Annotated in this window: 64 protein-coding genes (2 of these 64 only partly in view); 20 read left to right on the forward strand and 44 right to left on the reverse strand. The window is 62.4% G+C overall.

Annotated features, from left to right (window positions below; genetic code table 11):
- Together GEV37_RS12330 and GEV37_RS12335 are read left to right on the forward strand one after the other, a co-directional pair.
- Positions 1 to 963 carry the 3' portion of an ATP-binding protein gene (locus tag GEV37_RS12330; RefSeq protein WP_227390558.1) on the forward strand. It extends 324 nt beyond the left edge of the window, so only the last 963 of its 1,287 coding nucleotides appear in the window; its start codon lies beyond the left edge, outside the window; the stop codon is at positions 961 to 963.
- Positions 964 to 998: 35 nt separating this feature from the next.
- On the forward strand, positions 999 to 1,538 hold the full coding sequence (locus GEV37_RS12335) for a response regulator transcription factor (protein ID WP_227390559.1): 540 nt from the start codon (positions 999 to 1,001) through the stop codon (positions 1,536 to 1,538).
- A 4-nt stretch (positions 1,539 to 1,542) separates the two neighbouring features.
- Here GEV37_RS12335 and GEV37_RS12340 read toward each other — a convergent pair whose 3' ends face one another.
- Positions 1,543 to 2,316: a 3-hydroxybutyrate dehydrogenase gene (locus tag GEV37_RS12340; RefSeq protein ID WP_227390560.1), complete on the reverse strand. Its 774-nt coding sequence runs from the start codon at positions 2,314 to 2,316 to the stop codon at positions 1,543 to 1,545.
- Positions 2,317 to 2,484: 168 nt separating this feature from the next.
- Here GEV37_RS12340 and GEV37_RS12345 point away from each other — a divergent pair, with 168 nt between their 5' ends.
- Together GEV37_RS12345 and GEV37_RS12350 are read left to right on the forward strand one after the other, a co-directional pair.
- Positions 2,485 to 2,745: a GrxA family glutaredoxin gene (locus GEV37_RS12345; RefSeq protein WP_227390561.1), complete on the forward strand. Its 261-nt coding sequence runs from the start codon at positions 2,485 to 2,487 to the stop codon at positions 2,743 to 2,745.
- A gap of 102 nt (positions 2,746 to 2,847) precedes the next feature.
- A complete protein-coding gene (locus GEV37_RS12350; RefSeq protein ID WP_227390562.1) occupies positions 2,848 to 3,609 on the forward strand; it encodes a VOC family protein in 762 nt (253 codons plus the stop codon).
- Between the two features lie 36 nt (positions 3,610 to 3,645).
- On the opposite strand, the gene GEV37_RS12355 is transcribed toward GEV37_RS12350, so the two are convergent.
- Both GEV37_RS12355 and GEV37_RS12360 read right to left on the reverse strand, forming a co-directional pair.
- Positions 3,646 to 4,305: a CoA transferase subunit B gene (locus GEV37_RS12355; protein WP_227390563.1), complete on the reverse strand. Its 660-nt coding sequence runs from the start codon at positions 4,303 to 4,305 to the stop codon at positions 3,646 to 3,648.
- A gap of 30 nt (positions 4,306 to 4,335) precedes the next feature.
- A complete protein-coding gene (locus GEV37_RS12360; protein WP_227390564.1) occupies positions 4,336 to 5,034 on the reverse strand; it encodes a CoA transferase subunit A in 699 nt (232 codons plus the stop codon).
- Positions 5,035 to 5,317: 283 nt separating this feature from the next.
- On the opposite strand from GEV37_RS12360, the gene GEV37_RS12365 reads away from it, so the two are divergent.
- Complete coding sequence (locus GEV37_RS12365) at positions 5,318 to 6,199, forward strand: acetyltransferase (RefSeq protein WP_227390565.1); 882 nt, start codon at positions 5,318 to 5,320, stop codon at positions 6,197 to 6,199.
- Positions 6,136 to 7,101: a LysM peptidoglycan-binding domain-containing protein gene (locus GEV37_RS12370; RefSeq protein WP_338035129.1), complete on the forward strand. Its 966-nt coding sequence runs from the start codon at positions 6,136 to 6,138 to the stop codon at positions 7,099 to 7,101. The genes GEV37_RS12365 and GEV37_RS12370 overlap by 64 nt, the downstream gene beginning before the upstream one ends.
- An 80-nt stretch (positions 7,102 to 7,181) precedes the next feature.
- Here the strand turns inward: GEV37_RS12370 and gcvT are convergent, their stop codons facing one another.
- Both gcvT and GEV37_RS12380 read right to left on the reverse strand, forming a co-directional pair.
- A complete protein-coding gene (gene gcvT, locus GEV37_RS12375) occupies positions 7,182 to 8,297 on the reverse strand; it encodes a glycine cleavage system aminomethyltransferase GcvT (RefSeq protein WP_227390566.1) in 1,116 nt (371 codons plus the stop codon).
- Between the two features lie 70 nt (positions 8,298 to 8,367).
- Positions 8,368 to 9,768, reverse strand: a complete 1,401-nt coding sequence (locus GEV37_RS12380; RefSeq protein ID WP_227390567.1) for an alanine/glycine:cation symporter family protein — start codon at positions 9,766 to 9,768, stop codon at positions 8,368 to 8,370.
- 421 nt (positions 9,769 to 10,189) lie between these two features.
- On the opposite strand from GEV37_RS12380, the gene gcvH reads away from it, so the two are divergent.
- Both gcvH and gcvP read left to right on the forward strand, forming a co-directional pair.
- Complete coding sequence (gene gcvH, locus GEV37_RS12385; protein WP_227390568.1) at positions 10,190 to 10,576, forward strand: glycine cleavage system protein GcvH; 387 nt, start codon at positions 10,190 to 10,192, stop codon at positions 10,574 to 10,576.
- A 78-nt stretch (positions 10,577 to 10,654) separates the two neighbouring features.
- A complete protein-coding gene (gcvP, locus tag GEV37_RS12390) occupies positions 10,655 to 13,549 on the forward strand; it encodes an aminomethyl-transferring glycine dehydrogenase (RefSeq protein WP_227390569.1) in 2,895 nt (964 codons plus the stop codon).
- An 81-nt stretch (positions 13,550 to 13,630) separates the two neighbouring features.
- Here gcvP and GEV37_RS12395 read toward each other — a convergent pair whose 3' ends face one another.
- Positions 13,631 to 14,521: a LysR family transcriptional regulator gene (locus tag GEV37_RS12395; RefSeq protein WP_227390570.1), complete on the reverse strand. Its 891-nt coding sequence runs from the start codon at positions 14,519 to 14,521 to the stop codon at positions 13,631 to 13,633.
- A gap of 194 nt (positions 14,522 to 14,715) precedes the next feature.
- Here GEV37_RS12395 and ppnN point away from each other — a divergent pair, with 194 nt between their 5' ends.
- The 6 genes from ppnN to GEV37_RS12425 all read left to right on the forward strand — a co-directional run bounded on the left by ppnN (position 14,716) and on the right by GEV37_RS12425 (position 19,094).
- A complete protein-coding gene (gene ppnN / locus GEV37_RS12400; RefSeq protein ID WP_275951406.1) occupies positions 14,716 to 16,101 on the forward strand; it encodes a nucleotide 5'-monophosphate nucleosidase PpnN in 1,386 nt (461 codons plus the stop codon).
- Positions 16,102 to 16,161: 60 nt separating this feature from the next.
- Positions 16,162 to 16,884 carry a sulfite exporter TauE/SafE family protein gene (locus GEV37_RS12405; protein WP_227390571.1) on the forward strand — a complete coding sequence of 241 codons (723 nt, stop codon included), beginning with the start codon at positions 16,162 to 16,164 and terminating at the stop codon, positions 16,882 to 16,884.
- An 82-nt stretch (positions 16,885 to 16,966) separates the two neighbouring features.
- On the forward strand, positions 16,967 to 17,170 hold the full coding sequence (locus tag GEV37_RS12410; RefSeq protein ID WP_227390572.1) for a hypothetical protein: 204 nt from the start codon (positions 16,967 to 16,969) through the stop codon (positions 17,168 to 17,170).
- Between the two features lie 91 nt (positions 17,171 to 17,261).
- Positions 17,262 to 17,441, forward strand: coding sequence for a hypothetical protein (locus tag GEV37_RS12415; RefSeq protein ID WP_227390573.1), 180 nt, complete (start codon positions 17,262 to 17,264; stop codon positions 17,439 to 17,441).
- Between the two features lie 85 nt (positions 17,442 to 17,526).
- Complete coding sequence (locus GEV37_RS12420; protein ID WP_227390574.1) at positions 17,527 to 17,937, forward strand: hypothetical protein; 411 nt, start codon at positions 17,527 to 17,529, stop codon at positions 17,935 to 17,937.
- Between the two features lie 257 nt (positions 17,938 to 18,194).
- Positions 18,195 to 19,094, forward strand: coding sequence for an endonuclease (locus tag GEV37_RS12425; RefSeq protein WP_227390575.1), 900 nt, complete (start codon positions 18,195 to 18,197; stop codon positions 19,092 to 19,094).
- 15 nt (positions 19,095 to 19,109) lie between these two features.
- Here the strand turns inward: GEV37_RS12425 and GEV37_RS17105 are convergent, their stop codons facing one another.
- Positions 19,110 to 19,580, reverse strand: a complete 471-nt coding sequence (locus tag GEV37_RS17105; protein ID WP_422822638.1) for a peptidoglycan-binding protein — start codon at positions 19,578 to 19,580, stop codon at positions 19,110 to 19,112.
- 383 nt (positions 19,581 to 19,963) lie between these two features.
- Between GEV37_RS17105 and GEV37_RS12435 the strand changes: the two genes are divergently transcribed.
- The 4 genes from GEV37_RS12435 to GEV37_RS12450 all read left to right on the forward strand — a co-directional run bounded on the left by GEV37_RS12435 (position 19,964) and on the right by GEV37_RS12450 (position 22,560).
- A complete protein-coding gene (locus GEV37_RS12435; RefSeq protein WP_227390576.1) occupies positions 19,964 to 20,305 on the forward strand; it encodes a hypothetical protein in 342 nt (113 codons plus the stop codon).
- Between the two features lie 307 nt (positions 20,306 to 20,612).
- The gene (locus GEV37_RS12440; protein WP_227390577.1) at positions 20,613 to 20,843 is read left to right on the forward strand and encodes a DUF1654 domain-containing protein; all 231 of its coding nucleotides are present in this window, start codon (positions 20,613 to 20,615) and stop codon (positions 20,841 to 20,843) included.
- On the forward strand, positions 20,840 to 21,289 hold the full coding sequence (locus GEV37_RS12445; RefSeq protein ID WP_227390578.1) for a LexA family protein: 450 nt from the start codon (positions 20,840 to 20,842) through the stop codon (positions 21,287 to 21,289). The genes GEV37_RS12440 and GEV37_RS12445 overlap by 4 nt, the downstream gene beginning before the upstream one ends.
- Positions 21,286 to 22,560, forward strand: a complete 1,275-nt coding sequence (locus tag GEV37_RS12450) for a Y-family DNA polymerase (protein ID WP_227390579.1) — start codon at positions 21,286 to 21,288, stop codon at positions 22,558 to 22,560. The genes GEV37_RS12445 and GEV37_RS12450 overlap by 4 nt, the downstream gene beginning before the upstream one ends.
- Positions 22,561 to 22,871: 311 nt before the next feature.
- Here GEV37_RS12450 and GEV37_RS12455 read toward each other — a convergent pair whose 3' ends face one another.
- The 33 genes from GEV37_RS12455 to GEV37_RS12615 all read right to left on the reverse strand — a co-directional run bounded on the left by GEV37_RS12455 (position 22,872) and on the right by GEV37_RS12615 (position 50,724).
- Positions 22,872 to 23,630 carry a DNA adenine methylase gene (locus GEV37_RS12455; protein WP_227390580.1) on the reverse strand — a complete coding sequence of 253 codons (759 nt, stop codon included), beginning with the start codon at positions 23,628 to 23,630 and terminating at the stop codon, positions 22,872 to 22,874.
- Between the two features lie 160 nt (positions 23,631 to 23,790).
- Positions 23,791 to 24,039, reverse strand: coding sequence for a hypothetical protein (locus GEV37_RS12460; protein ID WP_227390581.1), 249 nt, complete (start codon positions 24,037 to 24,039; stop codon positions 23,791 to 23,793).
- Complete coding sequence (locus GEV37_RS12465; RefSeq protein WP_449361575.1) at positions 24,039 to 24,638, reverse strand: phage tail fiber protein; 600 nt, start codon at positions 24,636 to 24,638, stop codon at positions 24,039 to 24,041. The genes GEV37_RS12460 and GEV37_RS12465 overlap by 1 nt, the downstream gene beginning before the upstream one ends.
- Before the next feature lie 41 nt (positions 24,639 to 24,679).
- The gene (locus tag GEV37_RS12470) at positions 24,680 to 25,030 is read right to left on the reverse strand and encodes a hypothetical protein (RefSeq protein WP_227390583.1); all 351 of its coding nucleotides are present in this window, start codon (positions 25,028 to 25,030) and stop codon (positions 24,680 to 24,682) included.
- Between the two features lie 96 nt (positions 25,031 to 25,126).
- A complete protein-coding gene (locus tag GEV37_RS12475) occupies positions 25,127 to 26,107 on the reverse strand; it encodes a phage tail fiber protein (RefSeq protein WP_227390584.1) in 981 nt (326 codons plus the stop codon).
- On the reverse strand, positions 26,107 to 26,475 hold the full coding sequence (locus tag GEV37_RS12480) for a hypothetical protein (protein WP_227390585.1): 369 nt from the start codon (positions 26,473 to 26,475) through the stop codon (positions 26,107 to 26,109). Before GEV37_RS12480 ends, GEV37_RS12475 begins: the two co-directional genes overlap by 1 nt.
- Positions 26,475 to 31,076: a TipJ family phage tail tip protein gene (gene gpJ / locus GEV37_RS12485; RefSeq protein ID WP_227390586.1), complete on the reverse strand. Its 4,602-nt coding sequence runs from the start codon at positions 31,074 to 31,076 to the stop codon at positions 26,475 to 26,477. The genes GEV37_RS12480 and gpJ overlap by 1 nt, the downstream gene beginning before the upstream one ends.
- Complete coding sequence (locus tag GEV37_RS12490; protein WP_227390587.1) at positions 31,077 to 31,670, reverse strand: tail assembly protein; 594 nt, start codon at positions 31,668 to 31,670, stop codon at positions 31,077 to 31,079.
- A gap of 3 nt (positions 31,671 to 31,673) precedes the next feature.
- A complete protein-coding gene (locus GEV37_RS12495) occupies positions 31,674 to 32,402 on the reverse strand; it encodes a Mov34/MPN/PAD-1 family protein (protein WP_227390588.1) in 729 nt (242 codons plus the stop codon).
- A gap of 9 nt (positions 32,403 to 32,411) precedes the next feature.
- Positions 32,412 to 33,110 carry a phage minor tail protein L gene (locus GEV37_RS12500; RefSeq protein ID WP_227390589.1) on the reverse strand — a complete coding sequence of 233 codons (699 nt, stop codon included), beginning with the start codon at positions 33,108 to 33,110 and terminating at the stop codon, positions 32,412 to 32,414.
- Positions 33,107 to 33,460, reverse strand: coding sequence for a phage tail protein (locus tag GEV37_RS12505; protein WP_227390590.1), 354 nt, complete (start codon positions 33,458 to 33,460; stop codon positions 33,107 to 33,109). The genes GEV37_RS12500 and GEV37_RS12505 overlap by 4 nt, the downstream gene beginning before the upstream one ends.
- A gap of 1 nt (position 33,461) precedes the next feature.
- Entirely contained in the window at positions 33,462 to 36,806 is a 3,345-nt protein-coding gene (locus tag GEV37_RS12510; protein WP_227390591.1) for a phage tail tape measure protein, read from the reverse strand.
- 58 nt (positions 36,807 to 36,864) lie between these two features.
- Positions 36,865 to 37,260, reverse strand: a complete 396-nt coding sequence (locus tag GEV37_RS12515; protein WP_227390592.1) for a hypothetical protein — start codon at positions 37,258 to 37,260, stop codon at positions 36,865 to 36,867.
- 243 nt (positions 37,261 to 37,503) lie between these two features.
- A complete protein-coding gene (locus tag GEV37_RS12520; RefSeq protein WP_338035130.1) occupies positions 37,504 to 38,502 on the reverse strand; it encodes a phage antirepressor N-terminal domain-containing protein in 999 nt (332 codons plus the stop codon).
- 485 nt (positions 38,503 to 38,987) lie between these two features.
- Positions 38,988 to 39,284 (reverse strand): hypothetical protein, encoded by a 297-nt coding sequence (locus tag GEV37_RS12525; RefSeq protein ID WP_227390594.1) that lies wholly within the window; start codon positions 39,282 to 39,284, stop codon positions 38,988 to 38,990.
- 205 nt (positions 39,285 to 39,489) lie between these two features.
- On the reverse strand, positions 39,490 to 39,786 hold the full coding sequence (locus GEV37_RS12530) for a phage tail assembly protein T (protein ID WP_227390595.1): 297 nt from the start codon (positions 39,784 to 39,786) through the stop codon (positions 39,490 to 39,492).
- 17 nt (positions 39,787 to 39,803) lie between these two features.
- Positions 39,804 to 40,232: a phage tail assembly chaperone gene (locus tag GEV37_RS12535; protein ID WP_227390596.1), complete on the reverse strand. Its 429-nt coding sequence runs from the start codon at positions 40,230 to 40,232 to the stop codon at positions 39,804 to 39,806.
- Positions 40,232 to 40,705, reverse strand: coding sequence for a phage tail protein (locus GEV37_RS12540; RefSeq protein WP_227390597.1), 474 nt, complete (start codon positions 40,703 to 40,705; stop codon positions 40,232 to 40,234). Before GEV37_RS12540 ends, GEV37_RS12535 begins: the two co-directional genes overlap by 1 nt.
- Before the next feature lie 47 nt (positions 40,706 to 40,752).
- The gene (gp17, locus tag GEV37_RS12545) at positions 40,753 to 41,082 is read right to left on the reverse strand and encodes a tail completion protein gp17 (protein ID WP_227390598.1); all 330 of its coding nucleotides are present in this window, start codon (positions 41,080 to 41,082) and stop codon (positions 40,753 to 40,755) included.
- Complete coding sequence (locus GEV37_RS12550) at positions 41,079 to 41,498, reverse strand: HK97-gp10 family putative phage morphogenesis protein (protein WP_227390599.1); 420 nt, start codon at positions 41,496 to 41,498, stop codon at positions 41,079 to 41,081. Before GEV37_RS12550 ends, gp17 begins: the two co-directional genes overlap by 4 nt.
- Entirely contained in the window at positions 41,495 to 41,815 is a 321-nt protein-coding gene (locus tag GEV37_RS12555; protein ID WP_227390600.1) for a phage head closure protein, read from the reverse strand. Before GEV37_RS12555 ends, GEV37_RS12550 begins: the two co-directional genes overlap by 4 nt.
- Positions 41,816 to 41,849: 34 nt before the next feature.
- The gene (locus GEV37_RS12560) at positions 41,850 to 42,410 is read right to left on the reverse strand and encodes a head-tail connector protein (RefSeq protein WP_227390601.1); all 561 of its coding nucleotides are present in this window, start codon (positions 42,408 to 42,410) and stop codon (positions 41,850 to 41,852) included.
- Positions 42,411 to 42,481: 71 nt separating this feature from the next.
- Positions 42,482 to 42,715: a hypothetical protein gene (locus tag GEV37_RS12565; protein ID WP_227390602.1), complete on the reverse strand. Its 234-nt coding sequence runs from the start codon at positions 42,713 to 42,715 to the stop codon at positions 42,482 to 42,484.
- Between the two features lie 79 nt (positions 42,716 to 42,794).
- Complete coding sequence (locus tag GEV37_RS12570; protein WP_227390603.1) at positions 42,795 to 44,090, reverse strand: phage major capsid protein; 1,296 nt, start codon at positions 44,088 to 44,090, stop codon at positions 42,795 to 42,797.
- Positions 44,091 to 44,161: 71 nt separating this feature from the next.
- On the reverse strand, positions 44,162 to 45,100 hold the full coding sequence (locus tag GEV37_RS12575) for a S49 family peptidase (RefSeq protein WP_227390604.1): 939 nt from the start codon (positions 45,098 to 45,100) through the stop codon (positions 44,162 to 44,164).
- Entirely contained in the window at positions 45,088 to 46,371 is a 1,284-nt protein-coding gene (locus tag GEV37_RS12580; RefSeq protein WP_227390605.1) for a phage portal protein, read from the reverse strand. The genes GEV37_RS12575 and GEV37_RS12580 overlap by 13 nt, the downstream gene beginning before the upstream one ends.
- Entirely contained in the window at positions 46,371 to 46,568 is a 198-nt protein-coding gene (locus GEV37_RS12585) for a hypothetical protein (protein WP_227390606.1), read from the reverse strand. The genes GEV37_RS12580 and GEV37_RS12585 overlap by 1 nt, the downstream gene beginning before the upstream one ends.
- The gene (locus GEV37_RS12590; RefSeq protein ID WP_227390607.1) at positions 46,562 to 48,277 is read right to left on the reverse strand and encodes a terminase large subunit; all 1,716 of its coding nucleotides are present in this window, start codon (positions 48,275 to 48,277) and stop codon (positions 46,562 to 46,564) included. Before GEV37_RS12590 ends, GEV37_RS12585 begins: the two co-directional genes overlap by 7 nt.
- A gap of 6 nt (positions 48,278 to 48,283) precedes the next feature.
- A complete protein-coding gene (locus GEV37_RS12595; protein WP_227390608.1) occupies positions 48,284 to 48,754 on the reverse strand; it encodes a phage terminase small subunit P27 family in 471 nt (156 codons plus the stop codon).
- Between the two features lie 111 nt (positions 48,755 to 48,865).
- Positions 48,866 to 49,231, reverse strand: a complete 366-nt coding sequence (locus GEV37_RS12600) for an HNH endonuclease (protein WP_338035131.1) — start codon at positions 49,229 to 49,231, stop codon at positions 48,866 to 48,868.
- Positions 49,232 to 49,372: 141 nt separating this feature from the next.
- On the reverse strand, positions 49,373 to 49,795 hold the full coding sequence (locus tag GEV37_RS12605) for a hypothetical protein (protein ID WP_227390610.1): 423 nt from the start codon (positions 49,793 to 49,795) through the stop codon (positions 49,373 to 49,375).
- Positions 49,792 to 50,115, reverse strand: coding sequence for a phage holin, lambda family (locus tag GEV37_RS12610; RefSeq protein WP_227390611.1), 324 nt, complete (start codon positions 50,113 to 50,115; stop codon positions 49,792 to 49,794). Before GEV37_RS12610 ends, GEV37_RS12605 begins: the two co-directional genes overlap by 4 nt.
- A gap of 57 nt (positions 50,116 to 50,172) precedes the next feature.
- Positions 50,173 to 50,724 carry a glycoside hydrolase family 24 protein gene (locus GEV37_RS12615; RefSeq protein ID WP_227390612.1) on the reverse strand — a complete coding sequence of 184 codons (552 nt, stop codon included), beginning with the start codon at positions 50,722 to 50,724 and terminating at the stop codon, positions 50,173 to 50,175.
- A 267-nt stretch (positions 50,725 to 50,991) separates the two neighbouring features.
- On the opposite strand from GEV37_RS12615, the gene GEV37_RS12620 reads away from it, so the two are divergent.
- Both GEV37_RS12620 and GEV37_RS12625 read left to right on the forward strand, forming a co-directional pair.
- Positions 50,992 to 51,450, forward strand: coding sequence for an AcrIF11 family anti-CRISPR ADP-ribosyltransferase (locus tag GEV37_RS12620; RefSeq protein WP_227390613.1), 459 nt, complete (start codon positions 50,992 to 50,994; stop codon positions 51,448 to 51,450).
- On the forward strand, positions 51,447 to 51,677 hold the full coding sequence (locus GEV37_RS12625; protein WP_227390614.1) for a hypothetical protein: 231 nt from the start codon (positions 51,447 to 51,449) through the stop codon (positions 51,675 to 51,677). The genes GEV37_RS12620 and GEV37_RS12625 overlap by 4 nt, the downstream gene beginning before the upstream one ends.
- Here GEV37_RS12625 and GEV37_RS12630 read toward each other — a convergent pair.
- From GEV37_RS12630 to GEV37_RS12645, 4 genes are all read right to left on the reverse strand, one after another.
- On the reverse strand, positions 51,674 to 52,330 hold the full coding sequence (locus GEV37_RS12630) for a hypothetical protein (RefSeq protein ID WP_227390615.1): 657 nt from the start codon (positions 52,328 to 52,330) through the stop codon (positions 51,674 to 51,676). The genes GEV37_RS12625 and GEV37_RS12630 overlap by 4 nt on opposite strands.
- Positions 52,327 to 52,848 carry a VRR-NUC domain-containing protein gene (locus GEV37_RS12635; protein ID WP_227390616.1) on the reverse strand — a complete coding sequence of 174 codons (522 nt, stop codon included), beginning with the start codon at positions 52,846 to 52,848 and terminating at the stop codon, positions 52,327 to 52,329. The genes GEV37_RS12630 and GEV37_RS12635 overlap by 4 nt, the downstream gene beginning before the upstream one ends.
- The gene (locus tag GEV37_RS12640) at positions 52,845 to 53,156 is read right to left on the reverse strand and encodes a hypothetical protein (RefSeq protein WP_227390617.1); all 312 of its coding nucleotides are present in this window, start codon (positions 53,154 to 53,156) and stop codon (positions 52,845 to 52,847) included. The genes GEV37_RS12635 and GEV37_RS12640 overlap by 4 nt, the downstream gene beginning before the upstream one ends.
- Before the next feature lie 142 nt (positions 53,157 to 53,298).
- A protein-coding gene (locus tag GEV37_RS12645) for a MarR family winged helix-turn-helix transcriptional regulator (protein WP_227390618.1) crosses the window boundary here: on the reverse strand, positions 53,299 to 53,456 show its 3' end. 160 nt of this gene lie beyond the right edge of the window; the window shows 158 of its 318 coding nt (coding positions 161-318); the start codon falls outside the window, past its right edge; its stop codon occupies positions 53,299 to 53,301.

Consider the following 53,456-nt stretch of genomic DNA (forward strand, 5'->3'; position numbering starts at 1 on the left):
ACCTACTACCTGGTGCCGGTGACTATCGCCGCCGCCACCCTGCCCTGGCGCCACGCCTGGATCATCGCCGCCTGCGCGATGGGCGGCTACAGCTTCCTGATGTTCGACTACCACCCCATCGCCCAGTTGAGTCATATCGACAGCGACAGCCTGTTGAACCTGCACGTGCTGGGCATGTGGCTGAACTTCGGCCTGTCGGCGGGGCTGGTGACGTTCTTCATCTACAAGATGGCCCACGCCCTGCGCAGTCGCGACAAGGCGCTGTCGCGTACCCGCGAGGCGGCGCTTCGCAACGAGCAAGTGCTGGCCGTAGCGACCCAGGCGGCGGGCACCGCCCACGAGCTCGGTACGCCACTATCGACCATGGCCGTACTGCTCAAGGAGATGCAGGCCGAAGCACCGGAGGACTCGACACTGCAGGACGACATTGCACTGCTGCGCCAGCAGGTGGATGTCTGCAAGTCGCGCCTGCAGCACCTGGTCACCAACGCCGACCGTCGACGAATGGCCGAGCCCGAGGTGCAGGATGGTGAGCAGTGGCTGGCAAGCGTCATCCAGCGCTGGCTGGTGATTCGCCCGGACGTGACCCACTCGCTCGACGTCGCAAGCCGGCGCGGGCGACCGTGGCTGCTGGTGGACGCGACCCTCGACCAGGCCCTGACCAATCTTCTCAACAACGCCGCCGATGCCCACCCGGAGCAGGTCGCCATTCGCCTGGACTGGCAGGAGGAGAGCGTGATCATCGACATTCGCGACCACGGCCCCGGCATCGCCCTGTCGATCGCCGACCAGCTCGGCGACACCTTCGTTTCCACCAAGAGCAAGGGCATGGGAATCGGACTATTCTTGACCCATGCCACGATCAATCGATTCGGTGGCGGGGTGAGCCTCTACAATCATCCCGAGGGCGGAACGCTGACCGAAGTGACGCTGCCGAGAAGCGCCGCGCCAGAAAGACAGTGACCCCTGACCGAACGATCCGTTACAGCGAGAACAGCATGCAGACTCAAGACCAGCGCCTATTGATCGTCGACGATGACGATGTTTTCTGCCACGTATTGAGCCGCGCCTTGACCCGGCGAGGCTTCGACGTGCAGGTCGCCCACGATGCCGAACAGGCCCTGCAACTGGCGGCCACCTTCGCACCTACCATGGCCACCCTCGATCTCAAGCTCGAGCAGAGCTCGGGGCTCAAGCTGTTGCCGGATCTGCTCAAGATCGTGCCCAACTGCCGGGTAGTGGTCTTGACCGGTTACTCGAGCATCGCCACGGCGGTCGAGGCAATCAAGCTGGGCGCGGTGCACTACCTGTGCAAGCCGGTGGACGCCGACGACGTGATTGCTGCTTTCGACCACGATGGTGGTGACCCCGATATCGAGCTCGCGGACAACCCGCCGTCGATCAACCGCATTACCTGGGAGCACATCCAGAAAGTGCTGCAGGAGCACGACGGCAATATCTCGGCGACCGCCCGGGCGCTGGGCATGCATCGCCGCACCCTGCAACGCAAGCTGCAAAAACGCCCGGTGCGCCGCTAGCGCCTCAGTGCGCTGTCCAGCCCAGATCCATATTGAAGCTCGAACCAGTCACCGAAGCTGCCGCGTCGGAAGCCAGGTAGCCCACGAGTTCGGCCACTTCGGCGGGCTCGATCAGCCGCTTGATCGCCGCATCCTTGAGCATGATCTTCTCGATCACTTCCTGCTCGTCCATGTTATGCAGCTTCGCCTGATCGGCAATCTGATTATCCACCAGCGGGGTCTTCACATAGGCCGGACAGATCGCGTTGGCGGTGATGCCCTGCTCGCCACCTTCGAGCGCGGCGGTCTTGGTCAGCCCGATCAGGCCGTGCTTGGCGGTGACGTAGGCCGCCTTGCCGGGCGAAGCCACCTGAGCGTGAATGGAGGCGATGTTGACGATACGACCCCAGCCGTTTTCACGCATCGACGGCCACGCCGCCTGAGTGAGCAGAAACGGGGCGGTCAGCATCAGATCCATGATCGAGCGCCACTTGGCTTCAGGGAAGGATTCGATGGCACTGACGTGCTGGATACCGGCGTTGTTGACCAGGATATCGACCCGGCCGAAGCGCCGGATCGCATCATTCACGGCTGCCTTGCAGGCCTCCCCGTCGGTCAGGTCGGCCTTGAAGAACGCAGCGCCCCGCTCGCTCGCTACCTCTTGTGCCGCCTCGTTGAAATCCACCGCCAGCACCTGAATACTGCGGCTGCAGAAATGCTCGACCACGCTCGCGCCTATGCCGCTACCGGCCCCGGTGACCAGCGCTACCTTCGGGGTGGTATCCGTCTTCGTTGCCATCATCGACCTCTTGGGAAGAGAAAAGCGGTTCACGACTTCATCGCACATGCCCAGTATAGAACGCCTGCGCCTGGGCAGGTCTTCGTCCGGGATCATTGTTCAACGCTGGCTGTCTGAGCGACAATGCATGATCACGCGTCCTTCACGTCAGCCTTTCAAGGAGTCATCATGTTTGTCGTCATCTACGGTCGTTTGAGCTGCCCCTTCTGCGTACGCGCCAAGATGCTGGCCGAACAGCTCGAAAACGCGCACAAGATCAAAGGCTATCGCTACGTGGACATGCCCTCGGAAGGCGTGACCAAGGAGGACATCGCCAAGACCGCCGGCAAGCCGATACATACCGTGCCCCAGGTATTCATCGATCAGTCGCACATCGGCGGCTTTACCGAGTTCGATCACTACGTGCGCCAGCACGGCTTGCTCGCCTAGCATCTGCGTTTAATCCACCATTGAACCCCGGTGTCGCCTTGCTGCCTATACTGACAGGGTATTTTCCCAACAAGACCGCTTCAGGCGGCAAGGACACTGGCGATGCAGCGCGAAGAATTCGAGCAGCAGCTCTGGCTTGACTACATCCATACCCACCCCGAGCTTGGCGGGCTCGCCCTCTGGCACGGCACGCGGGCGGACTATCTCACCCTGGTGACGCTCGACATCGGCCCGTTCAGCGCCGTTGAGCTCACGCGCAAGCTCCACCGCATGGGCTACAGCCCCTCGGCCCAGTACGCGCTGGCGGACAAGGGCCTGATGATCCATCTTCTGCGCGCCGAAGACAGCAGTACACTAGTGCTGGTCGAGCTCAAGCTCGGTACGCTGTGTCGCGCCCCGCGCGAGGCGCTCGAAGCCCTCGTCGACCGGTGTCACCCCCAGGATTGCAAGGGGCACAACCTGCTGTGCCGGGGTCGCCCCTGGCCGATGCCTTCCTGGTCACTCTACTGTACGCTCGAGCAAGAGCATCCGCTGGCCGCGTGGCTCTCGGTGATGGGCCCGCGCGTGCACCACGCAGGCTTTGATTGCCGCACCCTCGGCGAGCCCATCGGCGTTCTGGATCAGGCACTCGCGGGCGCGGGGATGCCGGGACACCAGCACCGTTACAACGGCATCTTTTCGGTCTCGAAGGCACTAGAGCACCGCTTCTACCCGGCGATGCCGCAGAGAGTGGCCTTCTGTCACGGCGATCAGCATCGACTCTGCCTGGGCGGACTGGCGTTGGCGGAGCCGGGAGGAGCGGCGTCGACGGTGCCGCTTTGCGACGAGCTGCTGCCGGCCCACGCCCGCTGCGAGATGGCGTGACGCATCACGCTACCTCGCAGCTTCACGGCTATCGATTCAGTCGAAGCGCATTTCCGGGACATGATCCGGCACGATCAGCTTGCCGGCGGTCTTTTCCTTGATCTCCTCGACGCTGACACCGGGCGCGCGCTCCTTGAGGATGAACGCGCCATCCTTGATCTCTAGGTAGGCCAGGTCGGTGAGCACCCGGTTGATGCAGCCCGCACCGGTCAGCGGCAGCTCACACTTCTCGAGCAGCTTGGATTCGCCGTGCTTGGAGGCGTGGGTCATGGTGCAGATGATGTTCTCGGCACCGGCGACGAGATCCATCGCCCCGCCCATGCCCTTGATCAGCTTGCCGGGAATCATCCAGGAAGCGATGTTGCCGTGCTGGTCCACCTCGAAAGCGCCGAGCACGGTAAGATCCACGTGGCCGCCGCGGATCATGGCGAAGGACTCCGCCGAGGAGAAGATCGCCGCGCCCGGCCGAGCAGTGACGGTCTGCTTGCCGGCGTTGATCATGTCCGGGTCGAGCTCCTCCTCGGTGGGGAAGCGCCCCATGCCGAGCAGCCCGTTCTCTGACTGCAACATCACATCGATGCCGTCGGGAATGTAATTGGCCACCAGAGTGGGAATGCCGATGCCCAGGTTCACGTAGAAGCCGTCTTCGAGTTCGCGGGCGACGCGCTGCGCCATCTGTTCACGAGTTAACGCCATGGTAACTACCTCTTAGTCAGTGGAGTGAGCTCAGCTTCGCACCGTGCGCTTCTCGATACGCTTCTCGAAATCGCCCTGGATGATGCGATCGACGTAGATCCCCGGCGTATGGATCTGGCTCGGGTCCATTTCGCCGGGTTCGACGATCTCCTCCACTTCGACCACGGTGATGCGCCCGGCGGTAGCCGCCAGCGGGTTGAAGTTCTGCGCGGTATGGCGATACATGACGTTGCCGTAGCGATCCGCCTTCCACCCCTTGACGATGGCGAAGTCCCCGGTGATCGCTTCCTCCAGGATATAGTGGCGCCCGTTGAACTCGCGCACTTCCTTGCCTTCGCCGATCGGCGTGCCGTAGCCGGTGGCGGTATAGAAAGCGGGGATGCCCGCGCCGCCGGCGCGCATCTTCTCGGCCAGCGTCCCCTGCGGGGTAAGCACCACCTCGATCTCCTCGTCGAGCATCTGCTGCTCGAACAGGGCGTTCTCGCCGACATAGGATGCGTAGATGCGGCTGACCTGGCGCTTCTCGAGCAACAGACCCAGGCCGAACCCGTCCACCCCGCAGTTGTTGGAAACCACCGTGAGGTCCTTGACGCCGCGGCGCTTGATCTCGCCGATCAGGTTCTCGGGAATGCCGCAAAGCCCGAACCCGCCGGCGAGAACGGTCATGCCGTCCTCGATGCCTTCCATCGCTTCCTCGTAGGAAGAGACTCGCTTGTCGAATCCTGCCATGTGTCGCCTCGCTTTGTTATCGCTGACTACGCTGCATCGAGCACAGTCAAAGGGTGAGCGGCAAGCTTGCCTTTCGTGTCAGTTGATATAGTTGATAACTTTGTAGTTGCTAACTTTATAGTTGGTAACTTGAACGCCGTTATCAATTTTTTTCTCAACTTATTAAAGCGCTGGCCGGACCGTCAAGCGGGATTTACTGGGAACGAACGCCTCGATCCTTTAGCATTCGGCTCGAAACGGCCAGTGCCCGCCGACGGTTTCATCCATCACGAGGAGAGAAGGTATGCCGGTCTTGAAAGGTGTCATGAGCATCTTGCTGCTCACGCTGAGCACCCTTTTCTGGGGCGTGCCGCTGATACTGCTGACACTGTTGAAGGTCGTTGTGCCCGGACGGCGGGCCAAGCAGCGCCTGCTCGACGGGCTCTGCGCGGTGGCGCTGAACTGGATCGGTCTGAACCTGTGGTGGATGAAGCGCCTGCTAAAGCCCAGGGTCACCATCGATGTGCCCGACGGCATCACCCCGGAGCAGTGGTGGCTGGTGATTGCCAATCATCGCAGCTGGACCGACATTTTTCTGCTGTTCATGGCACTGCACCGGCGCACGCCCATGCCACGCTTCTTTCTCAAGCATCAGCTGATCTGGATTCCCATCGTGGGGCTGGCGTTCTGGGCGCTCGAATTTCCCTTCATGCGCCGTTTCAGCCGCGAACAGATTGCCAAAAATCCTAAGCTCGCTACTATTGATAGGGATTCGACCGAGCGCATGTGCCGCCAGGCGCGCCACGCGCCCATCTCGATCTACAACTTCGTCGAGGGCACCCGGTTCAGCGTCGCCAAGCGCGACGCGCAGCAAAGCCCGTTCAAGCACCTCTTGAGGCCAAAGGCCGGCGGTGTCGCCCAGGTACTGGGTCTTCTGGGCAGCCAGCTTGACGGTATCCTGGACGCCACCCTCTGCTACAGCCGCCCGTCGCCGAGCTTCTGGGCCTTTCTGTGCGGGCAGGAAGCACCGGTCACGCTCATCGTCCGTTTGATCGAGATCCCCGAGTGGATGCATACCGCCGACTACCATCAACAACCGCAGCACAAGGAACGCTTCCACGCATGGATCAATTCACTCTGGCAGGAAAAAGACGCTCTGCTGGAAAACCTGGCCGATCACGACTAGCCGCCGGGCTTTGCCTTTGTCTACTGGCGACGGTGCTCGCCGGCTGCGCCGGCTCCTCGCCCTCCTCGACCCAGCGCGCCCCGGCGAGCGCAAGCGTCGGCACCGTCAACGGGCAGTGGGTCGAGGTCAAGCGCGGCGACACCCTGGGCAAGCTCGCCGCCAGCGCGAACGTTCCCGTCGAGCGTCTCGAGCGCTTCAATCCCGGTATCAACGCCCAACGCCTCGCGGTAGGCCAGCGCCTGCTGATCCCCACCCAGCAGGAGCGCGCGCCTTCCGGCGGGCCCTACCGCTACCAGATTCGCGCCGGCGACACCTTCTCCGGCGTCGCGCGTCACTTCGGTACCACGTCTGGGCGTATCCAGAGCGCCAACCCGAGCACCTCGCCCACCGCGCTGCGCGTGGGGCAGGTGATCAGCGTTCCGTTGAGCGGCGGCTCCTCGTCCTCTTCCGGTGCCCGCTCCAGCGCGTCCGCTCCAGCTTCTGCCAAGCCCGCTCCAGCCCCCACGCCGAGCGCCAGCGTACCCGCCTCGGCGCGCAACTGGCCCTGGCCGCTCGAGGATTATCGTATCGTTCGCCGCTTCGGCACCGACAGCCGAGGCACGCTGCAACCGATGCTGCTGGCGACCCAGGCCGGCGCCCGAGCGCAGTCCGTCGCCCCGGGCGAGGTGCGCTTTGCCGACGGCATGCGCCAGCTCGGCCAGGTGGTCATCATCCACCATGCCGACAACCTGCAAAGCGTGTATGCCTTCTGCGAGCGCATCCTGGTCAGCGTGGGCCAGAGCGTCAAGGCCGGCGAGCCGCTGTGCGAGGTCGGCCAGAGCAGCGCCACCAACCGCCATGACCTGCTGTTCGACCTGCGCCAGGCCGGCAAGCCGATCGATCCACGCCAGGTGCTGCGCTAACCGCAGGCGGTAAACGCTCCAACGCAAAGGCCCCGGTCATCGCCGGGGCCTTGGTGCATGGGGAGTACGTAAGCGGTTGACTAGGTGCCGCGGTAGTAGCCCGGCGTCACGAAGGGGGTCTTGGTCACCGTCATGGGCAAGCGCTTGCCGCGCACTTCGGCGTAGACCACGCTCTGCGGCGTCTCGAACTCGCGGCTGACGTAGCCCATCGCCACCGGCTTGCCCAGGCTCGGCCCGAACCCGCCGGAGGTCACCACGCCCACCTCCTCGCCCTGCTCGTCGACCAATCTCGCGCCTTCGCGAACCGGCGCGCGCCCGTCCGCCACCAGCCCCACCCGCTTGCGTGTGTGGTCCTTGGCGTCGATCTGGTGCAGCACCACATCGGCACCGGGAAAGCCGCCGGCGCGCTCGCCGCCATGGCGGCGCGGCTTGCCGATCGCCCAGATCAGCCCCGCCTCCACCGGCGTGGTCTGCATGTCCATGTCGTGACCGTAGAGGCACAGCCCCGCTTCCAGGCGCAGCGAATCCCGCGCACCGAGGCCGATCATCTCTACTTCCGGCTCGTCGAGCAGCGTCTTGGCGAAGGCTTCGCACTCGCCTGCCGCCACCGAGATCTCGAAGCCATCCTCGCCGGTGTAGCCGCTGCGACTGACCCACACCTCGTGACCCGCGATATCGAATCGGCCATGCTGCATGAAGACCAGCTCGCAGGCCGCCGGGCAGAGCCTTTGCATCACGTCCACCGCCTGGGGGCCCTGAAGGGCGAGCAAGCCACGGTCGAGCACCTCGATCTGGTGGGTGGCGCCGAGGTTGGTGCGCAGATGCGAAATGTCCTGATCCTTGCAGGCGGCGTTGACCACCAGGTAGAAGTGATCTCCCGCGTTGACCAGCATCAGGTCATCGATGATGCCGCCGTCGGTATGGATGAACAGGCCATAGCGCTGACGCCCCGGCGCGAGCCCCTCGAGATCCGCCGGAATCAGCGTCTCGAGTGCTGCGGCGATGTCGGCCCCGGCCACCGTGATCTGCCCCATGTGGGATACGTCGAACAGCCCGCAGCGGGCGCGAGTATGCTCGTGCTCCTTCTTGACGCCCAGCGGGTACTGCACCGGCATGTCATAGCCGGCAAAGGGCACCATCTTGGCACCCAGCGCCTGGTGAAGCGCGTGAAGCGGCGTTTTCCTGAGTTCCGTCATATCCAATCCTCGCCGTTAATAGACGGGCCGGGAAGCATGCGGCTTCCCGGCCCGAGGATGTCGTCTGGGCTTACTGATCGTGGTCCAGGGCTTCGCCGGGCAAAACGTCCCTGCCTGCAAAGTAATCTCTGGTCAGCTTGAAGACCACCGGCGAAAGCAGCGCCAGCGCGATCAGGTTGGGGATCGCCATCATGGCGTTGAAGGTGTCCGCCATCAGCCAGATAAAACCGAGCTGAGCGATCGCACCGAGCGGGATCGCCAGGACGAACAGCACGCGGTAGAGCATGATCGAGCGGGTCCCGAACAGAAACTGGAAGCACTTCTCGCCGTAGAACGACCAGCCGAGGATCGTGGTGAAGGCGAAGATCGCCAGCGCCACTGCGACGATCTGGTTACCGAAGCCCGGCAGCGCCGCATCGAAGGAGAGCGCGGTGAGCGAGGCGCCCTGCTCGCCGGTCTGCCATACCGTGGAGGTCAGGATCACCAGTGCGGTGATGGTACACACGATGATGGTATCGATGAAGGTGCCCAGCATGGCAATCAAGCCCTGGCGCACCGGGTTCTTGGTCTGCGCCGCTGCGTGGGCGATGGGGGCGCTACCCAGGCCCGCTTCGTTGGAGAAGATGCCGCGCGCCACGCCGAAGCGAATCGCCGCCATCACCGCCGCACCGGCGAAGCCGCCCGCCGCCGCGATGGGGTTGAAGGCGTAGTAGAAGATCAGCCCGAACGCCTCGCCGATCTGACCGGCATTGACGATCAGTACGATAAGTCCGGCCAGCACGTAGGCGATGCCCATGATCGGCACGAGCTTGCCCGCCACCTTGGCGATCCGCTTGATGCCGCCGAGAATGACCGCACCGGCCAGCACCATGATCACCACGCCGGTGAGCCAGTGCGGTACACCGAAGGTAGCATCCATGGCGTCCGCCACCGAGTTGGACTGGACGGTATTGCCGATGCCGAAGGCCGCCACCGCGCCGAAGAACGCGAACAGTGCCCCGAGCCACATCCACTTCTTGCCCAGTCCGTTCTTGATGTAGAACATCGGCCCGCCGACGTGGTAGCCGGTGCTGTCGGTTTCACGATAGCGCACCGCCAGGACCGCCTCGGAGAACTTGGTCGCCATACCCACCAGCGCGGTGATCCACATCCAGAACACCGCACCGGGCCCGCCGAGGGCGATCGCCGTGGCGACCCCGGCGATGTTGCCGGTGCCGATGGTCGCCGAGAGCGCCGTCATCAGCGCGTTGAAAGGTGATATCTCACCATCGTCGCCCTTCTGGACGCTTGCCTTTCCAGGCTTGGCGTCGCGGCCTTGCCACATCAACTTGAAGCCCATGCCGAGCTTGCGGATCGGCATGAGCTTCAGGCCCGCCTGGAGGTAGATGCCCACTCCCAGCAGCAAGATGAGCATCAACGGGCCCCACACCACCCCGTTGATCGCTCCCAATACATTCGTCGCAGTTTCCACGCTCTTCTCCTTTCCCTTTTCTTGGCAATGGGTACCTTGGATGAGTACCGACTTGTTCTACCGCGACAGAAGGGTCGCTTCTTTCGCCGTTTTTATAAGAACCCGAGCGCGGGGTGGTGCTGCCACGCTCGACTGCCCTGTTTTACACCATTTGCTTGCTGGCTCGCCATGGCTGAGCGCTTTTTTCCTCTCTGCCCGCACACGTGCAAGGCCTTGGGCCCAACGCTAGCAGCGCGTTCCATGTAACGGTGAAGAGTGAACGCAAGCGACGATAGCCCCACCCATCACGCCAAACTAGAAATTTGTTTCCTATGAGAAACACGGTACCATAGCGCCCATTATTCACGCCGTCCGGAAGTCGCCAGCGGGCTTTACAAGCGCTAGTATCATCCGTTCCAGATAATCGTTTAGGGGACATATCATGAGCAACTTGCCTTCCAACCTGCGTTACGCCAAGAGCCACGAATGGGTGCTGGACAACGCCGATGGCACCGTGACCATCGGCATCACCGACCATGCCCAGCAGGCGCTGGGCGACGTGGTGTTCGTCGAGCTTCCCGAGGTCGGCCAGACGGTCAGCAAGGGGAGCGAGTTCGGGGTGATCGAATCGGTCAAGGCCGCCTCGGATCTCTACTCGCCGGTCGATGGTGAAGTCGTCGAGGTCAACGAAGCACTCGAGGACGCTCCGGAAACCGTCAACGAAGCGCCTTATGAAGGCGGCTGGATCATGAAGGTGCGCGCCAGCATCGACGACGCCGGCGATCTTCTCGACGCCGATGGTTATCAGGCCACTCTCGCCGACGACTGATCCTTCAGCGCCTGCCTCATCGGCAGGCGCTTTCCTTTACGTTCTGCATGTATGTCCCATCACGTCCGGAAGCTTCCCATGCCCTTCGAAACCCGCCGCCTGGCCGAACTGGCCGACCACGACGCTTTCATCCAACGCCATAACGGCCCGAGCGACAGTGACGTCGCCACCATGCTCGATGCCCTCGGCCTTGGGCGCATCGACGAGCTGATCGAGCGCACCGTGCCCGGCGACATTCGCCTGGGCCGCGAGCTCGCCCTCGATGAGCCCCAGGGTGAGGCCGAAGCGCTCACCTACCTTGCTCAGCTGGCGCGCCAGAACCGGGTGGCCAAGAGCTATATCGGCCAGGGCTACTACGACACCCACCTGCCGGCGGTCATCCAGCGCAACGTGCTGGAGAACCCGGGCTGGTACACCGCCTATACCCCCTACCAGCCGGAAATCTCCCAGGGCCGCCTGGAGGGGCTTCTGAACTTCCAGCAGGTGGTGATGGATCTGACCGGCATGGAGCTTGCCAACGCATCGCTGCTCGACGAAGCCACGGCGGCGGCCGAGGCAATGGCGCTTTGCAAACGCGCCAACAAGAAGAGCACGTCCAACGCCTTCTTCGTGGCCGACAACGTCTTTCCGCAGACCGTCGACGTGGTCAAGACCCGGGCGGAGTGTTTCGGGTTCGAGCTGGTGACCGGCCCCGCCGAAACCCTGACCGAGCATGACGTGTTCGGGGCGCTGCTGCAGTACCCGGGCGCCGGCGGCGCCGTGACCGATCTCGCACCGCTGATCGAGACGGCCAAGGAACGCGGCGTGATGACCTGCGTGGCGACGGACCTGTTGAGCCTGGTGCTTTTGAAGGAGCCGGGTGCGATGGGCGCGGACATCGTGGTGGGCAACTCTCAGCGCTTCGGCGTGCCGATGGGCTTCGGCGGCCCCCACGCGGCGTTCTTCGCCACTTCTGATAAGCTCAAGCGCTCCATCCCCGGGCGCATCATCGGTGTCTCCAAGGACAGCCGTGGCAACACGGCGCTGCGCATGGCGATGCAGACCCGCGAGCAGCATATCCGCCGCGAGAAGGCGACCTCGAACATCTGTACCGCCCAGGCGCTGCTTGCCAACATCGCCGGCTTCTACGCCACCTACCACGGCGCCGAAGGGCTCAAGAAGATCGCCGCGCGCGTCCATCGCCTGACCACGCTGCTGGCGCTGGGCCTCGAGCAGGCGGGCGTGACGCTGGCCAATGACAGCTGGTTCGACACCCTGCGCCTGACCGGCGTGGACGCCGGCAAGATCCATGGCCGGGCGATGACCCAGGAGATCAACCTTCACTATTTCGAGGGCGGCGACATCGGTGTCAGCCTGGACGAGACCACCACCGCCCACGACCTGGCCGCCCTGTTCGACGTGCTGCTCGGCGACGAACATGGTCTTTCGCTGCCGACGCTGGAAGAGAAGGCGCTTTCCGACCAGCGCAGCGGCATTCCTGCCGCCTACCGTCGGGAGAGCGATTTCCTGACCCACCCCACCTTCCAGCGCTACCGCAGCGAAACCGAGATGCTGCGCTACTTGAAGCGCCTGGAGAACAAGGACCTGTCGCTGGCGCACGCCATGATCCCGTTGGGCTCGTGCACCATGAAACTCAACGCCACCAGCGAGATGATCCCGATCACCTGGCCGGCGTTCGCCAAGCTCCACCCCTTTGCCCCGCGCGAGCAGGTGGCGGGCTACCACCAGATGATCGACGAACTGGCGGCGTTTCTGGTCGAGATCACCGGCTACGACCACGTCTCGATGCAGCCCAACTCCGGCGCCCAGGGCGAGTACGCGGGGCTTCTGGCCATTCGCCGCTACCAGGCCGCCAGCGGCGAGGGTCATCGTGACGTCTGCCTGATCCCGAGCTCCGCCCATGGCACCAACCCGGCATCGGCGGCCATGCTAAGCATGGAAGTCGTGGTGGTCGAGTGCGACCGCCTGGGCAACGTCGATCTCGAGGACCTGACGAAGAAGGCCGAGCAGTATCGCGAGCGCCTTTCGGCGATCATGATTACCTACCCCTCCACTCACGGCGTGTTCGAATCCCACGTGCGCCAGGTGTGCGAGGTAGTCCACGCCAATGGTGGCCAGGTCTACGTGGACGGCGCCAACATGAACGCCCAGGTCGGCTTGACCCGCCCGGGTGACTTCGGCGGCGACGTCTCGCACCTGAACCTGCACAAGACGTTCTGCATTCCCCACGGCGGTGGCGGCCCGGGCATGGGGCCGATCGGCGTGAAGGCGCACCTGGCACCCTACGTTGCCAACCACGTGGTCACGCCGATCAAGGGCGTCAAGACCGAGGGCGGCGCGGTGTCGGCGGCGGCCTTCGGCAGCGCCGCGATCCTGCCGATCTCCTGGGCCTACATCAAGATGATGGGCGCCCGCGGGCTGCGCGAGGCAACGCAGTTGGCCATTCTCAACGCGAACTATATCGCCAAGCGGCTCGAGACGAGCTACCCGATCCTCTATCGCGGCGAGAACGGCACCGTGGCCCACGAGTGCATCATCGACATCCGCCCGCTCAAGCAGAGCTCGGGTATTTCCGAGGAGGACATCGCCAAGCGCCTGATGGACTACGGTTTCCACGCGCCGACCATGTCCTTCCCGGTGCCCGGCACGCTGATGATCGAGCCCACAGAGTCGGAATCGCTGTATGAAATCGACCGTTTCTGCGAGGCGATGATCGCCATTCGCGAGGAGATCGAGCGGGTCGAGAACGGCGAGTGGCCACTGGACGACAATCCGTTGGTCAACGCTCCGCACACCCAGCGCGACCTGGCCGACGCCGAGTGGAAACACCCCTATGATCGCATGCTGGCGGCGTTCCCGAGCGACGCGGTGCTGGCGGCCAAGTACTGGCCATCGGTCAACCGGGTCGACAACGTGCTGGGCGATCGCCAGTTGATCTGCTCCTGTCCGAGCATCGACGAGTACCGGGCCTGACAAGACGCCGTCTCCCGTGACAACAAAGCCCCCGCGACCGAGTCGCGGGGGCTTTTTCGTGGGTCAGGCATCTTGAACGAACTAGAGCATGGTTTCCTGCAGGCGCTGTGCCTTGAAGCCGTTCAAGAGCTTCTCGTAGCGCTTGGGCAGCGTGGCGTCACGCCGGCGCAGCACATAAAGCACCTCGTCGACCGTGGTCGGCAGCGCCAGCGCCCGCACCTGGCGCTGCCAGGGTGAGGTTTCCAGCACCAGACGCGATACCACGGTGAAACCGAGCCCGCGCGCCACGGCGTCCAGCACCATGCTCACCTCGTTAGTGAACCCCTGGTGGCGAAAATGGCTCATCGAGCGGAACTCGTCCGGAAAATTGGCGCGCAGCAGATGATTGGCGTGGTTGATGCCATCGTAGTAATTGATGAAACCCAATCCCATCAGCTCCGCCAGGGTGTTGCCGGTGAAATCCGCCGGGACGACCAGGCAAAGCGGTTCCTGATGCCAGACGCTGCACTCGAGATCGGGGTGCTTCACCGCTTCGGTGACGATACCCACGTCGTAGCGCCCGTCGAGGAGGTCGCCGACGATCTCGTGGTTGAAGGCGAAGCTGTAGCTGACCGTCAGGTTGGGATGCATCTGCTGCTGGCCGAGAATGAACGGATAGAGCATCAGCCCCACGCTTCCCGGCGAAGCCAGGCGACACTCGCCGCTGTCGATGGAATCGTCGTCCAGGGCGTGGCGAAACTGCTCGTGCTCGGCGAAGAGCTTCAGGGCGTAGTCGTAGGCGCGCCGGCCGGACTCCGTCAGGCTGAAGCTCTTGCCCTTGCGCTCGATCAAGGTCTTGTCCAGGTAGCCTTCGAGCTTTCGAACGTGCTGACTGACACCGGGCTGAGTCATCTCCAGCCGGCGCGCGGTGCGCGTGAAACTGCCGGTTTCCACCAGCGTGATGAAGGTTCGAAAGTAGTGAGCATTGAACATGGTAGGCGCCTGGCAAGAGTAACATCGGGCGCCGCTTGCGAGGTCACCCGGAGGTCTAGATTAGCATAACCGCCAGGCGCCGTGGCCTTGCGCGAAGCGCCGAGGGTAAGGGATAGTAGGCAGGAGACAGCAGGCAAACGCTTGTCACGCCTGGAATCATTGCTCGCTCACCAGCCAAAGGGATAGCCCCACGCATGAATCAACCGCAGGCCCCGCGCCCCACGATGTCCAGCATCATCTCCCCGGAAGGCAGCCTCGAGGTGCTTTCCCAGCAGGAGGTCAACCGCCTGCAGAGTACCTCCCAGACCGGCCTGCACGATCTTCTGCGCCGCTGCGCTCTGGCGGTGCTCAACTGCGGCAATCCTTCTGATGACAGCCTGGCGATCCTCGAAGCCTACAAGGACTTCGATATCGAGGTGCTCCAGCAGGATCGCGGTATCCGCCTGAAACTGACCAACGCGCCGGCGGAGGCGTTCGTCGATGGGCACATGATTCGCGGTATCCGCGAGCACCTGTCGTCGATCCTGCGCGATATCGTCTACATCTACAACGAGATCCAGCACCATAACCGCTTCGACCTGACCACCGGTGAAGGCACCACCAACGCGGTGTTTCACATCCTGCGCAAGGCGGGCACGCTCAAGCCCGGTCTCGATCCTAGCCTGGTAGTGTGCTGGGGCGGCCATTCGATCTCCCGCCAGGAGTACGACTACTCCAAGGACGTGGGCTATCACCTGGGCCTGCGCGATCTCGACATTTGCACTGGCTGCGGGCCGGGGGCGATGAAGGGCCCGATGAAGGGGGCCAACGTGGCCCACGCCAAGCAGCGGCGCAAGGGCGGGCGTTATCTGGGCATCTCCGAGCCCGGCATCATCGCCGCGGAAGCACCCAACCCCATCGTCAACGAGCTGGTGGTGATGCCGGACATCGAGAAGCGTCTGGAAGCCTTCGTGCGCCTGGGCCACGGCATCATCGTGTTTCCCGGCGGCGTGGGCACCGCCGAAGAGATCCTCTACCTGCTGGGCATCCTGCTTCACCCGAAGAACGCCGCCACGCCCTTTCCGCTGATTTTCACCGGCCCTGCCGATTCCGCTGCTTACTTCGAGAAGATCGACGAGTTCCTGGTCTATACCCTGGGCGAAGAGGTGCGCCGCTTCTATACCATTATCACCGGCGATCCAGTGGCTGTCGCCCGACGCATGCGCGAAGGCATCGACGAGGTCGCGCACTTCCGCCGCGAGCATCAGGACGCCTTCTACTACAACTGGCGACTCAATATCGACCGCGAGTTCCAGGCGCCCTTCGAGCCTACCCATGCGGCCATGAAAAGCCTGGCGCTTCACCGCAACCAGCCCACCCATGAGCTTGCCGCCAACCTGCGCCGCGCGTTCTCGGGGATCGTGGCCGGCAACGTCAAGGAGCCGGGCATCCGCGCGATCAAGGCACATGGTCCCTTCGTGCTCTCGGCAGAGCCCGAGCTGATGACACGCCTGGATGCGTTGCTCGATTCCTTCGTCGCCCAGGGGCGCATGAAGCTCGACGGCCAACCCTACACGCCCTGCTACGTTCTCGAGCACTGACCTTCACCAGCCCGGCCGCGTGCCGGGCTCACTCTCGCGGACCATCATGGGAACCAACGCGTGTTCATTGCCATTATCACTCTGCTGATCGCGGGGATCGTCAAGGGGGCGATCGGCTCCGGCGTGCCGGTCATCGTGGTACCAGTGTTTACCATGCTCTACAACGTCCAGACGGCGATTGCGGTCCTGCTGGCATCGAATCTGTTCAGCAATCTGATCCAGGTCTGGCAGAACCGTCGCCACCTGCTGCCACTGCGTTTTCTGGCGGCGTTCTCGCTGGCAGGGTGCGCGGGCATCCTGGTCGGTACCTGGGGGCTGGTGGCGCTTTCCCACGATCTTTTATCTTTGGGCGTGGCCGGCGCCATCGTGCTCTATCTGGTCATCAAGCTGCTTAAGCGCAAGATGGCGATGCCGATGGACGTGGCCCGGCGTCTTGTGCTGCCGGTAGGGTTCGTCGCCGGTATCCTGCAGGGGGCGGCGGGCATGTCGGCGCCGGCCTCCATCACCTTCCTGAACGCCATGCGGCTCGAGCGGCGGGTGTACATCGGCTCGATCTCGGTGTTCTTTGGCGCCGTCACCGTGGTACAGGCTCCGGCGCTGCTGGTGACGAATATTCTCACCCTGGAGCTTGCCGCCTACAGCATGGCAGCGTTCGTGGTGATCGCCCTGGCGATGCCGCTAGGCGCCGCACTCGGCAAACGCCTGCCTTACGTGTGGTTCGACAACCTCATCATGCTGCTGCTGGCGGGCATCGCCGTGAAGATCATTACCGAGGTTTTCTAGCGGCAGGCGAGGCATTCGCTTAGCCGCTATACTGACGTGGACCGCCACCAGGCGGTTGCCACAGCCAAGGAGAAACGTTCACATGGAAATGATCGATCAACTTCACGAAGGTCCGACCAAGGCTTTCGCCAAGCACTGCTTCGAGGCCTACTCACCGGAGGAGCTCGAGAAAGCCGCCGAAGGCGCGCCAGACGAGGCGGAGATGGAGCATTGGGGTATCACCGCGGGCGAATGGGAAGAGGCGGTGACCACCGCGCTTGCCGATCATCGCTCCAGTCAGGTGTAGAGCCCACCCGCCTGAACCGCTCTCGCGGCTCAGGCGCGTGTATCGAACCACAATGTCCTTGCTCTCTCACCCGCACAACGAGGAGATTGTCATGAGAAAGTGGATTCTACTGGCGCTGTTCAACTGGCTGCGCAAGCCCGCCAACCGCCAGAAAGCCAAGAATGCCTGGGACAAGTATCGCGGTAATGCGCAGCGGCGACCGGGGCAGGCCTCGAGTACGCCTGGCCCAGGCACTGGCCGCCGTCCGGACGACTCTCGCGATCACTTCTGATAGTTGCCGGTATCGAGAACATTGTGGGGAGGGCTCTCCTCTCGCTATAGTGAGCCTCCCCACTCTCGACGAGAAGGCTTCACCGTTGGATAAGGTCACCTACCACGCACGTTGGGACGCGCTCGAGCAGCGCCAGCGCGAACAGAGCAATCTGCCGGAATCCGGCGTCGAGGACGCGACAGCCCTTCACCGCATGCTGACCCATACCTTTCGGGAATTCTTGATCGCCGCCTACTGCGATCACTGGCGTCACGTCTACGCGTCCGCGGCATTCGATCTGACATCGGACCGGGAGGTGCTCATCGCCCGCGCGGTTACCGTGCATGGCTGGACACCGGGCGTCTCGGCTAGTCTCTCGACCCAGGACCTGGCACTATCGCTGATCCATGAACTCGCACGTTTCACGCTGCCGGAAATGGCGGTACACGTTTCCTACATGAACCTGCAGGCCCTGCCCGCGGCGCAGTACCGCGCGCTGATCGAACCCCACGAGTGAGGCCCGCCCTCGCCAGAGGCGACACAAGGCTTTTAACACGCAAACGAAAAACCGCCGCTCGGCATGACCCGTTAGCGGCGGTTTTTTCTTAATGGTCGGAGTGACAGGATTCGAACCTGCGACCTTTGCAACCCCATTACCCTGCCTTTAGACCAATAAACTATTGATTATAAAATGATATGGCTGCATTTTAGCGGCAACCAATACGGCCAATTCGCTCTATAAATATCAGATAGTTACAAGGTAGTTTTCAGTCTATGATCAAGTGTTTAGTAGCTCTATCCATAGGCCTTACGCTGGCCCTCTCCTCGGTAATCGAGGCGGCGCCGCCCTCTTCGTTCAATGCTGCCAAACGCATAGCTGAGCGCGAGATTTACCACGACCAGAGCGAGACGTTTTACTGTGGCTGCACCTTCGATTTTGAACACGGCCCCGACCTGGATAGCTGCGGGTACGAGGTTCGCAAGCAGCCCGCACGCGCGAACAGGATTGAATGGGAGCACGTTATGCCCGCCTACGATTTCGGGCGACAGCGGCAATGCTGGCAGCAGGGCGGGCGTGACAACTGCAGGCGGACAGACCCGGTTTTCCAGATGATGGAGGCCGACCTACATAACCTGGTCCCGGCGATCGGTGAGGTGAATGGTGACCGGAGCAACATGAGGTTCGCTATGGTCAATTCACCAGCTCATGAATACGGGGCCTGCGATGCGGCAGTGTCGTTCGAAGAGCGCGCTTTTCAGCCGCCAGCGAATCGCCGCGGCGACATCGCTCGCACCTACTGGTACATGCGCGACACGTATGGCATCCAAATCAGTCGGCAGCAGCAGCAGCTCTTCACCGCATGGGCGGCGCAGGATCCAGTCGATAGTTGGGAGCTCGAGCGTAACCGGCGGATCGCAGCCATCCAGGGTAACGGTAATCCTCACGTCTCCGATGAAGAACTGCCTCCAGCACCAGAACTGGTGACCCCTTCGTCGGTGCTGGAGAATCTACCTTCAGCTCCCAGCGCCCTAACTGGATTCAGCTGCGAGACTCGGAAAACCTGCGGCCAGATGAGCTCTTGTGAGGAAGCTTACTACCACCTCCTGCAGTGCGGGAATGGCCGCCTAGATGGCGACAATGACGGTGTGCCTTGTGAGGCGATCTGTCGTTAATCTATTCTTTAAGGGCTAGTTTACAGTACAAGCACCGCTTACAGGCTCGTTAAGCGCGTGGGCTGTATTTGGCCCATAGACACCATCAGGCTCCAGGCCATAGGCTGCTTGAAAACGCTTTAAGGCTCGCTCAGTAGAGGGGCCGAATCGACCATCAGCGAAGCTAGAGCTCAACCCAGAGCAGTGGCTTTGCAGCTTGGTTTGCATCTGAAAAGTTTCATTGCTGTACGAGCTGGAACTGGTCGATGTGGAGGATGCTGCACGATGAGACGATCCACCACACTCTGCTGAACGGCTACCCAAGTCGCATCTCAACCTGTTATGTCCGCTTTGGGTTCTCACCATTTCTGAAGACGAGCGGTGGCAATGATAAGGCCTGCTTCCACCATGGCATCCATTTGCATCAAGGCCGCCTGGATGAGCGCTTGCAGATAAAGGCGTCATCAAAATTGCTACTGAAAAGCCTAGGAAAAAGGTAAGTTTCATTTTTTATTCCCTGATCGTGGATATTGGTTGTTATCTATCATCAACACTCTAATGCCGCCAAACGACTGAAAAACATTGGTATTAATGATCGACATTATCTTAGTTACCCAGCCTGTTACCCAGAATAGCGTTTGCTTGAAATTTGATACCTGCTGGATTGTATCGCCTGAGAGCTGAGGGCGCCATGTGAATGGTGCGCACGAGATTATGAGTGCACAGCAGCATCAAACACGGTCGCGCCTGCCATGCGGATCACCGCCACTATCCACTTTCTCGGCCCTTCCTATGCTTACATTGACTATATTGGTTATTGGTAGTCAGCAACCAAACCGCGACTACACCCCAGCTTATAATTGATAAAAGGGTGTTCATGGAGAAGAGTCATGGGAACCGATGAAAACATATTGAAACACCAGCTGGATCATGGAATTTTTGACAATGCTCAATTCCATGGGACAGAAGGCATTGCTAGAAAAGCAATAGATGAGGGGATCAGCACACTATCGCCGAGACAAAGATCGGTGTTAGATCCTTACCTTTCGAATCATTGCTCAGGCGTCACTGATCCAGGGGGGCACCACAACGGTTGTTCTAAAGGACTAAAAGGTGAGGAGCTTTTAGAAGCATACCTCAGAAGTGAAGATTCTGAGTTTTTGCTTTGCGAGAGCTGTGAAAGTGACAAAGGCTACCACGCGCATCAATGGGACCGAATTTCTAGAGAGTAAACCCTTACCTCGCAAGACTACCCATAGCATCGTGAATTGTCCCGATGCCTGAGTCCACATCAACTTATAGAGGTCTGTAGCCACAGCGGATTTTGAATCCGCTGTCGCCCTTTCAACGGCCGCGCTTGCACCGGGCCTCGGCTGAAAATTCAGCCTGTTACGCTTTCCACACCCTCCTATGTTCACAGTGGTCGCACCCAATCTGCGACCAAACTGCGACCAACCCGACCTAGACGGCCCCGCTGGGGCGTGGCTATACTCCGCCCGAATGTACTGTATAAATACACAGCAACAGGGAGGACCCACTATGTCTAGTACCTACCAGCAGCTCGTCGACCGTGTGAAACGCACGATTGGCAGCCCCCGCGCCCAGGCGGACAACTGCACTGAGCTCCAGCGCCAGCCTGACGACAGCGCCGATGACTGGGCGCGCATGCTCAAAGACTTGGGCACCGTCGAGAACGTGACGATGATCCCCCTCGATGAGACCGGCGAGCATGTCCGCATCCGCTGGAACCCCGAGGAGTCGATGTCATGAGCATGCATCTGACGAATCTGGGTCGCGTTGATCAATTCGCCCCAGCCCTCTCGATACCGCTGGTCGCCGGATTTGTTAGAACCGGGTTTCCCTCGCCGGCGGATGACTACCTCGAGGGCGAGCTCGACCTGGTCGATCACCTGATCCAGCATCCGAGTGCGACCTATTTTCTTCGCGCCAAGGGCACCTCGATGGAGGGTGTGGGCATCTATGACGGCGACCTGCTGATTGTTGATCGCTCAGTCGAGCCACGGCCCGGGCACATCGTCATCATGAGCGTCGACGGCGAGCTCACATGCAAAAAGCTGAGCACGATCGGCAACCGGCCCTACCTGGTGGCCGCCAACCCCGAGTTCCGCCCCATACCGCTATTCGGCAGGGAGTGCCAGGTATGGGGCGTGGTGACGCACAACATCCACTCGCTGGCCCCTGGGTTCTCGGTATGATCGCCCTAGTCGACTGCAACAACTTCTACGTGAGCTGCGAGCGCGTATTTCAGCCGCGCCTGGAGGGGCAGCCAGTGGGCGTGCTGTCGAACAACGACGGCTGCGTCGTCGCTCGCTCGCAAGAGATCAAAGACCTGGGCGTGGCCATGGGCATGCCGGCCCATAAAATCGAGCCTCACGTTCGCAAGCAGTGCACGCTCTTGAGCTCGAACTATGCTCTCTACGGCGACATGAGCCGCCGCGTTACCGACGTACTGGGGCAGCACACGCCCCACGTTGAGGTCTACAGCATCGACGAGTCGTTTCTCTCGTTCGAGGGATTTGCTCCGGAGTCGCTTATCGGGCGCTGCCAGGCGATGCGCACCCAAGTGCGGCGGGATACCGGCATCCCGGTCAGCGTTGGGCTCAGCACCAGCAAGACCTTGGCTAAGCTGGCCAACCATCGCGCCAAGAAAGAGCCCCACTTTGGTGGCGTGGCCATCATGGATCCAGGCAGCGACGATACCCGGGCATACCTCGAGCAGCTGCCGGTGAGTGAGGTGTGGGGCGTGGCGCACCGTAGCGCCGTCCGGTTGCACACGCTCGGTATAGAGACCGCTTGGCAACTGCGCGAGGCATCGCCCAAGCACCTGCGCAAGCATTTCTCGGTCGTGATGGAGCGCATCGTCTACGAGCTCCGCGGTGTCAATTGCATCGAGCTCGACGACATGACTGAGCCGAAAAAACAGATCATGGTCTCGCGCTCTTTCGGACGCCTGACACAGAACAAAACCGATCTGCAGGAGGCGGTACGGGTGCACGCCGCGCGTGCCGGCGAGAAGCTCCGGAAACAGAGCGGCCTTGCCCAGGCGATCATGGTGTTCGTGCGCACGAACCGGTTCCGGAGCGATCTGCCAAGCTACAGCAAAAGCGTAGTCGTCCCTTTGCCCGGCGCGACGTGCGATAGCCGCGCGCTGATTCGCGCCGCCGGCGCCGGGCTCGAGCAGATATTCAAGCAGGGAATCTGGTATCAGAAGTGCGGCATCATGCTGATGGATCTGTGCAATCACGAGAACGAACAGCTGGGGCTACTGGGTGAGGCGGAGAACGACGAGACGCGGCAGCGGAACGAACGGCTCATGGCCACGCTCGACCAGCTCAACCGCGAGCACGGCAAGGGCACCGTGCGGCTGGGAATGCATCGAAAAGTGAATGCATGGGAACTGCGCTGTGAACATCGAACGCCGCGGTACACGACGCGCTGGGATGAGCTGAAGGAAGTATCATTGTAGCCATGCCCTCCTTGGCATGGGGCGTTTCCCTACGTGATGCTCCTGCATGATGCATTCGGCATGCTGAGTAGCGGCGCTCCTGGCATCATTATTTAAAATTAGCCAACTCAGTTTGCTTTGTATGTAAGCCATCGATCAATATGATGTAGGCGCACGCTTACATTTGGCTTGCTCCCCGGTTTTTTCTCAACCAGCCAGCCCGGGTGCCCGGCGTTCGTCGTCAAGCGCCGGGATCTCATGACCGCCGGCGTCTGGCGGCTGGCTCGACGCCCTGACGGCCCGCATGGGCACAATGTGCGGGATGCGCCGTTTTAACGATTTGTGATAATCAGCTCCTTGGCTGGCTCCCCGCCACCCCCACCGACGGTGTAACGCGTCTGGGCGGTGCGGATGTTGAGCCCGGCGAACGCCTCGCGCATTTCGGGAATGTCGTTGACGCTGATCACGACCTGGCCCTGGGCGTTCTTCGCGATCTCGGCCATGGCGGCGTACTCCTCGAGCTCAAACGCGTTCCCGTACCCAGCGGTGCCCCAGTAGGGCGGATCGAGGTAGAAAAGCGTCCCTGGGCGATCATAGCGCCGCATGCACTCTTTCCAGTCGAGGTGCTCGATGTACGTTCGCGCCAGCCGCAGGTGGGCCGCGCTGAGATCCTCCTCGACGCGCATCAGATTGAGCGCCGGCGGTGCTCCCACCGAGACACCGAACGTCGGGCTCGACACCCGGGCGCCGAACGCCATTTTCTGCAGATAGAAAAAGCGCGCGGCGCGCTGAATGTCGGTCAAATGCCGGGGGTCGACGTCGCGCTGCATGAGGAAATCCTCTCGGCTCACCAGCGCCCACTTGAACTGCCGTACCAGCTCCTCGAGGTGGTGCTTGACGCAGCGGTAGAGCGTCACCAGCTCGCTATGCCGGTCGTTGATCACCTCGACCTTGCTGGGCTCCTTGAGAAAGAAAATCGCCGCGCCGCCGCAAAACGGCTCGACGTAGGTGGTGTGCGGCTCGAACAGCGGAATGATCTGCTTAGCCAGTCGGCGCTTGCCGCCCATCCACGGAATCAATGGTTTAGACATTATTTACCTGTTTATGCATACAGTTAATGATAGTATTGAACGGCTGTATGTCTACCCCAAACAGGCATCGCACTTTTGCCCCGGCCTCCCCGCCGGGGCTTTTTTCATGCACAAAAAAACCGCCTCGAGGCGGCCGCTTGCACCAGGTCATCCAGGCGATCTACTCAATTAGTTTCACTTGCTGCCACACCACCCGCCGCACCACACCACTCTCGACGTTTTTCACATCGAGCTGGCCATAGCTGAAGTCGGGGTATGGCTGCACCTCATAGCGCCCGACGAACTCCGGGCCGCTCTTGATCGCCACGGTCGTGCCCGGGGCGAGGGTGTCACGCAGCGCCTTCTCGGCCTTCTCCCGGGCGTTCGCCGAGGCTTTATGCAGTTTGTCGAGCTGGGGAAATTCGGACATCAGGTGTCCTCCTGGTCAGGTTCATCGGTATGTTCGGGCGTCTCAAACTCCGGCATGGCGAGCCGCAGCGAGATGAAACGCCCCTCGGGAATATCGATCGGGTCGCCGTCGGCGTACCCTTGGATCTCGTTGCGCGCGAACGGCGGCGCGCCGGGGTGGGTCCGGTGGTAGGTGCGCACCAGCAGATCCCCGCCGTCCTCCTCCTCGATGTCGATCCACAGCAGCGGCAGGTTGTTGCCATCGTGAATGTTCGCGAACTGCCAACCATCGGCGCGCCAGCCCAGCGAGCCAGTCACGCGGTACACGCCCTCGCTCTCACGGCTCGCCATGACGCCCAGTGCCTGGCTATTGGATGCCCCGGCGCCGCCGGGCTCGTATTGCTGCCCTTCCTCATCAGCCATCGCGGTGTCACTGTCACGGGCGAGGCGGAAGATGGGCGAGGCAGTGCGCAAAATCCCGTTTGAATCACGCGTGGCATTGCCCGTCGTGTAGAATGTGTTACCTGTAGGGCGACGATCGGGATCATTTGGGTAGTTTATTGAAACAGCAGGGCTGATAGAGTCCAGGTGCAGTGTGTATTGAGAAGTGCCTCTCGACATGCTCAGAAAGGGCCTGTACACAATGTTGTTTGAAAGCAACCCTAATGGAAACTGACAGCATTAGCTCCGCCGCCGTTGTAAAAACCAGCGACTAGAGATGTTTTCAAATCGGTGACGCTGTTGGGTTCCGACGTACCCAGACCAAAGGCGCCCTCACGCATCAGACGCGAGCCCGGACCTACTACGTCACGCCCTGCCACATTCTCGATCCCCAGGATTTTCTGCAAAGCGGCCAGGTCGCCCACGGCGATCTGTGACAGCGTATCGGCACCGGCGGCCGCGCCCACTCGCTGATTATTCAGACGCACCAGGTTCTTGGCGCTCTTGATGAGGTCCTCGAACGCCGCGATGAGCTCGGCGTTTTTGCTGTTGTACTGGTCCTGATTACTCATTGGGGGCACCCCGCAAAACGATGAATGGATGGCGTCAGTGATGCGATCAGGTGATCGCGCTCACCCCGCCATCGGTGCCCGGCCCAGTGAAAATAATCAGCTAGGTGTTTGACTCTCTGGACTAGAGCTGTTACCCCCCCCCCCCTCGATTTCAGTTTTAGGCATACTTAGACGCATGTCGACCCAGCGCCCCCGGGGAATATCGAGCGGCTCGCCGGCGATATGCCGCCCACTTTGCCAGTCGAATTTCGGCTCGAACGTGCGCAGCGTGATCGTGCCTTCGTCGTCCTGCTCGGCCTCGGCGAACACCAGGTTGTTGCCGTTGGCGTCCTGGGGAATCACGAACCCGTTAGGCCAGACGTTGTCGGTCGCGAACCCGAGGGAGCCCGTGATCGCGTAGACGCCGGTATCCAGGCGCTCCGACGTGACACCCTGGGCCTCGGCGTTCGCCATGCCGGCGCCGGCATCTTTGAATCCGTCACCCTGGGCGCACTCTGCGACCGTGGCCACCCGAAAAATCGGCGAGGCCGCACGCAAAACGCCATTGGAATCTCGGGTGACGTTCCCCGTGGTGTAAGCTTCCACAGCACTGCCAATCAAGCCGTTGGAAATACGGAAGAACTTGATCTGATTTCCAATGGTGTGAACGAATCCAGACCCCGTTTCATCCGTACGCTTATTCAGGAAAACACTACTCCATGCGTCCGAGAACTTAGTGAAGTCCGGCGGGTAGTTACTGCTGCTGATTGCCCACAGGCCATTTCTCTGAGCGCCCACTGGCTGATCGCTCGGCAAATACTGGCACGTCCCTTCAATGCCTCCTGCTCCCTCTCTGAGTAACCGCGCACCTATCCCAACCGTGTCTCGGCCCGCAACGGCAACGATGTTCAAAGCGCGCTGGAGGGCGCCCACGTCCCCGATGGCTATCTGGCTCAACGTATCTGCGCCGGCAGCCGCCCCTACTCGCTGACCGTTCAGACGCACTAAGTTCTTGGCGCTCTTGATGAGATCCTCGAACGCGGCGATGAGCTCGGCGTTTTTCGCGTTGTACTGGTCTTGATTAGCTGGTGTGACCATTATAATTCTCCGGAAATGATGATCTGCTCGTATTTGCTGACGTAGCTCACCGGGCTGGACACGCTCAGGCTCGAGAGCCCTGGCGACCGGGCCTCGAACACCACGGGCTCAGTGCCATCAGACGCTTTCTGCTCACCGTCGAGATCGATAACGAGCCCCAGGGGCACGCCGGTGACGGTCACTGTGAGTCCCTCAATGCTGTACTCGAACGGGTAGTCGGTCTGTTCTGCCAGGCGCGGCGGGGCCTGGGATGTATCGACATAGTGCCCCGCCACATCGAACTCCGGGGCGACATCAATATACCGCTCGGAGGATGTGACGACGCCGAGGATCCGGCCCTCGTCGTTGTACTGAATTTTTCGATGCATCAGCGTTTCCTCGAGATCGTGATAGCGGAGCAGCCGCGCACGCGGCGTTGTATGTTGCCGTTGAATTGCACTTGGACGACGATTTCCCGCCACCCGCTATAACTAGGCAGGGTGGCAGCGCTCGACCACGATTCAGTGAGCTCGATCAGCCCGTTACCGCGTATTGAGCGCACGAAGCCGAAGTTTCGAACTGTCGTGCCGTTGAGTAGAACGCGCACAGCGAACCCGGCAGTAACCGGGGCACCGCTCGGCAGACTGGACGCAACACTGGCGTCGACGGTCAACCACACCACCGTGGCGCCGCCCTGGGCGTCATGCCACAGCGAGCCAGCATCCTGCCAAGCGGCCTGCGGCGCATCCCACTGCGCGGTTGACTCGAACGACGACGATACAGACACCGCGTCCTCCCCGATCTGCAGCGTACCTACCGAGAGGTTTCGGATTTTGGCTGAGTCGATTGCCCCGTTGGCGATCTGTGCGTTCTGAATCCAGACGTCGTCAATCTGGCCGAATCGGAGCCGCAGCCGCTGGGCGTCGATCAGATCGGCGCGCAGCCGGCCGTTCTCGAACGCCAGCGAGCCGTCGAGCGCACGCAGCTTTTCGACACCCAGGGACGCGATCAGGGCATCGCGAATGACCACCCGGCCATCGCTCACGACGAACGCCGTCACGAGCTGGCCGTTGACCGGGTTGATGATCGCCGTCTGATCTGCAATCAGCATGATCTCGGCGGTCGTCCCATCCGCCTGCATACCGATCATGGCCTTCTTGCCGTTCACCTCGGTCGTGACCAGGTAGCGCGCGACGACGCCCCCCTTGGGGTCCACGATCGCCATCAACTCCTGCTCGACGTTCGCGAATTTCCCATTCGCCTCGGCGCGCACCTGTTCCACGCGGGCCGACGTCGCGCTGTTCTCGGTCGACAGCGCCGAGTAGCGGCTCTCGTTGAGCGCCTCGTTCTCGCCTACTTTGGCGCTGAGCCGATTCTGCTCGGCGGCCAGGGCCTGCCGCTCGGTCGCCTCCACCACCACGGTCACATCATGTTGCGCGGCGTTGCCCAGGGCCTGAGCCTGAAGGGCTAGCCGACGAAACACGTTCACCGCCTCCTCGCCGGCGAGCGTCTGCTCGATCGTTTCGATGCTGCCGGTGTTATCCCCCAGCGTGCTCTCGGCGGTTTCGACGCGCCGCGTCAGCGCCCGTTGTGCGGTCGACAGCGCGGTGAGCTCGGTGGATAGCGCCGAGCGACTGGCTTCGAAGGCCGCATCGAGCTCGAGGAACGACTGCGCCAGCGCGCTATCGGCGTCGGTCAGCGCCGTGATACGGTCGCGCACCGTCGCCAGATTGCCGCCGAATTCCGCTGACAACGCCTCGAGACGCTCGGACAGCGCCCGGCGCTCGTCCACGGACACGGTGCGGTCGATGTCCTGCTGGGCGGCGTTCCCGAGCGCCTGAGCCTGCATCGCCAAGCGGCGAAACACGTCGGCGGCGTCGTTGCTCGCCAGGGTTTTACTGACCTCCTCGATGTCGGCCTGGTTGTCGTCGATCGCGGACTGGGCGGCGTCGATCTGCTGGGTCATCGCCGCGCCAGCCTCGGCCAGCGCCTGCAGGCTGATATTCGTCGACGAGCGGAACCCGTCGAGCGATGCCTCGGAGTCAGAGACCCGCTCGGTCAACGCGACCTGGTCCGTCGCCAGTGCCGAGACGCGTTCGCGATTGTCGGCCAGCGCCGCGTTCGTCTCCGCCGCGACCCGGCCCACATCCTCGGCCAGGGCCTGGCGGCCGTCGGCGCCGGCGCGCTCCACGCGCTCGATCGACGCCGCGTTGTCGCCGATGCGCTGATCGAACCCCGACACCCGCTCGTCGACGTCCTCGATCTGTTCTCGCGCCTGCTCGAGCTGCTCCGAGGCCGAGCTCAGCCGTCCGTCGGCCGCATCGAGCCGGGTCTGCAGCTCCTCCCGGGCCTGCTCCACCGATTCGGTCGCGCCGGCGATCTTGGCATCCGCATTGTCGATTGCCTCCTGCATCGCGGCATCGGCCTGCTCCAGCGCCTCGCGGGTGTGATCGAGTCGCTCGTTCCACTGCTCGACGACGCCGCCTTCTCGGTAGATGTTCTTGTCGATGGCCTCAATGATGTCGTCGAACTGCTCGAGGGTGGTGGCCTGCACCGGGTACCAGGTGCTGACCCCGTAGGCGTTGATGCCCCGCACGTAGTAGAAATAGGTCGTCGCCGAGCGCCGGTCGGTATCGGTCAGCACGGTGGCCACGCCCAGATTGACCGCGTTGCTCTCGATCAAGTGCGCCTCGAGCGCGACCCCCGACCGCCAGAACTCCCACATCGCGCCCGGGTACAGGCCGCGCGGGCGCAGCGTGACCGAGAACGTGCCCACCTCGATGTCGACGCTATCCGGCGGTACCGGCAGCAGCAGGCCCGCCACGTTGGTGATCAACGTCACCCAGGGCGACCCGGTGCCCAGGGCCGTGACGCCGCGCACACGAATCATCCACTGCCCCGGGTCGACGTCGCGCAGATCCACGCTGGTTCCCGTCTCGGTGTAGACGGTGCGCCACTGCATGTCCGCCGGGCCTTGAACCTCGAGGATGTAGCGCTGTACGCGCGGGTCATCGCTCGGCGTCCAGCTGATCGTCATGCCCTGGTGCTCGGTGCCGCCGGCCAGGTACGTGAACGCCTGGGCGGTGATCGCGTAGGGCGGCGACACCGGCCCGCTGGGCAGCAGCGTGTAGTTGGGCGGCTCGAGCTCGATGCCGAGCTCGATACGGGCGTATTTGGTCGGGTCGTGTTCGAGCGCGGTGACGTGGTATTCGAGCCCGCCGCCCTCGCCAGTGCTCTCGCTGACCGCCAGCACCCGGAACTGGCGGGGCTCGATGGATTGGCTCGACAAGATCCACATCGCCCCTGTTACCGGCGTCGCCGACAGGGGCTGGTCCAGACGCACCTGGTCGCCGTCGAACGCCGCCACCGCCCGGCGCTCGGGCCGCCCGTTGGGCAGCATCACGTCAAGAAACCAGCGCTGGCCATGCACGGCGTCGGGCACTTGGTCCAAGGTCAGGGCCTGGGTACCGCTGACCGTGACCCGGCCCCCCAGGCGCGCGCCGGCGGTGGCCGGGTCCGATACTTTGACGATGTCCCCGGGGCGCAGATCGGCATGATCGACGCTGCAGCGGTAGGAGACGGTTTCGGTCTCGGCTTCTTCGCTGGCCAGAATCCACTCGCCCAGGCGGCGGGCCTGTGCCCGGGACGTGCAGGCGATGGCCTCGATGTCGATCTTGCGGTAGCCGAACTTCTCCAGCGCCGCCGCGTTCTCGACTACCTCGACGCTCTTGCGGTAGCCATCGTTGGGGTCGTTGTAGCTGACGTGGGCCACGGAGTGCCGGGCTTTCAGCGCCGTGCCCTCGTAGACGAACTCGCCGTCAATGACGTTCGCCGGCGTCACCAGCTTGACCGGGTCGCGGGGCATGTCCGCCACCGGCATGACGGTGTTGGTGCCCCAGTAGGTCATCCCCCGGAAGGCGCTGGCGACGGTGTGCAGCGCCCGCAGGGCATCGACCTCGTCGGCCATGACGGTGTTGAACGTGAACCGTGGCTCCTCGCCGCCGAACCCGTCCGGTACGAGCTCGTCGCAATACTGCGCGATGCGGTACAACTCCCATTTGTCGATGTTGCGCAGCCCGGCGCCGTAGCGCATCTTGCGGGCCAGGTCGTGGTAGCACCATGCCGGGTTGTCGGTCCACGCCAGTTTGAAATTGCCCGACCAGAACCCCGAATAGGTGCGGGTTTCCGGGTCGTAGTTGTCCGGCACCTGGACGATCAGGCCCTTCACGTCATAGGCCCGGGCCGGTATCGCGTTGCCGAACTGGGCGGCGTCGACCTCGATACCCATCAGAGCGCTATCCGGGTAGTTCAGCTTCGCGTCGATGATGGTGGTGGTGTAGGCCCAGTAGGTGTCGTTCTGGGTCGTCGCGGTGTCGTCGTCGGCGCTCAGGCGGCGCACGCGCACATCCCACGGCCCGGCACCTTCGAGCTCGACGCGGTAGCTGCGCTGGTAAGGGCTCGTCGTCTTGCCCTGGATCGTGTCGCGGCGGCGCTCTTGCCAGCCACCCCCGCCCCGGCGTACGTCGATGGCGATCTCCACCGCCGCGCCCACCAGGTCGCCATTCTCGACGTTCTGGTGACTCAGGGCCGGCAGCTGCACGGTCACGCGTACCGCGTCGGCGTCCAGCGTGCCGATCGTGCGGGTGATCGGCGCGCCGTGCTTTACCTGGGCCGAGACCTCGGTGGTGGACTCCACCGCCGGGAACCCCGGGATATGCGCCTGATCGGGCTCACCGTTGCGGGTATGCACCGTGACGCCTTGGAAGTTCCACTCGCCGTTGGCCGCCTGCAGCGGGGTCTCGTCGAAAAACACGGATTGCATGCCATTGGCCAGGCCAACGATCGGCCCCTCGCCGAGTAGGTCCACCAGGCGCGCCTTGGACGTCGCACGCAGCGTGTTCGGGGCTTCCTGGGGCGTGCGCTGGCTGCCGCCGCCACCGCCGCCCTTGCCGCCACCGCCGGCGCCCTGCAGGTGTTCGAATGCGCCCATCTATTCCATCTCCTCGGCGGACATCCCCGCACTGACCACCACGCTGCCCACCCGCACCCGTCCGTAGATCAGCGGCACCGGCAGGCCCTGGGTGGATGAATTGACCGGCCCGTTGAACAGAAATGACGGCCGCTGATCGGGGGTTTCCCGCTCGCTGTACTGGCTGCTGGGGGTCGGCGCCAGCATCATCGAGACGCCGCCCAGGGCCATCGCGCTACCGAACGCCGCGAGCCCGCCCTTTGTGAGAATGCCCGCCCCGAACACCCCCGCCCCGGGCACCAGGAAGCTCGCTCCGATCACTGCCGCCCCGGCCAGCACCTTGCCCACCCCGCCACTGCCGCCCGCGCCCTGCAGCGCTGGCAGAATGTGCAGCTCCCGGGCGCCGCCCAGGGCCAGGGTCAACTCCTGCTCTCCCAACGCGGCCCCGGTGGCCGGGTGCCCCCGCACGATCTGCCAATCGCCAGCGGCGAGCGTCTCGCGAAAGCCCTCGAGCTGGGTACTCAGCGCGCGAATGGCCTCGGCGCCATCGCGCACCGACAACGAAAAAGGCCCGCCGAAGCGAGCCAGGGAGCCGTGCAGGTGAATCTCGTGCATGGGTCAGGGGTCCTGTGACGTGTGTCGCATCCAGTGGGTGATATAGGGCAGCCAGCGGCCCAGGGGCTCGCGCACGGACAGGCGCGACGGGTCGACCGCGAAACGGCCACAGGGGTGGTGAAGTGCCAGGCCGTGCTCGAGCAGCACGCCGCCGTGGCTGGGTACCGGGCTTCGCAGCTGCGCCAGCCACATATCGCCTGGGCGCGCCTCCTCGGCTGAGATGCGCCGGAACCCGGCGGCGGCGAACCCGTCCTGGTAGAGATCCTGGCCGGCCAGCCACCACTCCCAGGAACGGGGCACGTCCGGCAGCACCACGTCGAGTTCCTCGGCGTAGTAATCGCGAATCAGGCCATAGCAGTCATGGATGCCGTGAACGAAGCCGCGCCCCACCAGCGGCGCGCGCTCGGCACCCTCTACGCCCCACCAGCGTATGGGCGTGGTCTGCTCGCCGTCGGTGGCCACGATCCCCCAGGGCATCCCGCTGGTCTGCTGCCCGCGCATGTCCGCTTCGCTCGGGCAGTCCGGGTAATCCGGGTGGCTATGCACCACCGCGAGCAGCCCCGCCGCCTGAGCCGCCGCCATGTCCCGTGACGCCACCCGGAACGTGGCGGCGGGGTCGTCGGCCACGTTGGGCACCTGCCGGCACCCGTCGGCAGTGATCAGCCAGACCGCCTCCAGCGGGTACGCCTCGAGCGCGGCGGCGCGGATCTCCTCGGCGTATTGATCAAACATCGTTGCGCCTCACACTTTGCCTACGCCAGGAAATGCCCGCGTCGGTAGCACACTGTGCTGACCGAACCGCAGGCGACAGTCGCCGAGCTGTTTGCCGCAACGATCACCCCCTCGCTCGGTGGGGTGGCCGCTGGCGTCCCATTCGCCGTCGCCGGCGTAGGGACACGTCGCTTCTTCGTACCGGTACCGCGAACCGTCCCACCAGCGGTAGCGGTGGGTACAGGTGCGCAGCACCTGCCGCGCCGGGATCTTGCGCCCTTCCTGGTCGGCCTCCACCGACAGCTCGAACGTGATCGTCATGCGGTTGTGGGCCTGTTTACGCTCGATCACGTAGTGATCCTCGGGAAAGAGCGCTTCCGGGTCGGGGTCGCTGCCGTCGTCGAGATGCTTGCGGTACGTGCGCCGGCGGACCACCGGCACGCCGACCAGGTCATCGGCGCCGATGACGAGACTCAAAAACGCGAGATCCATCGCCGTGACCGTCAGCATCGGCCGGGCGGCGGCGCCCTGGCCGTTCCACGCGAACCCCTCGGCCTTTATCTGCATGGGCTGGTAGGCGTAGCCGTTGAACATGGCCGCGCCGCCCGCCACCGGCTCCAGGGTGAACCGCAGAAACCCCTCGCCGTAGCGGCGGCAGTCGAGCTCGAACAGCGTCACGATGGCGTCCTGGGTCAGGCCCTGGGCCTCGCGGGCGATGATGTTGCTCATGCCACCACCTCTCTTAGCGTTGCCGTGACTGTCGCTCGCCCCTTGGCGTCGTAAACGATTTTGGCGCCGTCGTCACATACCACCTTGTGCTCGGCCTTGGTGATAGGGTGCGTCCAGAGGAACGCGTCGACGCCCCCGGCCGCGTTGATGAAACCAACTAGGATCTTCACCTCAGCGTGCTTGAGGTGAGGCCAACGCATCGACCATGATTTGAGCAAGGGGTTGATCCCCCGCCGGGAGCGCTGCTCATACCCGTCACCGAATTTGACGACGCTACGCGCATACGAGGGAGTTTCTTCCAGGCCGTAGGCAATGCCCGGATAGCGCCCTACTTCTGGCAATCGCTGCATGTTATCGACCACCTCGAATGGCTTCGTACAGCACCCCACCATGGCGCAACTGTCGCTGAATTTCTGACGTCGTGACTTGCTCGACAAAGCCCTTGGCGATGGCCTGTCCCTGAGCATGGGCATCTGTCTGAGTCATACCCGGCTGCGCCTGAACGGTAAGATCGACATTGAAATTGACACCTCCACCGGCGCCGCCCAGTGAGGCAGCGCCCGGCGAGCGCATACCCACCACGCCGCCCGAGGCATACCCACTGAACCCCTTGCGCAGCGCCTCTACCACGCTTAGTCCGCCTGCCCGCGCCACATCCTCCTGGCTCCACACCACTTCCCCGCGGTGCACGACACCCGCCGGCTCGTATTTGCCGCCCGGACCGGTGTACCCGCCACCCGAAAAGCCGATCGAGCCGATGAAGTCGCCGGCGCTTCCGCTGTAGGCGCCCGGGCTGCCGGCGGCGATAGCACCACCCCCGAACATCGAGAACAGCCCGAGTGCCTGCTGCCGTATGGCAATGCGGATCAGGTCATTGATGACGCTGTCGGCCAGGTCGCGAAAGCTGAGCTTGCCCGTCTTGGCGAACTGCGCCAGAGCATCTTCGCTGCGCTGTAGGGCATTGGTGAGCGCCTGTTCAGACTGCGTCGCGGCATTGCGCGCCTGCTCCATGTACTGCTCGAGTCCACGACGTGTGCCGTTGCCCCAGTCCTGTTCGGCAGCCCGCTTACGCGCCGCCGCTGACTCAACCAGTCCGACTTCCTCTTCCATCAACCGCATCAACAGCGCGCGCCTTTCCTCATAAGCGCCTTCGCTGATACGCGTCGACTCATCCTCCTGCCTCTGGTGTAGTTCCCGCATTTCATCGGCATAGCGCTGGCGAACCCCGGCGATCTCGCGCATGACCTGCACGGCTTGGTCGCCGCGACCCACGGCGATGATGTCGATCTCCATGTCCTGCTGTCGGGCAGCGAGGCGCGCACGTTCGGCCATCTCGAAGCGCCGCAGGTCCAGCGCCTCCTGGGCTTGCTTGGCGATCTGCTCGCGGGCGGTCAGCTCCTGCTCGAGCTGCTGCAGGTGCTGGGCGTGGGCCTGGCTGATCTCGCGAAGGCCACCGTGCTCCAGGTCGTAGGCCAGCGCGGCGGCGCGGCTGGCATCGTCGTGCAAAGCGATCTGTCGTTTCAGCGAGTCGGCCTGCTGTTGGTAGGCCTGCGCGATGCGTGACGCGCTGCTGGTGGCCTCGCGGGCCGCTGACCGTGCAGCGTCGGCGGCTTTCTTGCGCGCGTCGGCATTGGCCTGTTCCTGCTCAGCCTGGGCCACGAGTGCCAAGGTGTAGCCGCGCATGATCGGGCTTTCTACCCCTTGAGCATCCAGCCAGCGGCTGGCCTGGCCAAGCGCCGACGGGTCGCGCAGGTTGGCGATCTGGTCACGCAGTTGGTCGTTGTAGCGCTGCCACGCCTGCAGCGTCTTCTCTGAGGGGGCGCTATCGTTCGCCGCATTACCGGCTGACTCAACAGCAGATGCCGCTTCACGGGCAATTGGGGTCAAGGTATCGAAGCGGGCGCTTAGCTCGCCGACCTCACGGTGACTGCGAGCAATACTGGCCATGGCGTCCAGCATGCTACGCCGTAAGCTATCTGAGACACCCTCGGTCTCCGTAATTCGCTGCATGACCGACTGCCAATCAACGTCGATACCCTGGGCGGCAGCTGCTGAAGCTCGATTGATGTCCGCAAACATCTCGCCCAATTCGGGCGAGGTGGTGCGATTCATACCGCCACCATATAGCGCCTGGGCAATCTCTTCGCGCATTTTTTGCGCGGCAGCCACAGCGCTTTCTCGCTCCTCATCGATTTTTTCAGATAGACGCGTCAGCTCCAGATCCCGCTCGATACCGGACAACTTTCGAAAATCCTCGATGACCTGGTCGATCGGCTGGCTCATGTCCGATAGCGATGAAGCGACATCGTCGGCGCTGTCGCGGAAAAGCCATAAACTGGCTGCCGCTCCAGCGGCCAAAGTGATGATTCCGGCTGGCCCAGGCAATAAAGCTAGGGCAGTAGCCTTGGCTCGGCTCGCCAAGCTGGTAGCGTTTGCCAGCCGGTTCTGGGCAACGGCTTCCGCGTTGGTGGCGACTTGGCTTTGAGTCGAAGCGTGCACTTCCGCCACACGCGCCGCGTTCAAACGTGCCAACGCCGCCGTATGCCGATCTGTCCCGCGCGCGGCTCCCTCTACGGCTTGAGCTCGAGACAGTTCTTGCCTAGCAGCGTGTAGCGCTCCTCGCGCCTGACGCGCAGTGGCGACGGCCGCTTGCTCCTGAGCCACGGCCAACGCGACATGCGACCGAGCATTGTTCAGCGTCTCGACACCCGCCTTGGCCATGGTGACGCTGAAATCCGCCATACGCTTGGTCAGTGCCAGCGAGACAACGGCAGCACCGGCGGTGACGAAAGCATTGAGGTTGTCGGTAACAAAGTCGATGGCAGCCGCCAGTGCTTCCGTAGTGCCTGTACCCTCATTCATGTCGCCGAGGTACTTCGACCAGTGGTTAGAGAGCTTCTGTATCGCGTCCGCCACGGTAGTGGGCATGCTTTCGGCCAAGTCGGCGTTACGCTGCTGGGCCGCCAGGGCCGCATTGGCGAACAGCTCCATCGAGATCTTGCCTTGTGCCGCCATCTGCTTCACTTGCTGCTCGGTGACGGTCGCCCCGCCCGCCATCTCGCTCAGGTAGCGGGCAATATCGCCTACTATTGTGGGCACCACTTCCAGCATGGTTTGCCACTCATCACCCGAGACCCGGTTGTTGACCATCGCTTTGGAAAGCGCCCGAATGGCGCGCTCGCCCCCCATCACGGTGGCCGCATTGATCGTAAGCGACGATGAGAACGAGTCGATGAACCCCAGGGTATGGCGCGTCTCGAAGCCGAGCTCTTTCATGCTGCTGGCGGACTGCACGAACAGCTCCTGCTGCTCCTGCAGCGGCTTGTAGGTGCGGTCGCTGGTTTCCATCAGCGCTTGCTGCACCTGGCGATACTCTTCGGTGCCTTCCGTCACCATGCGAATACGGCTCGCCATCTGGCCGTATTCATCGGCAATATGAATGCTACGGCCTACGGCAAAGGCGCTGGCCAGCACGCCCGTCATACGCAGCGCGCTTTGCCGAATCTCCAACATCTGGGCGTTCATCGCTCGCAGGTTGGTTTGATTGCGTTGGATGGCCGCATCCTGCCGGCGGGCGCCGCCTTCCATGGTTTTATAGTAGTCGCTGCCCATGCGCGAGGCGCGAGCCATCTCGCGCTGGTACACGCTGGAATCCGCGCTGATGCGTACGATCAACTCACGTAGGGACGAGGCCATACTTTTCTCCGGGCACAAAAAAACCCGCCGTAGCGGGTTCGGGTAAGATTTTTTAAACTTATCGCATCATTCTTCCAACGACTTCGTTCGCACATTCTGGATAACTATTAGATGCAAGATCAAAGGGCTCTAAATTAGACGAATAAACCTCACGAATAATATTTAAAGACTCTTCGTCTCCTTCAAATCTACTCAAAAGGTCTTCAAAACTTATCGATTCCGAATCTTGTATGTCGCCTAATCGAATATAAAACATACTTTGCAAATGACATTTAAATAGCTGATCTTTCATAGCCAAAACAGCAAGTTGCTTCGATATATTGTTGAATTCTAACACTTCGTCTTCTGTGTAGAGACGCTGCTCAGCCGAAGAAACGTGATCATGACCATGATCGGAAAAAGCGCTTGATGGCAGCAATAATGCCAGCCAAAGAATTTTTTTTAATTTTTTCATTATCACTTTCCCTTGTCCCTAATCGCCATCCAGCATGATCTAGCTCAACAAAGTCGCCGCAGCCTTCGCACAGTTCCCAATACGTCTCACCCGGCTTGCAAACTCCACGATAGTATTTTCGTGCGATCTCCTCGCCTTCTAGCTTCACGGCGCAGTTCCGGCAGTATTCAGCCACGGCAAGATCCCCGTTGAGTCACCCCAACAGGGAACGTACCGCAAATTTCTAAGTTTTGCTAGGCCTTACTAGGCTGTTACCGGCAGGCTGTGCGTCCGTGCCATCAGTCGCTCTACCTCCTGTCGCGTCGAATCGGCCTGGCCGATGTGGTGGCGCATCGCAAGTACTTCGGCTTCGCAGCAGCTCACGTCGAACCCCGCGTTCTTGAGTTGGCCGAGCAGGCGCAGCGTGGGCGATGGGGCGCTTTCGCCGTGCAGATGCCGGGCTTTGACCCAGTGGCGGTTCGGGTACGCCGTGGGTAGGTCATTGGCCCAGTCATGGGCGAGCTGCTGATTGATCTCCGGCCAGGCCGACATTGGGTAGTGAATGGCGGGCTGCGCCGGGGGCTGCGGCTCCACCGGTAGCGCCTGCCGGGCGAGGTAGTCGCCCTCGATGATCTTCTGGGTTTCGCGCTCGATGCTCTCTTGCACGAACACCATGGCACGGTCGACCTGCGCCGGGGTGGCGTCCTCGATATGCGCCAGCCCAAGATAGCCGTTGACCAGTTTCCACATGCCGGCGTAGTCGGCGCTCTCACCCTGGGCGCTTCGCAGATTGGCCAGGGTGCGGACGGCGCGATTCAGCGGCTTGCGGTCGTCGATGGTGGTGAAGCGCGGGTTCTCGGCGCCGCCGTGCTGCCAGTAGTCATTGAGCACCTCGAAGCACTCGGCTTGATACTCAACGAGCCTTTCGCGAGCTGCGGGCTTTACCCGGGAAGTATCGATACCGAAAAGCCACCCGTTCAACTTGTTGAGCGGCAAGGTGATGAAACGCCGGCGCTGCTGCTGGCCCGGGAGCTGAATGTCCATCATGGACATGCAGGTGCTGAGTACGGGATGGCGTTTGATGCGCTTGAATTGAGCCTCCCATTGCAAGCCGATCGCATCACAAATGGGCTTCATAGCCACGCGAATAACGCCCTCAACATTGAAGGTCGGTATGCGGGCGCCATGGAAATCGATTGAAACGGGTGTAGCGGTAAGGGCTGTCATGGTGGAGCTCCTTTTGCTTGGCAAAGGGTCCGCCATCAATCTCTCACAAATGGGGGCGGACCGTACGCGGGGTGAGAGACCGGAGCAAAAGGAAACCCGGCACACCCGAAGGTGTCCCACGCACGGCCCGCCATAGCGGGCACAAAAAAGCGCCTTGGGGCGCTGTGCGCCTTTTGCTTGGTTGGGCTCTCACACCCGCGCCACTGATTTTGCAGCGGCTTGTGAATGTTGGCCCAACTCGGCGCAGGCGTCAAGCGGTCCCGCTATTATGGGGGCGCGCCGGGCGCTTCCCAATCCTGTCGATGGGCCTGTTTGGATTTACAGCTCTTAAGCAAGGCAAAAAAAACCCCGCTCAGAGCGGGGTTTCTGTATTCTTCGATCACGTCAAGCAGCTTGGCGCTGCGACGTAGCCACTAGATGGGCTTCATAGGCCTGATCCAGAAGCTTGCAGATTTCCTCTGCATGATACAAAGCTTTTTCGAGCATCTGAGTACGAGTCATAGCACTCCTCCACTGTGGATCTACAGGAATGACCGCTTGTCGAGCTCCTCGACCATGCGGTCGAGCAACGACTGATCACCCATTTCTATGGCTGCAGCAATTGCTCTAACATGGTTTGCGTATTCATGGGCCTTTGTAACCAGCAAGTTGCTGTCATCATCAAGTGCCTCAAGCATGGCGCAAAGCTCTCTCAAGTGTTGCGCCATTTGCGTATACGTAGGGTCTTCAAGCTGCAGTACTTCAATCGGAAATTTTTTACAATTTCTGAGAACCTTGTTAGCTCCGCCGAGGACTGTTCCGTAAATTCTCTGAACCATCCTATCGTCGTGATTTACTATCACTTGAGACCCCTAGCACAATTTATAGTTCATTTCTTTTTAATTGCATAACGCTAACCTCTGCGAGGTGGCAAGCATACCGCATCGTAACGTATCCATCCACCGTCTTTTTCTACTTATTTTTAAATAATCTTCTTTCAAAGACCCTTCATAAAAACATTTAAAAACCTTCAATATCAGCCGACTAGCTTTGCGACAGCGCTGCAAACAGCGTCTCCAGCGCGTCGTCATCCTCGGCGACCCCCTCTTCTTCACCGCTCCAGTCGATTAGCACATCATCGAACGCGACTTTCGCACCCTGGGACTGGTACACCGCCGTCGCGATCTGCGCGGCGTGCACGTCGCTGCGCCGGTCACTGATCGGCGAGAGCTGGTCGAAGGCCATCCAGAAGATCAGCTCGCGCGCGGTCATCGGCGCCTGATGCCCGGCCAGCTCGGCCAGGGTCTTGCCCAGGCGCAGAGCCAGGGTCATCTGGAACATGAGCCCCGGCTGGTCGGTCAGTTTTTTTTTGCGTCTGCCACAGGCGCGGCACCGGTAATGCCGGCGAGCTCGAACGCAGCGTTCAGGTAGCGGCCGTAGACCGGGCCCCAGTTCGCCGCCACCAGATCGACGTCGTCATCGCTGAAAAGGCGGTCGTAGGTTTTGGGGTCGATCAGCACCCGCACCAGCATCGCCGCCTCGGGCGTGTGGTCATCGTGGCACTCGATGCGCTCCGCGACCGCCTCGGCGTTTTCCTCGCTCACCTCTTCCCCCGCCACCGCCTGGAGCCGGGCTTGCCACATCAGCCAGTCATCGCCGCTGGGCTCGCGCACGATGACCTGAGCGCTGCTGGTGGGCACGTCCATGGTCTTGTGGCGGTAGCCCGCCAAGGGCTGTAGCAGCGCCTGGCGGGCATCAGGGGCAGTGGGCTTCTTGCGGCCCGCCATTATTCACCACCCCCGCCCACCGGTGCCGCAGCGTATGTCGGCTTGCCTACCACGCGCAGGTTGAAGGTGCCGCTAGCCACACCGTTCTGGGCAATCTGCCAGCTATCCTGTCGAACCTGTACCAGCAATTTGACGGACGAGCCCGACTTGAACTTGATATTCATCAAGCGCAACGAATCGTCTGCATCCGCCGCGCGCAAGCTATCTTGCCCTTCATCGTCGGGCTTCCAGTTGCCGCTGATGGTCAACTCGCCCATCGCCCGCAGGCCGTTCTCCATTTCCTGCTCATCGCTTTCCAGCACCGTCATATCGAGATCAGACTTTTGCCCACCCGTGTAGCTGATCTCCTTCGCAGTGGTGGAGATACGTTTCTGATCAGTCGATGGAACAGTGTCCTCGATAGAATCGACCGCCGCGGCGCTGACCCATACGACTGTGCCAGCAGTCAGTACATACTTCGCTTTACGTGCCATGGTGTTCGCCTCCTGGGCGTAAAAAACCCGCCAGCGGCGGGGAGTAGTCAATACCAGAGAGTGAGTTCCACCGTGGCTCGGTAGAGCCCGGTGTCGCTCTCGTAGTCCTGCAGTTGCATGAGCTCGCCGGAGAGCAATGGCGCCAGCGCGTCGATGGCTTGAGCGATGAGCTCTTCGGCGGCCAGAGCAGTGCGGGCGTAGGCATCCACCTGCACGCTGGCCCGGGTCGCGCCTGCGCCCTCGATCACATCATCACTCGAGCGACTCGGCAGGGAATGCACCAGGTACGGAGCAGCGGTCCCCTGCGGCGCCACGAGCGCATATACCTGCCCGCTGGCGAGTGCGGCGAGCGCCTGGTAAATCTGCGCCTGGATCATTTCATCAGCACCTTGTCGAGCGCCTCGAGGATCTTGGCGATCGCGGCATCGCCGGCCTGCTGCTCGGTGGCATCGAACGCCGGGCGAATGAAAGGTGCGGGGGGCATCTTGGAAGTACCCAGCTCCACGAAGCGCCAGTAGAACGCGTTGCTGCTGTCGTCGCCCTTGCCCCGCTCACGCACCCGCACGCCGGCCGTCGCGCGGCTTTGCTCGCTGACGCGAGCGGTCACAGCGACAATATTCCGGGCCAGCTTGCCCGAGCGCTTCGGGGCGCGCCGGCGCGCTTCATCGCGCACGACCCCGGCCCCTGCCCGGGCGCCCTGCCGGCGAACCCGGTCGTTCTCTGCGCGGGTCAGCAGCTTCAGCTCGTTCTCCAGGTTCTGAAGGCCGGAGAAATCCAGGCGCGTGTCGATCACTGCTTCACCCCCCGGGTGCACATGCACCGCAGCTCGGTTCGCCGCGCATCGGGCAGCGGCGCGACAATGGTGTAGACGTCGGCCCCGCGCACCAAGCGCATACCCGCCTCGATGCCCGGGCGGTACCGCATGAGGATCTCCGCCGTCACCTCCGCCTGCTCGGCGCTGGCCGACAGGAAGGCGCGACCACTGACACCCCGTACTTCGGCCCAAATCTTGCGCACGTCCTGCCACTCCTGAACCACGCCGCCGATGGCGTCGCGGGTCTCGACATAGGCCTGCAGGGTCAGGCGGTCTCTCAGGCGTCCGGCTCTCATACGCCCCCCTTTTTTTACAATCGACTTATTCAATTCAGCCGACAGAGTGAATTCGGTACGGCGCTAATAGCATGTCAACGCCCATGGGAACCGTGCTAGAGGATGATCCGATCACCACGCTCTCGCGGTTTTCGTACCAGTGGCCAACTAGCAGCAGAAGTGCCACTTGAACATCTGACGGGGTTTCGTCCGCGCCAGCCGTGGCGGTGATGGTGATGCACTCCGGCTCATCAGTGGTGCGAGGCCACTGGCTACCCCACTGCGGTGCCAACGTGGGGTAGATGCTGCGGGTGTCCAGACGCAAGGCCTCTGCCTCGAGCGAGTGCTCGTCACCGCCCGGACCGATGTAGTCGAGCGACTCGACGGCCACGACCGGCGTCCAGGGAAGTTCGATCTTGCCAGCGCCCGGTGGGAACGCATCGAGCACCAGCGTTTTGATGCGTGTCGCCAGTGTGGTCTGAGTCGCGTGTTCGGCGTACTGATAGGCGGCGTCGATCAGCCCTTGAATGAGCACGTCTTCATCGGTGTACGCCTCGGCCTCCTCTTCGGTGATCGCCAGTCGGAGGTGCAGCTTGGCGCGGGTCAGCGTGAGCATTCAGGGACTCTCGAGTGTTTGAAACGAGACTGCCGCCCGAAGGCGGCAGCGTTGAGTGAGCGCCAGACAGGCTAGACCTTGTCTGCGCCTTCGGTACCCTTGACCGGCTTGGCCGCGGCAGGTTTACCGGCCTCGGCCTTGGCCGCCATGGCAGCCTCTTGCACCGGCACGGCGATCTTGCGCTCTTTCATCTGCGCGGCCTTGTCCGCCGGGAAGCCGGCGCGGTCGCCCTTGGCGTAACGGCCATAGGGTTTGAGGAAAAGCACGGTGGTCAGCTGAGGCGCTGATTTGTTGACGATGGCCATGGGTGGCACCTCGAGATTATGGGGTCAGAACGACCGCCCGCGCGGCGCGGGCGGCGTGGCAAGGCTTGAACGCGCCGGGTTACCAGGTAACGCCGGTGCCCAGCACCAGGCCTTCGGGGTGACGGAAAGCGATGTCGTGCTCGCTGACCACCCGCAGCAGCGACTGGTTGCGCGCGAACGCGGATACCAGGTTGCCCTGGGCGTCCTTGTAGGTAGCCTCGCGGCTGAAGTCGATGGTCATGGTGTCGCTGTCGCCGATCACCACATCGTTGAAGTCGGCAAAGTAGATCTCCGACTCGTTGTTGTTGCCGGCCTCGGAGGTGTCCAGGTTGACCGGGATCGTGGTGGTGTGGCGAATCGGGTAACCCTTGAGCTGGCCCTGAGCCATTTCCGGGTAGACCTTGTTGCCGTTGCCATCACGAAGGCCGAAGAGTTTCATGTAGGTGCGCGGCGACAGGCCCCAGCCCGGGGTGATCAGCAGACTGTCGCTCTCCATCAGCTTGAGCATCAGGCCGTCGAGGTAGGTGTCGATGGTCTGCAGATCGGCGGTACCTTCCCACGGCACGACACGGCCTTCGCGCTGACACACCGCCCGGAAACCGGTAGGCGTGTCGTTGGTGCCGTCGTCGCGCAGAAACCCTTTGTCCTCGCGCACCGCCATGCTGGCGAGCATGTCGTTCAGGAAGATCTGCTCGACCTGGAAGCCCGCGCGTCCAATCAACTGGTTGCTCATCGGCACCAGTGTGATCATGGTCTTGGCAGTCAGCTTGACGTCGTCAGTGCTGGCCTCGGACGCGAGCACATCGGCGCCCTCGCCTACGTAGCCGGACGTGGCGCCGGACGCCATGCGCGGGATACTCAGGTTGCCGTTGGGCAGCGGCATGGAGCGGGCACCCAGGCTGCGCACGATGGTCTTCGGGCGCAGCAGTTCGATCACCTCGTCGTGCAGGTTCTCCGGAACCAGTGAACCACCGGAATTGGCACTGGTGTCGATCGCCATGGCGACGTCGGCGTCGCCGATCTCGCCGCTGGCGAACTTGGACGCCAGCTGCATATCGCCCTTGCCGGCGGCGACGGCCATCGCCATGCGCGCCACCTTGGCGCCGGTGTACTGCTTGAGTTCCGGCTTGGTGTGTACCACCGGGGCGCGGCCGCCACCGAAAGTCGTCACCGGCTGGGATGCCGCGGCGTTCATCCGCTCGATGTTCTCGGCCCGCGCCAGCTTGGTGGAGACCTGGTCAAACTCGGCGGCGAGCTTGTCGAATTCAGCCAGCTGCTCTTCGTTGAGTTCACCGGCTTCGGCTTCGATCTCGGCCAGGGCCTGCACTTGCGCGTTGATCTCGGCACGCTTGCGGCGGAGTTCTTCAATGCCCATGGGGGTATTCCTCTTCGTTTAGGTACAAAAAAGGCGGCTCGTGGCCGCCATGGTGTTGCTCCGCCGCGTGGCTAGAGCTGACTGCTGGTATCCAGCGCCCGCGCCTGGGCGCGAATGCTGCGGGTGTTTCGGGTCGTGATGCCGGTGTTGGTGGTGTAGCGCTCGGCCGCGGCGTTGATCGCGTCCTGAGCCGTAGCCACCTCATCGATAAGATTGGCGGCGAGCGCCTCGCGCGGACGGTAAAGCCGAGCTTGTGTGTCGACCACGGCGCCGACCTCGAGGCCGCGATAGCTGGCCACCGACTCTGTGAACTCGGCGTAGCTGCCATCGAGCATGGCGTTGATCTCCTGAACGGCCTGGTCGGTAATGGGCTCGTGGGGCGACATGTTGTTCTTGTGGTCGCCGCGGTAGTAGGTGTTGAAGGTGATGCCCATCTCGCTTTCCATGCGGCTTACTTCGTAGGTTTCGATAATTACGCCGATGGAGCCCACTCCCGCCGTGGGGCTGGCGATGATGCGAGAACAAGCCGCCGCCAGGTAGTAGCCCGCCGAGTAGGCGGCGAAGTTGACCAGTGCGGTGATGGGCTTGATGGAGGTGCACGCGCGGATGAAGTCAGCGAGCTCCTTGCAGCCCATGGCCTGGCCACCACCGGTGTGAAAGTCGAGGAAGATCTCTTCGACGAGCTCGTGCTTGAGAGCTGCGTTGATCTGGCTGCGCAGCTTCTCGTAGGAAACCATCTCTTCGCAGGCGGCGTTGATCTGCCCGCGGCGCGCTACCAGCACGCCCTGCACCGGGATGATGGCAATGCGCCCAGAGACGTTGAGGCGCTGCAGTTCTCGTTCGCCATCGTGACCAGTGTCCATACCCAGGGCCTGAGGCATATCGTGGGCCCTGCCAAGTAGCCGGGGCTCGAGCACGCTACGCACGGCCTGCACCAGCGTGGGGGTGGCGAACAGGGGGGTGTTGAACACCATCGACGCGATGTGCGGGTAGTTGATCATTGCGTGCATGCGAGTATTCCCTCGATCTCTTTCATTTGTTGGGGCGTGGCGTTGAGCGACTGCCCCATCTTCTGGGAGTCGACCATGTTCATGGGTGTCAGGTATCGGTCGCCGCCGGCGATCGGCGGCATGTTCTCGAGTCGCCGGATGTCGTTGACGCTGAGCCAGCCCCACTGGCGTGCGATTGCGTAGGCCTCGAAGCGGCTCTTCTGATCACCACGCAAGAGACCCGAAACGTTGAATTCGATGTAGAGGTTCTTGCGCTCTTCGGGCAGCAGGAGGTCGCGCATCATGGCGGCCTCTTTACGCTTGATCCATGGCATCAGGGTGTAGATGACGAACTGAAGCCCCAGGTGCTCGATGTTGTTGAACGTGGCCTTGTCCAGGTGCTGGATCATGTTGGGCGCGACCCGGTACAACCGGCAGACCTCGACCACGCCGAAGTTGCGAGACTCGAGCAACTGCGCCTTCTCGTTGTCCATTGCCAACTGCTTGTACTGCATGCCCTCCTGAAGCAGCGCGACCGAGAAGGCGTTGCGAAGGCCGCCACCGTGGCGCTCCGTAAACTTTTCGAGCAGCCGGTCTACCTTGGCTTGATCGGCAATGGCCGGCGCTTCGCGCGGGCGTTCGATCACCCCGGCCATCGTGGCGCCGCGCTGGAACACCGCCGAGGCGTGCTGCTCGGTCGCCATAGCCAAACCGATGGTGTCGGCGTTGGTGGCGATCGGTGAGACACCCAGGTAACCGTCGAGCGAGAAGCCTTTGACGTGGTGCACCGAGCGCATCGGCAGAATCTGGTCGCTGTAGTCGATGAGCTGGTAATACGGCAGCCCGTCCGGGCCTTTCAGCACGCGCATCTTCTTCGGGTGCACAGGAATCAGCTCGGTCGGGTAGCCGGCGCCATCCCGCTCGATCAGCGAGAACTCGTTGCCCTCGAGCGTGAGACTGCCCATACCCTGCTCGTAGTACTCGAACGAGGTGTCCTTCTTGTTGGGCTGGTTGTGGATCACGTCATAGAGCGGGTGATCGGTGGCGCGCTCGCGGCCGCCGTCGCTGTCCCGCCGGTAAAGCTCGCAGGGCAGCTGCGCCACCGACTCGGCCAGCAGGGTGACGCAGGCACGCAGGGCACTGACGCCCAGGGCGTTCTCGGTCGTCACCATGGTGCCGGCGGCACTCTGTCGCCCACGCCGGGCGCTGACCCAGTTGCCGGTCCAGTCCTGCCCGCTGCGCTTGCTGCCATGCGCCGTGCCGGATGATTTGAAGAAGCTCGGCATGAACATCAGCGATCTCCTTCGTCTTCGGCCATGGGCGCGGGCGGTACGTTCTGGGCAGCCGCCCGGGAGGCGAGCCACGACCAGAGAAGGCAGAAGGCGCCAGCGACCATGTAGCCGACGGCGGGCAGTACCAGCCACGCGCCAAAGGCCACCAGCGCGACACCCAACAGGCCCACGGTAAAGATGATGAGGTTGATCAGCATGTCACGTCCGAGGTGTCGTAGATGGATTCTTCGGGCTCGTCGAACTCTGTGAGCGCGGCGCGGCCCAGCGCCATTAGAATGGCGAGGATGCCGTCAATCTTGTTCTCCGGCCTCTCTTTGCGCGGAAAGATGTTGTCTTTGGCGTCGACCTTAGCCACCACGTTGCTGGCCATCCAGGTGAGCACCGGGCAGTTGGCGTGCCGGAAACGTCCACCCGCGATTGCCGCCTCGAGCTCGCGCATCGCGGGGCTCATGTTCTGAACAGTGTTGCGGTACTCGACGATGCTCGCCCCATCGGACATCAACTGGTGTGCGAGATGGGTGGCGCGCCAAGAGTCGTAGGAGATCTCGGTAATCTCGAACTGGCTCGCCAGATCCCTGATCTCTTCTCGAATCACGTCGAAGTCGATCTCGTCCCCATCTGTGATCACCAAGTGACCGCTGTTCTTCCAGGTTTCATAGGCCGCCTTGTTCGTACTCGCGCGCTCAACGGCCCCTTCCGGCAGATAGTTGCGAGCAAACACCGTCCAGCGCGTTTTCAGCCGGCCTTTGTCATCAGCCACTTCGTCTCGGAACAACAGCGCGATGCTGGCGATGTCGGTCTTGCTGGCGAGGTCAACACCCAGCCAGCACGGCTGGCCATCGAAATCCTCGAGCTTGAGCTCGGAATCGCCCATTGCGTTCCAACTGGCCATATTGAGCCAGGCCGTGCGGGCACTCACCCAGACGTTCAGGTGCTTCGTGAGGAACGAGTTCTGGCGACTGGGGTAGCGGATGGCATCTCGCTGCGCCTTGAGCAGAAACTCCTCGCTGACCGAGACGCCGAAGTTCGGGTTCGCCTTGCGCAGCACCGCCGGGTCTTTCCAGTCGTCACCATCGTCGATCGTGTAGATGATGGCGAACAACTCATCGTTGGGCAGCGCCCCGTCGAGCATCTGTTGCGCCTGCCGGCGCTTGTCGTAACAGGGCCCGGCGAGATTGAAGCCCGCCGTGGTGATGATGAACATTAGTGCCTGATCGCGGGCGCCCATGCCGGTCAGCATGGTTTCGTACAGGTCTGGCGTCTGGTGCTCGTGGAACTCGTCGACCACTGCGCAGGACGGTGAGCTGCCATCGCCAGGGTTGCCAATCAGCGGCTCGAGGCGACTGCCGTCTTCGGGGATCGAGATGTTCTTCGCCATGATCTCGATGCCCGCGGCGCTGACCAGTGCCGGCGATTTCAGCAGCATCAAGCGCGCTGGGCGGAACACCTCCCAGGCCTGTTTCTCGGTCGTGGCGCCACAGTAGACCTCGGCACCGTATTCACCGTCCGCGCAGAGCATAATGTTAGCGATCGCCGCCGCCAGCACCGACTTGCCGTTCTTCCGCTCGACCTCGATATAGGCCTCGTTGAAGCGGCGAAGCCCGGATTTCTTCTTCAGCCAGCCGAAAATGCTGGCGACGATGAAGAGCTGCCAGGGCTCCAAAGTGATCAATCGCCGCTCGCGTGCCCACTTGCCCTTCGTGTGCGGCAGCAGATGGATGAGCGCGCAGACACGCTCGGCCTTGTCCTTATCGAAGCGGTATGGATACGACCGGGATTTCGACGCCTTGAGATCGTCCAGATGGCGCTGGCAAGCCTGCCGGACCTCCTTGCACGCGGGAATCCTCTTGGCCACGACCTCCCGAGCGTACTTGTTCGCTGCGTTGACGTGGGGATACGTGGCCATAGTGCTTCATCGCTTTTTACCTAGAAGGTCTTTGAAGGGGTTGCTGGCATCCTTGGCGCCCGGTACCGCCAGCCGCGAACGGCTGGAGGGGTCGAGCCCCAGCGCGCTGCCGTACAGCGCCATTTGCTTTAGCGCGGCGTTTGCTTCTGTGCACGCGGGGTTCTTCACGTCCGAGTTCAGCCCTGGCACCACGATGCCGTTCTTGGCAATGTCCTGTTCGGCGAGACGCCAGCGCGAGTAGGCGGCGCAGAACGCCTCGAGGTTATGCAGATCCGAACCGGTGAGGATCTTGCTACCAATCAACCAGGGGGCGACGCGCTCCCACATTTCAATGCCGATCGGCGACAGCCACTCCGGCGGCAGAGGCACGTCGTCGAGCTCTTCGCCCTGGGGTTCGTCATGGTTCACCGCACGCTTGCCAGCGTTGCCTTGCACCGCTTTAAGGTGGCTCGGCTTGGGCTTGCGACCTCTTGTCATTTGGTAATTCCTCGCGCCGACCTGATTTTTCAATTTCGCGGGTGTAAAAATTGAATTGAGGGTGCGGTGTCCGCTTGCGCCAGCCTGTAGAGATTGAATCCCCCCTCCCCATCAGGCCTCGCCGCCACGGCCCCGTCGGGCCTCGCTCTGCGTCTTCGCCCGGTGGCACGGCCCGCATATCGCCTGGAGGTTGTCGTCGCTGTCGGTGCCGCCTGAAGCGATATTGACGATGTGATCGATCTCCACGGCAGGCGTAAAAAAACCCTGCTTTATGCAGGGCTGACACAGTCCTTTATCGCGCTGGAATATGCGCTGGCGCGTGCGGCGCCATGGCCTGCCGCCGCGATCCTGCTTTCGCCGGGGCGACTTCTTCCATGTATCGGCCTGATCGACGTGCTTATCGCAGTAGCCGTGAGCTTGAGTGGTTTTGCCGCTGCACATGGGGGAGCGGCATGGTCTTGGTGGAGAGCTCGGCATCACTCATCACTCGCATCGTTTGCCAGTATCTCAACCGTTGCCGCACGGTCAGCATTCACCCGTCGGCGCAGCGCTTCATACCGGGCCAGCAACTCCAGCAGCCCCTGGTTGCCCTGAAGGATGAGCTGGGGCGCGGGCACCTCACTGGTAAGGTGGTCGGGCACGATCGGGCACTGGTTCATCGTCACGAGCGGCGCCGGTCTGGAGCTGGCGCACCCAGTCAGCAATACCAGCAGGCACAGGGCTATCCATCCACTCGCGTGATTCCGCATCGGTCTCTCCCAGTTGCTCGAGCGCGGTGCGGCTGGCGCTCATGTCGTCGGCGATCTCGCCCAGTAGCCTGTCGCGCTCAGCCAGCGAACGATTCAGGATTTCGTTCTGTCGGCGCCGCTCGCGCTGGTTCGCCAGCAGAATGTCGGCTCGGGTGCGCTCGTGCTCCTCTCTGGCCTCGGCCAGTTGCCGCTCGGCATCCAGTCGCTGCGCATACTGGAACTGGAATACCAGCAGGCCGATCAGGCCGGCCAACAGCCATGGCATCGCGCCACTCAAGAGGCGACTGATCATTTGAGCCACCGACCGATGATCTTCTCGTACAGTGCGTCCAGGCGTTCACGCACCCATTCGACCCCCAGAAAAGCGATCGCCGCCCCCGCGGCGACGGCCATGTTCTGCGAGAACCCGAAATACTCGATCAACGGCATCAACGAAAGAGTGAGAAAGCCGCACAGCACGGCTTCCAGAAAGCTTTTCATGGGTCGCCCTCCTGCATGGATGGCGCGCACCAGGGCAATCAGCATTGCGAGCCCAGCGGCGTAAATCTGCGGCCACACGCTCAGGACGAAGTCCATCAGCGCGTGCCAGTTGTTCGGGTCTTTGTTCGGCATCGCGTTCGGCTCGCCAGGTCTGTGCATGGTGTGGCCACCTCGGCGGCCGGAAAGTGCTTAGGCGGTGCGGCGCTTGAGCAACGCCCGCTCATACCAGGTGCGGTCGTCATCACACAGCACGCCCCGGGCGCGCTGGTACTCTTTCAGCAGACGCTCAACAGTGTGTTCGTGCTGCCCGTACCCAGCACCCGGCATAGAGGCCCAGATGTTCGCGCAGCGTGCGATCGCCTCTTTGATGCGACCTTCCTGGATCAGCGGCAGCGCCCGTTGTTCGCGCAGCTGCTGGATCGCGTACCGGTCTTGGCTCAGCGGCCCGAAATCGGGCAGTGCCAGCGTTTTACGGTAGTGATCCCAGAAGCGTGACAGAATCTGGTAGCGCCCCGCCGCCGTGCTGCTCAGCCCCTTCCGGATCTGCACGAGCTGGCGCGGGTGATCGTCGTAGCTGTCCATCAGAATCAGTCGGCTCGGCAGCGACCCGACGATGATGCGGTAGCCGTTATCCGTTCGCGGGTCGTTCAGCATCGGCGTGTGCAGCTCGGCGAACGCGATCATGTCGAGAAACGCGCACACGTTGACGCCGCCGGCGTGGGCGGGAGAAATAACGGGCATGGGGCACCATGAGATAGAAAAGCCCCGGCACGACGAGGCAAGGCGCACCAGGCGGCACGCAAGGAACAGCGGAAAGCAAGAAGCCCCGCCGGGTGACCGGCAGGGCTTCGTGGTGTGTGGCGGCTAGCTATAGTGAGCGCCAGCCTAGAAACATCATAGACTGGTCGTGGAGTAGATACAACATGCCCGAGTAAGCATGGCATCTAAAAACCTTGCAATGGAAACTATGTTTCCATATAATACATACATTAGCCGAGGAGATCAGCCATGAAACTACTTCACACCAGCCCAATCGAAATCACCGAAATCACCACCGATGGCCGTTTTGGCGAGTTTCTCTTCTTCGCTGATGAAGCTTATGTAATGACTGCTGGCAACCATCTGACCTACAGCATTGAAATTGACGATGATGCCGTCATCGAAGCTGGCCAGCTGTTCTATCACGACGATGCTGAGAAGCTGGCAGGTCTGGTAACCGAACTGGCTGAAAAGCTGTGCATTGATGAAGGCGATGCCGAAGCTCTGATCGATGAAAGCAAGAGCATCTACGACATGGATCTCGACATCGAGCCGGAAGACATGGCCGATGCCAGCTGGGACGTTCAGGTATTCACCGCTCGCGCCGCTCAAATCCTTGGCTTCCGTGCTGTCGAAGTTGAAGACGAGCAGGGTGCAGCCTTCATGGTCAGTATGATGGGTCGCGAATCAGAGCTGGTGAAAGCATGATCGACGCCGAAAAGTTTTACAGACCCGAGCAAGCTGCAGAGCTGATCAATAAAGCCCTGGAAGTTTGCAAGACAAAACCTGAGCTGGCGCGGCGTCTTGGCATGACCCGCCAGTACATTAACGCCATCCTGCGCGCCGACAAAAAGATGAGCTATGGAATGCAAGTCATGCTTGAGCAATTAGCCAGCGAAAGCTCTGCGGCGGGCAGGGCTTCCAGTGACACCTAAACCTGCGCCAACGCCAAAAGCTCGGCGCGCGCAAACCGAGCCGCGTCTTTAACCGCCATTCCGTTCTTGAAGATCGCATCGGCCCGCTGCTTGTTCGGCACCAGATGCTTCACCCCTTGCTTATCGGTCTCCACTACCGCGGGCACTATATCCCCCATCACCGAGAGCGATCCCATTTGCAGCATGCGCGAGTACATGGGCAGGTGCCGGGCGATGAAATCGTACCCTTTCGCCCAGGGCGCCGCTTGCTGGGTTGGCATCGGGTGGAGCTTCGCCGCGCGGATCAGCACCGCCAGCCGGGCGCGCGGGCGCAGGCGAGCCGACTCGAGCCACGCCCTTGCGAACTCGTGCGCAGCGCTCACCCTGCTACCCCGCTCATACGCGATCGCCAGCGGCTCGGCCGCCGCGGTGCCGCCCCCTGGCTGCTGCCCCAGAGTGGCCGTAGGGCTGAATGGCTGGAAACCCTCGTTCTCGTGCATGTGCCACGTGACCCGCTCGGCCTCCATATCCAGCACCCTGTCGACAAAGGCGCGGGTAGCCTCCGGGTCGTGGTCGGGGTGTGTCGCGCGCGCCAGCTCGCGCAGCCGCTGAATGCCCATGTTCCGGTAATCGCGCATTGCGCCCCCTGTGTTCAGTTGTAGTGCCGCGCTCATTCGCCCTTTCTCCACTCGGTGCCGCTCTGCATTGTTCGCACCGGATCGTCGCAAAACTCAACATCCGTTGGCTCCCACTCGGCGTACTCTCTCAGCACGGCCTTGGCCTCCTCCAGTCCCACCGCCAGCGCCGCGCAGTAGCCGCGGTTCTCGGCCAGCGTCAGCCAATCACGTTGGCTCGGCGCCAGCGGCGCGGTGTGGGGCGGCGAGGCTTTGAATTCCAGATAGAGGCCAAACCAGCAGCCCCGGGCCTCCATCACCACTAGATCGATCACACCGCTCTTCACGCCCTGGCGCTTCATCGCGGCTCCCGTGGCTTTAGAGCGCTGTCCACCGTTGGGCACGTGATAGGTGACGTCGTACAGCTGGCCCACTGCGGTGCCGCGCTGGCGCTCGCCGAGTAACCAGCGGATCAGCACGGCCTGCTCTTGCCCCTCCCAATCGACCGGGCGCTTCCGAGGCGCAGTGCCGGCGCCAGCCGGGCCCAGTACGCGGCGGGGCTTGCGTGTTGTCGTCATGCCCTTCCCCCTGCCACCCGTTCATTCATCCGCTGTTGCCGCTCCCAGCGCTGGTAGTCCGACACGATCCTGTCGAGCATCGCCCGCGCCTCATCGTTGTGATCCAGCTCGGCACGGCTCTCGATACCGCACGCCCGGCGCAGCGCGCGGGTGGCGCCGGCGGCCTTGTGGGTGCCATCCGGAAACTCGCGGTACTCGAGCGCGTTTTTCGCGCGCCAGCGGTGGTCGAGGTAGAGCCAGAATCGCGGGTTCTGGCACAGCATGGCGGCGCGGCGCGCCTGGGGGCCACCCTTTGGCTGATCGGTCATGCCCGAGCCCTCCCGCGTTGCGCTTTCCGGAGACACGATTTGCATGCCGGCAGCGGCAGCCCGGTACCGGGCTCGCGATACTCGGCGGCGGGTTTGCGGTACTGGCACTGCGAGCACCGGGCGCGCAGATAGGATTGATGCGTCATGCGGCACCTCCTACCGCCCGCTCAATGGCAGCCCGCCCCTGCTTAGTAAGCGCCAGCACCTGACGTGCCGGGCGGTCGGCGCTCATGCCGACTACCTCGATGTAACCCAGGTCGATCAACTCGCGGCAGCGTCCGCAGATGCTCGCCAGCGGCA

The organism is Vreelandella malpeensis, from assembly GCF_020622355.1.
Taxonomy (GTDB): Bacteria; Pseudomonadota; Gammaproteobacteria; order Pseudomonadales; family Halomonadaceae; genus Vreelandella; species Vreelandella malpeensis.

What these genes read in the sequence shown, in the direction of transcription:
- GEV37_RS12465 (WP_449361575.1), bottom strand. Translation starts at nt 24,638, where the DNA reads ATGTCGAGAGGCACTTCTCAATACACACTGCACCTGGACTCTATCAGC.
- GEV37_RS12600 (WP_338035131.1), bottom strand. Translation starts at nt 49,231, where the DNA reads ATGCCGAGCTCTCCACCAAGACCATGCCGCTCCCCCATGTGCAGCGGC.
- GEV37_RS17105 (WP_422822638.1), bottom strand. Translation starts at nt 19,580, where the DNA reads ATGAAACTTACCTTTTTCCTAGGCTTTTCAGTAGCAATTTTGATGACG.
- GEV37_RS12515 (WP_227390592.1), bottom strand. Translation starts at nt 37,260, where the DNA reads ATGAAAAAATTAAAAAAAATTCTTTGGCTGGCATTATTGCTGCCATCA.
- GEV37_RS12570 (WP_227390603.1), bottom strand. Translation starts at nt 44,090, where the DNA reads ATGGGCATTGAAGAACTCCGCCGCAAGCGTGCCGAGATCAACGCGCAA.
- GEV37_RS12580 (WP_227390605.1), bottom strand. Translation starts at nt 46,371, where the DNA reads ATGTTCATGCCGAGCTTCTTCAAATCATCCGGCACGGCGCATGGCAGC.
- GEV37_RS12510 (WP_227390591.1), bottom strand. Translation starts at nt 36,806, where the DNA reads ATGGCCTCGTCCCTACGTGAGTTGATCGTACGCATCAGCGCGGATTCC.
- GEV37_RS12410 (WP_227390572.1), top strand. Translation starts at nt 16,967, where the DNA reads ATGGAAATGATCGATCAACTTCACGAAGGTCCGACCAAGGCTTTCGCC.
- GEV37_RS12335 (WP_227390559.1), top strand. Translation starts at nt 999, where the DNA reads ATGCAGACTCAAGACCAGCGCCTATTGATCGTCGACGATGACGATGTT.
- GEV37_RS12505 (WP_227390590.1), bottom strand. Translation starts at nt 33,460, where the DNA reads ATGCAGCGATTGCCAGAAGTAGGGCGCTATCCGGGCATTGCCTACGGC.
- GEV37_RS12475 (WP_227390584.1), bottom strand. Translation starts at nt 26,107, where the DNA reads ATGGTCACACCAGCTAATCAAGACCAGTACAACGCGAAAAACGCCGAG.
- GEV37_RS12565 (WP_227390602.1), bottom strand. Translation starts at nt 42,715, where the DNA reads ATGGCCATCGTCAACAAATCAGCGCCTCAGCTGACCACCGTGCTTTTC.
- GEV37_RS12585 (WP_227390606.1), bottom strand. Translation starts at nt 46,568, where the DNA reads ATGCTGATCAACCTCATCATCTTTACCGTGGGCCTGTTGGGTGTCGCG.
- GEV37_RS12560 (WP_227390601.1), bottom strand. Translation starts at nt 42,410, where the DNA reads ATGCTCACGCTGACCCGCGCCAAGCTGCACCTCCGACTGGCGATCACC.
- GEV37_RS12640 (WP_227390617.1), bottom strand. Translation starts at nt 53,156, where the DNA reads ATGACCGATCAGCCAAAGGGTGGCCCCCAGGCGCGCCGCGCCGCCATG.
- GEV37_RS12455 (WP_227390580.1), bottom strand. Translation starts at nt 23,630, where the DNA reads ATGTCTAAACCATTGATTCCGTGGATGGGCGGCAAGCGCCGACTGGCT.
- GEV37_RS12340 (WP_227390560.1), bottom strand. Translation starts at nt 2,316, where the DNA reads ATGGCAACGAAGACGGATACCACCCCGAAGGTAGCGCTGGTCACCGGG.
- GEV37_RS12480 (WP_227390585.1), bottom strand. Translation starts at nt 26,475, where the DNA reads ATGCATCGAAAAATTCAGTACAACGACGAGGGCCGGATCCTCGGCGTC.
- GEV37_RS12345 (WP_227390561.1), top strand. Translation starts at nt 2,485, where the DNA reads ATGTTTGTCGTCATCTACGGTCGTTTGAGCTGCCCCTTCTGCGTACGC.
- GEV37_RS12540 (WP_227390597.1), bottom strand. Translation starts at nt 40,705, where the DNA reads ATGGCACGTAAAGCGAAGTATGTACTGACTGCTGGCACAGTCGTATGG.
- GEV37_RS12395 (WP_227390570.1), bottom strand. Translation starts at nt 14,521, where the DNA reads ATGTTCAATGCTCACTACTTTCGAACCTTCATCACGCTGGTGGAAACC.
- GEV37_RS12625 (WP_227390614.1), top strand. Translation starts at nt 51,447, where the DNA reads ATGATCGACGCCGAAAAGTTTTACAGACCCGAGCAAGCTGCAGAGCTG.
- gcvT (WP_227390566.1), bottom strand. Translation starts at nt 8,297, where the DNA reads ATGACGGAACTCAGGAAAACGCCGCTTCACGCGCTTCACCAGGCGCTG.
- GEV37_RS12470 (WP_227390583.1), bottom strand. Translation starts at nt 25,030, where the DNA reads ATGAGTAATCAGGACCAGTACAACAGCAAAAACGCCGAGCTCATCGCG.
- GEV37_RS12460 (WP_227390581.1), bottom strand. Translation starts at nt 24,039, where the DNA reads ATGTCCGAATTTCCCCAGCTCGACAAACTGCATAAAGCCTCGGCGAAC.
- GEV37_RS12620 (WP_227390613.1), top strand. Translation starts at nt 50,992, where the DNA reads ATGAAACTACTTCACACCAGCCCAATCGAAATCACCGAAATCACCACC.
- GEV37_RS12615 (WP_227390612.1), bottom strand. Translation starts at nt 50,724, where the DNA reads ATGCCCGTTATTTCTCCCGCCCACGCCGGCGGCGTCAACGTGTGCGCG.
- gcvH (WP_227390568.1), top strand. Translation starts at nt 10,190, where the DNA reads ATGAGCAACTTGCCTTCCAACCTGCGTTACGCCAAGAGCCACGAATGG.
- GEV37_RS12415 (WP_227390573.1), top strand. Translation starts at nt 17,262, where the DNA reads ATGAGAAAGTGGATTCTACTGGCGCTGTTCAACTGGCTGCGCAAGCCC.
- GEV37_RS12525 (WP_227390594.1), bottom strand. Translation starts at nt 39,284, where the DNA reads ATGGTTCAGAGAATTTACGGAACAGTCCTCGGCGGAGCTAACAAGGTT.
- GEV37_RS12425 (WP_227390575.1), top strand. Translation starts at nt 18,195, where the DNA reads ATGATCAAGTGTTTAGTAGCTCTATCCATAGGCCTTACGCTGGCCCTC.
- GEV37_RS12555 (WP_227390600.1), bottom strand. Translation starts at nt 41,815, where the DNA reads ATGAGAGCCGGACGCCTGAGAGACCGCCTGACCCTGCAGGCCTATGTC.
- GEV37_RS12500 (WP_227390589.1), bottom strand. Translation starts at nt 33,110, where the DNA reads ATGAGCAACATCATCGCCCGCGAGGCCCAGGGCCTGACCCAGGACGCC.
- GEV37_RS12605 (WP_227390610.1), bottom strand. Translation starts at nt 49,795, where the DNA reads ATGATCAGTCGCCTCTTGAGTGGCGCGATGCCATGGCTGTTGGCCGGC.
- GEV37_RS12350 (WP_227390562.1), top strand. Translation starts at nt 2,848, where the DNA reads ATGCAGCGCGAAGAATTCGAGCAGCAGCTCTGGCTTGACTACATCCAT.
- GEV37_RS12630 (WP_227390615.1), bottom strand. Translation starts at nt 52,330, where the DNA reads ATGAGCGCGGCACTACAACTGAACACAGGGGGCGCAATGCGCGATTAC.
- GEV37_RS12490 (WP_227390587.1), bottom strand. Translation starts at nt 31,670, where the DNA reads ATGCACGAGATTCACCTGCACGGCTCCCTGGCTCGCTTCGGCGGGCCT.
- GEV37_RS12520 (WP_338035130.1), bottom strand. Translation starts at nt 38,502, where the DNA reads ATGGCGGACCCTTTGCCAAGCAAAAGGAGCTCCACCATGACAGCCCTT.
- gp17 (WP_227390598.1), bottom strand. Translation starts at nt 41,082, where the DNA reads ATGATCCAGGCGCAGATTTACCAGGCGCTCGCCGCACTCGCCAGCGGG.
- GEV37_RS12370 (WP_338035129.1), top strand. Translation starts at nt 6,136, where the DNA reads ATGGATCAATTCACTCTGGCAGGAAAAAGACGCTCTGCTGGAAAACCT.
- gpJ (WP_227390586.1), bottom strand. Translation starts at nt 31,076, where the DNA reads ATGGGCGCATTCGAACACCTGCAGGGCGCCGGCGGTGGCGGCAAGGGC.
- GEV37_RS12590 (WP_227390607.1), bottom strand. Translation starts at nt 48,277, where the DNA reads ATGGCCACGTATCCCCACGTCAACGCAGCGAACAAGTACGCTCGGGAG.
- GEV37_RS12360 (WP_227390564.1), bottom strand. Translation starts at nt 5,034, where the DNA reads ATGGCAGGATTCGACAAGCGAGTCTCTTCCTACGAGGAAGCGATGGAA.
- GEV37_RS12595 (WP_227390608.1), bottom strand. Translation starts at nt 48,754, where the DNA reads ATGACAAGAGGTCGCAAGCCCAAGCCGAGCCACCTTAAAGCGGTGCAA.
- GEV37_RS12575 (WP_227390604.1), bottom strand. Translation starts at nt 45,100, where the DNA reads ATGCACGCAATGATCAACTACCCGCACATCGCGTCGATGGTGTTCAAC.
- GEV37_RS12435 (WP_227390576.1), top strand. Translation starts at nt 19,964, where the DNA reads ATGGGAACCGATGAAAACATATTGAAACACCAGCTGGATCATGGAATT.
- GEV37_RS12445 (WP_227390578.1), top strand. Translation starts at nt 20,840, where the DNA reads ATGAGCATGCATCTGACGAATCTGGGTCGCGTTGATCAATTCGCCCCA.
- GEV37_RS12495 (WP_227390588.1), bottom strand. Translation starts at nt 32,402, where the DNA reads ATGTTTGATCAATACGCCGAGGAGATCCGCGCCGCCGCGCTCGAGGCG.
- GEV37_RS12440 (WP_227390577.1), top strand. Translation starts at nt 20,613, where the DNA reads ATGTCTAGTACCTACCAGCAGCTCGTCGACCGTGTGAAACGCACGATT.
- GEV37_RS12530 (WP_227390595.1), bottom strand. Translation starts at nt 39,786, where the DNA reads ATGTTCCAGATGACCCTGGCTCTGCGCCTGGGCAAGACCCTGGCCGAG.
- GEV37_RS12535 (WP_227390596.1), bottom strand. Translation starts at nt 40,232, where the DNA reads ATGGCGGGCCGCAAGAAGCCCACTGCCCCTGATGCCCGCCAGGCGCTG.
- gcvP (WP_227390569.1), top strand. Translation starts at nt 10,655, where the DNA reads ATGCCCTTCGAAACCCGCCGCCTGGCCGAACTGGCCGACCACGACGCT.
- GEV37_RS12610 (WP_227390611.1), bottom strand. Translation starts at nt 50,115, where the DNA reads ATGCCGAACAAAGACCCGAACAACTGGCACGCGCTGATGGACTTCGTC.
- GEV37_RS12635 (WP_227390616.1), bottom strand. Translation starts at nt 52,848, where the DNA reads ATGACGACAACACGCAAGCCCCGCCGCGTACTGGGCCCGGCTGGCGCC.
- ppnN (WP_275951406.1), top strand. Translation starts at nt 14,716, where the DNA reads ATGAATCAACCGCAGGCCCCGCGCCCCACGATGTCCAGCATCATCTCC.
- GEV37_RS12450 (WP_227390579.1), top strand. Translation starts at nt 21,286, where the DNA reads ATGATCGCCCTAGTCGACTGCAACAACTTCTACGTGAGCTGCGAGCGC.
- GEV37_RS12355 (WP_227390563.1), bottom strand. Translation starts at nt 4,305, where the DNA reads ATGGCGTTAACTCGTGAACAGATGGCGCAGCGCGTCGCCCGCGAACTC.
- GEV37_RS12365 (WP_227390565.1), top strand. Translation starts at nt 5,318, where the DNA reads ATGCCGGTCTTGAAAGGTGTCATGAGCATCTTGCTGCTCACGCTGAGC.